Origin of the sequence: Nocardioides fonticola (genome assembly GCF_039536805.1) — a bacterium.
Classification (GTDB): Bacteria; Actinomycetota; Actinomycetes; order Propionibacteriales; family Nocardioidaceae; genus Nocardioides; species Nocardioides fonticola.
Window position 1 is genome coordinate 67,684 of sequence record NZ_BAAAZH010000011.1, and the last position, 54,610, is coordinate 122,293.

54 protein-coding genes, 3 tRNA genes and 1 pseudogene are annotated in these 54,610 nt (G+C 73.5%); 36 read left to right on the top strand and 22 right to left on the bottom strand.

Annotation, left to right across the window (positions count from 1 at the left end; translation table 11 throughout):
- From ABD671_RS07080 to mobA, 3 genes are all read right to left on the bottom strand, one after another.
- Positions 1-463: alcohol dehydrogenase catalytic domain-containing protein (locus ABD671_RS07080; RefSeq protein WP_344732586.1), on the bottom strand; the 463-nt coding region annotated here is incomplete at its 3' end.
- A gap of 43 nt (positions 464-506) precedes the next feature.
- Positions 507-845, bottom strand: coding sequence for a DUF6457 domain-containing protein (locus ABD671_RS07085; protein ID WP_344732587.1), 339 nt, complete (start codon positions 843-845; stop codon positions 507-509).
- Positions 846-901: 56 nt separating this feature from the next.
- Positions 902-1,519 carry a molybdenum cofactor guanylyltransferase gene (gene mobA, locus ABD671_RS07090; RefSeq protein ID WP_344732588.1) on the bottom strand — a complete coding sequence of 206 codons (618 nt, stop codon included), beginning with the start codon at positions 1,517-1,519 and terminating at the stop codon, positions 902-904.
- Between the two features lie 52 nt (positions 1,520-1,571).
- Between mobA and ABD671_RS07095 the strand changes: the two genes are divergently transcribed.
- From ABD671_RS07095 to ABD671_RS07105, 3 genes are all read left to right on the top strand, one after another.
- Positions 1,572-2,366: a carbon-nitrogen hydrolase family protein gene (locus ABD671_RS07095; RefSeq protein ID WP_344732589.1), complete on the top strand. Its 795-nt coding sequence runs from the start codon at positions 1,572-1,574 to the stop codon at positions 2,364-2,366.
- Between the two features lie 11 nt (positions 2,367-2,377).
- Complete coding sequence (locus ABD671_RS07100; RefSeq protein ID WP_344732590.1) at positions 2,378-3,355, top strand: hypothetical protein; 978 nt, start codon at positions 2,378-2,380, stop codon at positions 3,353-3,355.
- A 63-nt stretch (positions 3,356-3,418) separates the two neighbouring features.
- The gene (locus ABD671_RS07105) at positions 3,419-3,652 is read left to right on the top strand and encodes a biotin/lipoyl-binding carrier protein (RefSeq protein WP_344732591.1); all 234 of its coding nucleotides are present in this window, start codon (positions 3,419-3,421) and stop codon (positions 3,650-3,652) included.
- On the opposite strand, the gene ABD671_RS07110 is transcribed toward ABD671_RS07105, so the two are convergent.
- The 3 genes from ABD671_RS07110 to ABD671_RS07120 form a co-directional block, all read right to left on the bottom strand.
- Entirely contained in the window at positions 3,639-4,910 is a 1,272-nt protein-coding gene (locus ABD671_RS07110; protein WP_344732592.1) for a beta-propeller fold lactonase family protein, read from the bottom strand. The two genes, ABD671_RS07105 and ABD671_RS07110, sit on opposite strands and share 14 nt — an antisense overlap.
- 124 nt (positions 4,911-5,034) lie before the next feature.
- Positions 5,035-5,122: transfer RNA gene (locus ABD671_RS07115), tRNA-Ser, on the bottom strand.
- Positions 5,123-5,185: 63 nt separating this feature from the next.
- Positions 5,186-5,596 (bottom strand): hypothetical protein, encoded by a 411-nt coding sequence (locus ABD671_RS07120; protein ID WP_344732593.1) that lies wholly within the window; start codon positions 5,594-5,596, stop codon positions 5,186-5,188.
- Positions 5,597-5,688: 92 nt separating this feature from the next.
- On the opposite strand from ABD671_RS07120, the gene ABD671_RS07125 reads away from it, so the two are divergent.
- The 3 genes from ABD671_RS07125 to ABD671_RS07135 all read left to right on the top strand — a co-directional run bounded on the left by ABD671_RS07125 (position 5,689) and on the right by ABD671_RS07135 (position 6,673).
- Positions 5,689-6,168, top strand: a complete 480-nt coding sequence (locus ABD671_RS07125) for a hypothetical protein (RefSeq protein WP_344732594.1) — start codon at positions 5,689-5,691, stop codon at positions 6,166-6,168.
- Positions 6,169-6,244: 76 nt separating this feature from the next.
- Positions 6,245-6,334: transfer RNA gene (locus tag ABD671_RS07130), tRNA-Ser, on the top strand.
- Positions 6,335-6,544: 210 nt separating this feature from the next.
- Positions 6,545-6,673 (top strand): hypothetical protein, encoded by a 129-nt coding sequence (locus ABD671_RS07135; protein WP_344732595.1) that lies wholly within the window; start codon positions 6,545-6,547, stop codon positions 6,671-6,673.
- Positions 6,674-6,722: 49 nt separating this feature from the next.
- On the opposite strand, the gene ABD671_RS07140 is transcribed toward ABD671_RS07135, so the two are convergent.
- Together ABD671_RS07140 and ABD671_RS07145 are read right to left on the bottom strand one after the other, a co-directional pair.
- Positions 6,723-7,748 carry a LuxR family transcriptional regulator gene (locus ABD671_RS07140; protein WP_344732596.1) on the bottom strand — a complete coding sequence of 342 codons (1,026 nt, stop codon included), beginning with the start codon at positions 7,746-7,748 and terminating at the stop codon, positions 6,723-6,725.
- Positions 7,749-7,884: 136 nt separating this feature from the next.
- Complete coding sequence (locus ABD671_RS07145) at positions 7,885-9,702, bottom strand: phosphoenolpyruvate carboxykinase (GTP) (protein WP_344732597.1); 1,818 nt, start codon at positions 9,700-9,702, stop codon at positions 7,885-7,887.
- A 390-nt stretch (positions 9,703-10,092) separates the two neighbouring features.
- On the opposite strand from ABD671_RS07145, the gene ABD671_RS07150 reads away from it, so the two are divergent.
- Positions 10,093-10,165: transfer RNA gene (locus ABD671_RS07150), tRNA-Arg, on the top strand.
- A gap of 66 nt (positions 10,166-10,231) precedes the next feature.
- On the opposite strand, the gene ABD671_RS07155 is transcribed toward ABD671_RS07150, so the two are convergent.
- Genes ABD671_RS07155 through ABD671_RS07170 form a run of 4 tightly spaced genes read right to left on the bottom strand, consistent with a single transcriptional unit; the run spans position 10,232 to position 15,006 of the window.
- Positions 10,232-11,209 (bottom strand): AraC family transcriptional regulator, encoded by a 978-nt coding sequence (locus ABD671_RS07155; protein WP_344732598.1) that lies wholly within the window; start codon positions 11,207-11,209, stop codon positions 10,232-10,234.
- Between the two features lie 19 nt (positions 11,210-11,228).
- Positions 11,229-12,122, bottom strand: coding sequence for a dioxygenase family protein (locus ABD671_RS07160; protein WP_344732599.1), 894 nt, complete (start codon positions 12,120-12,122; stop codon positions 11,229-11,231).
- On the bottom strand, positions 12,119-13,201 hold the full coding sequence (locus tag ABD671_RS07165; protein WP_344732600.1) for a maleylacetate reductase: 1,083 nt from the start codon (positions 13,199-13,201) through the stop codon (positions 12,119-12,121). Before ABD671_RS07165 ends, ABD671_RS07160 begins: the two co-directional genes overlap by 4 nt.
- Before the next feature lie 8 nt (positions 13,202-13,209).
- Positions 13,210-15,006: an FAD-dependent oxidoreductase gene (locus ABD671_RS07170; protein WP_344732601.1), complete on the bottom strand. Its 1,797-nt coding sequence runs from the start codon at positions 15,004-15,006 to the stop codon at positions 13,210-13,212.
- Between the two features lie 342 nt (positions 15,007-15,348).
- On the opposite strand from ABD671_RS07170, the gene ABD671_RS07175 reads away from it, so the two are divergent.
- Positions 15,349-16,305 carry an esterase/lipase family protein gene (locus ABD671_RS07175; protein ID WP_344732602.1) on the top strand — a complete coding sequence of 319 codons (957 nt, stop codon included), beginning with the start codon at positions 15,349-15,351 and terminating at the stop codon, positions 16,303-16,305.
- A 25-nt stretch (positions 16,306-16,330) separates the two neighbouring features.
- On the opposite strand, the gene ABD671_RS07180 is transcribed toward ABD671_RS07175, so the two are convergent.
- Positions 16,331-17,389 (bottom strand): zinc-dependent dehydrogenase, encoded by a 1,059-nt coding sequence (locus tag ABD671_RS07180; protein WP_344732603.1) that lies wholly within the window; start codon positions 17,387-17,389, stop codon positions 16,331-16,333.
- 181 nt (positions 17,390-17,570) lie between these two features.
- Here ABD671_RS07180 and ABD671_RS07185 point away from each other — a divergent pair, with 181 nt between their 5' ends.
- Both ABD671_RS07185 and ABD671_RS07190 read left to right on the top strand, forming a co-directional pair.
- Positions 17,571-19,541, top strand: coding sequence for a PTS mannitol transporter subunit IICBA (locus ABD671_RS07185; RefSeq protein ID WP_344732604.1), 1,971 nt, complete (start codon positions 17,571-17,573; stop codon positions 19,539-19,541).
- A 107-nt stretch (positions 19,542-19,648) separates the two neighbouring features.
- On the top strand, positions 19,649-20,428 hold the full coding sequence (locus ABD671_RS07190) for a DeoR/GlpR family DNA-binding transcription regulator (RefSeq protein WP_344732605.1): 780 nt from the start codon (positions 19,649-19,651) through the stop codon (positions 20,426-20,428).
- 195 nt (positions 20,429-20,623) lie between these two features.
- On the opposite strand, the gene ABD671_RS07195 is transcribed toward ABD671_RS07190, so the two are convergent.
- A complete protein-coding gene (locus tag ABD671_RS07195; RefSeq protein ID WP_344732606.1) occupies positions 20,624-21,265 on the bottom strand; it encodes a DUF6518 family protein in 642 nt (213 codons plus the stop codon).
- Positions 21,266-21,462: 197 nt separating this feature from the next.
- On the opposite strand from ABD671_RS07195, the gene ABD671_RS07200 reads away from it, so the two are divergent.
- Complete coding sequence (locus tag ABD671_RS07200) at positions 21,463-21,897, top strand: SRPBCC family protein (RefSeq protein ID WP_344732607.1); 435 nt, start codon at positions 21,463-21,465, stop codon at positions 21,895-21,897.
- Positions 21,898-21,900: 3 nt separating this feature from the next.
- Here ABD671_RS07200 and ABD671_RS07205 read toward each other — a convergent pair whose 3' ends face one another.
- Together ABD671_RS07205 and ABD671_RS07210 are read right to left on the bottom strand one after the other, a co-directional pair.
- A complete protein-coding gene (locus ABD671_RS07205; protein WP_344732608.1) occupies positions 21,901-22,158 on the bottom strand; it encodes a hypothetical protein in 258 nt (85 codons plus the stop codon).
- Between the two features lie 24 nt (positions 22,159-22,182).
- Positions 22,183-22,950, bottom strand: coding sequence for an SDR family NAD(P)-dependent oxidoreductase (locus ABD671_RS07210; RefSeq protein ID WP_344732609.1), 768 nt, complete (start codon positions 22,948-22,950; stop codon positions 22,183-22,185).
- Between the two features lie 134 nt (positions 22,951-23,084).
- Here ABD671_RS07210 and ABD671_RS07215 point away from each other — a divergent pair, with 134 nt between their 5' ends.
- The 3 genes and pseudogenes from ABD671_RS07215 (at position 23,085) to ABD671_RS07225 (ending at position 26,521) form a co-directional block, all read left to right on the top strand.
- Entirely contained in the window at positions 23,085-23,510 is a 426-nt protein-coding gene (locus ABD671_RS07215; protein ID WP_344732610.1) for a DoxX family protein, read from the top strand.
- 220 nt (positions 23,511-23,730) lie between these two features.
- A pseudogene (locus ABD671_RS07220) lies at positions 23,731-25,053 on the top strand (NtaA/DmoA family FMN-dependent monooxygenase).
- A 118-nt stretch (positions 25,054-25,171) separates the two neighbouring features.
- Positions 25,172-26,521 (top strand): NAD-dependent succinate-semialdehyde dehydrogenase, encoded by a 1,350-nt coding sequence (locus ABD671_RS07225; protein ID WP_344732611.1) that lies wholly within the window; start codon positions 25,172-25,174, stop codon positions 26,519-26,521.
- On the opposite strand, the gene ABD671_RS07230 is transcribed toward ABD671_RS07225, so the two are convergent.
- A complete protein-coding gene (locus ABD671_RS07230; protein WP_344732612.1) occupies positions 26,508-27,437 on the bottom strand; it encodes a LysR family transcriptional regulator in 930 nt (309 codons plus the stop codon). The genes ABD671_RS07225 and ABD671_RS07230 overlap by 14 nt on opposite strands.
- Positions 27,438-27,511: 74 nt before the next feature.
- Between ABD671_RS07230 and ABD671_RS07235 the strand changes: the two genes are divergently transcribed.
- The 3 genes from ABD671_RS07235 to ABD671_RS07245 are packed head-to-tail and all read left to right on the top strand — an operon-like array spanning position 27,512 to position 30,044.
- Positions 27,512-28,720, top strand: coding sequence for a thiolase family protein (locus tag ABD671_RS07235; protein WP_344732613.1), 1,209 nt, complete (start codon positions 27,512-27,514; stop codon positions 28,718-28,720).
- Positions 28,720-29,385 (top strand): 3-oxoacid CoA-transferase subunit A, encoded by a 666-nt coding sequence (locus ABD671_RS07240; RefSeq protein ID WP_344732614.1) that lies wholly within the window; start codon positions 28,720-28,722, stop codon positions 29,383-29,385. Before ABD671_RS07235 ends, ABD671_RS07240 begins: the two co-directional genes overlap by 1 nt.
- On the top strand, positions 29,382-30,044 hold the full coding sequence (locus tag ABD671_RS07245) for a 3-oxoacid CoA-transferase subunit B (protein ID WP_425574895.1): 663 nt from the start codon (positions 29,382-29,384) through the stop codon (positions 30,042-30,044). The genes ABD671_RS07240 and ABD671_RS07245 overlap by 4 nt, the downstream gene beginning before the upstream one ends.
- Here ABD671_RS07245 and ABD671_RS07250 read toward each other — a convergent pair.
- A complete protein-coding gene (locus tag ABD671_RS07250; RefSeq protein ID WP_344732615.1) occupies positions 30,007-30,786 on the bottom strand; it encodes an IclR family transcriptional regulator in 780 nt (259 codons plus the stop codon). The two genes, ABD671_RS07245 and ABD671_RS07250, sit on opposite strands and share 38 nt — an antisense overlap.
- Before the next feature lie 82 nt (positions 30,787-30,868).
- On the opposite strand from ABD671_RS07250, the gene ABD671_RS07255 reads away from it, so the two are divergent.
- The 7 genes from ABD671_RS07255 (at position 30,869) to ABD671_RS07285 (ending at position 37,116) form a co-directional block, all read left to right on the top strand.
- On the top strand, positions 30,869-32,080 hold the full coding sequence (locus ABD671_RS07255) for a 4-hydroxybenzoate 3-monooxygenase (RefSeq protein WP_344732616.1): 1,212 nt from the start codon (positions 30,869-30,871) through the stop codon (positions 32,078-32,080).
- Positions 32,065-32,877: a protocatechuate 3,4-dioxygenase subunit beta gene (gene pcaH / locus ABD671_RS07260; protein ID WP_344732617.1), complete on the top strand. Its 813-nt coding sequence runs from the start codon at positions 32,065-32,067 to the stop codon at positions 32,875-32,877. Before ABD671_RS07255 ends, pcaH begins: the two co-directional genes overlap by 16 nt.
- Positions 32,874-33,425: a protocatechuate 3,4-dioxygenase subunit alpha gene (gene pcaG, locus ABD671_RS07265; RefSeq protein WP_344732618.1), complete on the top strand. Its 552-nt coding sequence runs from the start codon at positions 32,874-32,876 to the stop codon at positions 33,423-33,425. The genes pcaH and pcaG overlap by 4 nt, the downstream gene beginning before the upstream one ends.
- Positions 33,422-34,615 carry a lyase family protein gene (locus ABD671_RS07270; protein WP_344732619.1) on the top strand — a complete coding sequence of 398 codons (1,194 nt, stop codon included), beginning with the start codon at positions 33,422-33,424 and terminating at the stop codon, positions 34,613-34,615. The genes pcaG and ABD671_RS07270 overlap by 4 nt, the downstream gene beginning before the upstream one ends.
- Positions 34,612-35,364 carry an alpha/beta fold hydrolase gene (locus ABD671_RS07275; RefSeq protein ID WP_344732620.1) on the top strand — a complete coding sequence of 251 codons (753 nt, stop codon included), beginning with the start codon at positions 34,612-34,614 and terminating at the stop codon, positions 35,362-35,364. The genes ABD671_RS07270 and ABD671_RS07275 overlap by 4 nt, the downstream gene beginning before the upstream one ends.
- Entirely contained in the window at positions 35,361-35,756 is a 396-nt protein-coding gene (gene pcaC / locus ABD671_RS07280) for a 4-carboxymuconolactone decarboxylase (protein ID WP_344732621.1), read from the top strand. Before ABD671_RS07275 ends, pcaC begins: the two co-directional genes overlap by 4 nt.
- A 439-nt stretch (positions 35,757-36,195) precedes the next feature.
- Positions 36,196-37,116, top strand: a complete 921-nt coding sequence (locus ABD671_RS07285) for a serine/threonine-protein kinase (protein ID WP_344732622.1) — start codon at positions 36,196-36,198, stop codon at positions 37,114-37,116.
- A 13-nt stretch (positions 37,117-37,129) separates the two neighbouring features.
- Here ABD671_RS07285 and ABD671_RS07290 read toward each other — a convergent pair whose 3' ends face one another.
- From ABD671_RS07290 to ABD671_RS07300, 3 genes are read right to left on the bottom strand one after another with little or no spacing between them, the layout of a single operon-like run.
- Positions 37,130-38,677, bottom strand: coding sequence for an acyl-CoA synthetase (locus tag ABD671_RS07290; RefSeq protein WP_344732623.1), 1,548 nt, complete (start codon positions 38,675-38,677; stop codon positions 37,130-37,132).
- A gap of 31 nt (positions 38,678-38,708) precedes the next feature.
- Positions 38,709-39,974, bottom strand: coding sequence for a cytochrome P450 (locus ABD671_RS07295; RefSeq protein ID WP_344732624.1), 1,266 nt, complete (start codon positions 39,972-39,974; stop codon positions 38,709-38,711).
- Positions 39,971-41,623 (bottom strand): PEP-utilizing enzyme, encoded by a 1,653-nt coding sequence (locus ABD671_RS07300; protein WP_344732625.1) that lies wholly within the window; start codon positions 41,621-41,623, stop codon positions 39,971-39,973. Before ABD671_RS07300 ends, ABD671_RS07295 begins: the two co-directional genes overlap by 4 nt.
- A gap of 111 nt (positions 41,624-41,734) precedes the next feature.
- Between ABD671_RS07300 and ABD671_RS07305 the strand changes: the two genes are divergently transcribed.
- From ABD671_RS07305 to ABD671_RS07320, 4 genes are read left to right on the top strand one after another with little or no spacing between them, the layout of a single operon-like run.
- Positions 41,735-42,382 carry a hypothetical protein gene (locus ABD671_RS07305; protein WP_344732626.1) on the top strand — a complete coding sequence of 216 codons (648 nt, stop codon included), beginning with the start codon at positions 41,735-41,737 and terminating at the stop codon, positions 42,380-42,382.
- A gap of 54 nt (positions 42,383-42,436) precedes the next feature.
- A complete protein-coding gene (locus ABD671_RS07310; RefSeq protein ID WP_344732628.1) occupies positions 42,437-42,625 on the top strand; it encodes a ferredoxin in 189 nt (62 codons plus the stop codon).
- On the top strand, positions 42,622-43,800 hold the full coding sequence (locus ABD671_RS07315; protein WP_344732629.1) for an NAD(P)/FAD-dependent oxidoreductase: 1,179 nt from the start codon (positions 42,622-42,624) through the stop codon (positions 43,798-43,800). Before ABD671_RS07310 ends, ABD671_RS07315 begins: the two co-directional genes overlap by 4 nt.
- Before the next feature lie 27 nt (positions 43,801-43,827).
- Positions 43,828-44,373, top strand: coding sequence for a TetR/AcrR family transcriptional regulator (locus tag ABD671_RS07320; RefSeq protein ID WP_344732630.1), 546 nt, complete (start codon positions 43,828-43,830; stop codon positions 44,371-44,373).
- A gap of 64 nt (positions 44,374-44,437) precedes the next feature.
- On the opposite strand, the gene ABD671_RS07325 is transcribed toward ABD671_RS07320, so the two are convergent.
- On the bottom strand, positions 44,438-45,847 hold the full coding sequence (locus tag ABD671_RS07325; RefSeq protein WP_344732631.1) for an aldehyde dehydrogenase: 1,410 nt from the start codon (positions 45,845-45,847) through the stop codon (positions 44,438-44,440).
- A 232-nt stretch (positions 45,848-46,079) separates the two neighbouring features.
- On the opposite strand from ABD671_RS07325, the gene ABD671_RS07330 reads away from it, so the two are divergent.
- The 8 genes from ABD671_RS07330 to ABD671_RS07365 all read left to right on the top strand — a co-directional run.
- On the top strand, positions 46,080-46,856 hold the full coding sequence (locus tag ABD671_RS07330) for an MlaE family ABC transporter permease (RefSeq protein WP_344732632.1): 777 nt from the start codon (positions 46,080-46,082) through the stop codon (positions 46,854-46,856).
- On the top strand, positions 46,856-47,710 hold the full coding sequence (locus tag ABD671_RS07335) for an ABC transporter permease (RefSeq protein WP_344732633.1): 855 nt from the start codon (positions 46,856-46,858) through the stop codon (positions 47,708-47,710). The genes ABD671_RS07330 and ABD671_RS07335 overlap by 1 nt, the downstream gene beginning before the upstream one ends.
- Before the next feature lie 68 nt (positions 47,711-47,778).
- The gene (locus ABD671_RS07340; RefSeq protein ID WP_344732634.1) at positions 47,779-48,984 is read left to right on the top strand and encodes an MCE family protein; all 1,206 of its coding nucleotides are present in this window, start codon (positions 47,779-47,781) and stop codon (positions 48,982-48,984) included.
- Positions 48,981-50,066 carry an MCE family protein gene (locus ABD671_RS07345; RefSeq protein ID WP_344732635.1) on the top strand — a complete coding sequence of 362 codons (1,086 nt, stop codon included), beginning with the start codon at positions 48,981-48,983 and terminating at the stop codon, positions 50,064-50,066. Before ABD671_RS07340 ends, ABD671_RS07345 begins: the two co-directional genes overlap by 4 nt.
- Positions 50,063-51,091 carry an MCE family protein gene (locus ABD671_RS07350; RefSeq protein WP_344732636.1) on the top strand — a complete coding sequence of 343 codons (1,029 nt, stop codon included), beginning with the start codon at positions 50,063-50,065 and terminating at the stop codon, positions 51,089-51,091. The genes ABD671_RS07345 and ABD671_RS07350 overlap by 4 nt, the downstream gene beginning before the upstream one ends.
- Entirely contained in the window at positions 51,091-52,275 is a 1,185-nt protein-coding gene (locus ABD671_RS07355) for an MCE family protein (protein ID WP_344732637.1), read from the top strand. Before ABD671_RS07350 ends, ABD671_RS07355 begins: the two co-directional genes overlap by 1 nt.
- Before the next feature lies 1 nt (position 52,276).
- On the top strand, positions 52,277-53,551 hold the full coding sequence (locus ABD671_RS07360; protein WP_344732639.1) for an MCE family protein: 1,275 nt from the start codon (positions 52,277-52,279) through the stop codon (positions 53,549-53,551).
- Positions 53,548-54,610 (top strand): MCE family protein (locus ABD671_RS07365; RefSeq protein WP_344732640.1); only part of this gene is annotated, 1,063 nt, incomplete at its 3' end. The genes ABD671_RS07360 and ABD671_RS07365, both read left to right, overlap by 4 nt.

Genomic DNA, 54,610 nt, shown 5'->3' on the forward strand with positions numbered 1-54,610 from the left:
AGGTGCCGATGCCGCCGGCGCCGCCGTGCACGAGCAGCGTCTCGCCCGGCTGGAGCCCCGCGATCATGAAGACGTTGGACCACACCGTGGCCGCGACCTCGGGCAGCGCGGCGGCCGTGACGACGTCGACGCCGTCCGGCAGCGGCATGACCTGCCCGGCGGGGACGGCGACCAGCTCGGCGTAGCCGCCGCCGGCCAGCAGACAGCACACCTCGTCGCCGACCTCCCAGCCGGTGACGCCCTCGCCGAGGGCCTCGATCGTGCCGCTGCACTCCATGCCGATGATCTCCGAGGCCCCGGGCGGCGGCGGGTAGAAGCCCATTCGCTGCAGCAGGTCGGCGCGGTTCAGACCGGCCGCGGCCACCCGCACCAGCACCTCACCGGGCCCGGCCTGGGGGTCGGCGACCTCGCCGACGGAGAGGACCTCGGGACCACCGGTCCCCGACGCGATCACGGCACGCATGCGGCCAGGCTAGACCCGGCGCGATGGCCGCCCCGGCCTCGGGTCAGAGGTCGCCCTCGTCGCCGGTGTGATCGATGGTCGCGTCGTCGGGGACGTCGTCCTCCAGGCCCGCGCCCGCCACCTCGGGGTCGGGTGCCCCGGCCGGACGGTCCCAGTTCTCGGCGAGCCGCTGGGCGCGGGCCGCGAGCCGCTCGACCTGCTCGGCGTCGAGGTCGTCGAGGCGACCGGCGGCCAGGCCGAGCACGAAGGCGGTGATGGGCGCCGCGGGCCGGGCCACGTTGTGGGCGGCCACCCGCGCCAGGTCGAGGATGAGGCCCTCGTCGATCTCGGCGTCCACGTCGAGGACGTCGCACAGTTCGTCGATCCAGTCGTGGAGGTTCACAGGCCACAGCCTCGCCACGGCGGGCGTCCCGGCGCAAGAGCGCCGCCGACGACGGCTCAGCCCTCGGCGCGCTCGCGCAGGTCGCGTAGGTCGCGCCAGGTGTCGATGTCGCGGTGCTCCTCGCCCCGCGCCGGCACCGCGGCGAGGTCGAGCGGGCGCAGCAGGTCGCGCAGCGCCATGCCGTGCTGCGCCTCGCGGCTGGGCCGGACGGCGGCCAGCCGGGCCGGGTCCAGCACCATCGCCAACGCCCCGCGGCCGTCGGGGTCGACGAGCCGGGCGCCGTCGCGGGGTCGGTCGCCGCCGATGTCGGCGGCCTCGTGGAGACGCCGGAACGTCTCGGCGTCGACCCGCGGCATGTCGACCGCGAGCACGCCGAGGGTGCGGGGCCGGCGCAAAAGCGCATCGACCCCGGTGAGCAGGGCCGCGACCGGTCCGCCGTGGCGCGGGTCCTCGCGGACGAAGGTCACCGGCCGCTCGGTCGGCACCTGGTCGCCGACCACCACGACCTCCGCGGCGTCGATGAGGGCGTCGAGCGCGTGCTCGAGCAGGGTGCGGCCCTCCAGCTCGACGCCGGCCTTGTCGACGCCGTCGAGCCGCGAGCCGCGGCCCCCGGCGAGCAGCACGGCGCAGAACCCGCCCGGGATCGGGTCGGGTGCGTTCGCCCAGCTCGTCACGGCACCGATTCTGGCCCACCCCGGTGCCGCGCCGATCGCCTACCCTGACGCCATGCCCGCCGACCCCGTCCCCACCGGCCTGCGGGTCGCCGCCGTCCAGGTGGCCGCCGACCTCGACCCGGAGGTCAACCGGCGTCGCCTCGCCGAGCTGGTGCCCGCCGACACCGACCTCGTCGTGCTGCCCGAGGCCTTCGCCCGCGACTTCGGCGAGGCCGGCTCCGACGTCAGCCCGTTCGCCGAGCCCCTCGACGGCCCCTTCGCGCGGGAGGCGGCGCGCATCGCCGGCGACCGCGGGACGACGGTGGTGGCGGGCATGTTCGAGACCGGGCCCGACGCCGCACGCCCCTACAACACCCTGGTCGTGCGCGGTGCCGCGCAGGCCGACTACCGCAAGATCCACCTCTACGACTCCTTCGGCTACCGCGAGTCCGACCGGCTCTGCGCACCCGCGCCGGCCGTCGCGGTCGTCGACGTCGCCGGAGCGTCGGCGACGCTGCGGGTCGGCGTCATGACCTGCTACGACCTGCGCTTCCCCGAGCTCGCCCGGCTGCTCGTCGACGAGGGTGCCGAGGTGCTCGTCGTGCCGGCCGCGTGGGTGGCGGGGCCGCGCAAGGTCGACCACTGGCGCACCCTCGTACGGGCGCGGGCCATCGAGAACACCGTCTTCGTCGTCGCGGTCGGCCAGCCCGGCCCTCGCTACAGCGGCCATTCGCTCGTCGTCGACCCGATGGGGGAGGTGCTCGCCGAGGCCGCCGACGGCGAGGTCACGCTGCACGCCGTCCTCGACCCTGCGGTGCTCGCCGAGGCGCGGCGCACCAATCCGTCGCTGGCCAACCGTCGCCTGTAGCCTCCTGCGACGTGCCCCGCTCCTTCCCGCTGCCGTCCCCGGTCGCGGTCGGGACCCTGCTCGCCGTCGGGGCCGCGCTGCTCGCCTGCGGCGCCGTGCCGGTCGGCCCCGAGCTCCTCGGGGGCCTCGGGTCTCTCGTCGTCACCACCACGTTCACGTGGGTGCTCGCCGCCCGCACCGGCGGCCGCCCGATCGTCTTCAGCGTCCTCGCCCTCGGCATGGGCGCGGCCGTGCTGCTGCTCGACCGCTCGTGGCTCGACACCGGTGCCGCCGTGCTCACCTGCACCCAGGCCGCCGTCCTGGCCGTCATGACGACGGTGCCCGCGCCGCGGTTCGTCGAGGCCGCGCGCGAGTGCGCGCTGGCCATGGTGACCGCCGGGCTGGGCGCGGTCGCCGCCGTCGGGTGGCAGCCGGTCGTCAGCCAGGTGCGGGTCGAGTACGCCGTCCTGGTGCTCGCGCTGGTCGGCGCGTTCCTGCTCGTCTACCGGCTCGGCGCCGGTCTGCACGGTCTCGGACGCCGCGGTCTGGTCGCGGTCGCCGCCGGCGCCGTCGTCCTGGTGGTCACCGTCGCCTACGCCGAACTGCTGCGCCGCTACGGTCCCGACGGGTTGGTCGAGCAGTTGCGCGAGGTGGCCGACGACAGCCGCGACCACCTCGGCGCCTTCCCGCGGCCGCTCCAGGCGGTCCTCGGCGTCCCGGCGCTGGCCTGGGGCTGCCACATGCGGGCCCGTCGGCGGCAGGGCTGGTGGGTCTCCGCGTTCGGCGTCGCGGCCACCGCCCCGGTCGCCACCCTCCTGATGGACCCGGCCGTCGGACTCGGCGAGGCCGCGCTGTCGGCCCTCTACGGCCTCGCCATCGGTCTCATGCTCGGCTACGTCGTCATCCGCGTCGACCTCGCGCTCACCGGCTCGCGCGGACGCCGGGCGCGCCGCGCAGAGGAGGAGCGTGCCCTGCGGCCCGAACCGGCCCGCACCAGCCCGCTGTTCTGACCCTCGTGCGGCCCGCTCGGTGACGACGCCGACGTACGCGCGGGTAACGACTACGGTCGAAACGTGGCACGCACCCAGGAGCACGAGATCGTGGCGGAGATGGTCGCCAACGTCATGTCCGTCGCCGTCGAGGTCGGCGAAGCGGTCGCCGTCGGCGACACCGTGGTGCTGCTGGAGTCGATGAAGATGGAGATCCCGGTGCTCGCCGAGGCGCCGGGCACCGTGCAGGCCGTCAAGGTCGCGCCCGGCGACGTCGTCCAGGAGGGCGACGTGCTGGTGGTGCTCAGCGCACCGTGAACGTCGTCCGCGCCACCGGGCCCTTGCCCGTGGCGTTCTGCGCCCGCACCGCCAGGGCGTAGGTGCCGGCCTTCAGCTTCACGGTGTCGAGGCTGAGGCGGGTCTTCGTCGTCCGCGCCTGCACGACCGCCTTGCTGCCCCGGGAGACCGTGAGCAGGTAGCGCGTCGGCTCACCGCCGGTCGAGGGAGCAGCCCAGCTGACGGTGCGCTTGCGCGCGGTCTCGGAGCCGGCCACCTCGAGCTTGCGCACCTTCCCGGGCAGCAGCGGGATGAGCGGCGCGAAGGTCAGCAGGCGCCCGGAGCCGCCGTTGCAGGAGACGACGACCCGCCGATCCGGCAGCACGGCGACGCCCGAGGGGGAGTCCAGGTCGGTGTTCCCGCCCGTGAGCCGCAGGAGGGGGGCGACGTCGCCGTCGGCGTCGGGTGCGAAGACCGTGATGCGGTGCGGGCCGGCGAAACCGTCGGAGTCGGCGACGTAGAGGTCGCCGGCCGAGTCCAGGGCCAGCGACCAGGGGTAGACGAGACCCGCCGTCGTCCCACCGATCGTGCCGATCGGGGTGGCGTTCCCGGTGGCCCCCGAGGCGTAGTGCGTGATCGTGCCGGCGCCGCCCGCGCCGTTGCCGACGAGCAGGCTGCCGTCCGGCTTGATCAGCACGGACTCGGGGTCGGCGAGGCCGGTGTTCGCTCCGGAGATCTGCCGCAGCGGCAGGCTGTTGCCGCTGACCCCGGGGGCATAGACGGTGACCGAGTCGGCGCTCCGGTTGGCCACGTAGAGCCGGCCGGTGCTGTCGAGGGCGAGCCCGGTCGGCCACGACAGCCCGGTGTTCGCGCCGGACAGCACGCTGGTGGGCGCGACGTTCCCGGTCGCGCCGGGCGCGAAGACCAGCACGCTGCTGCCGGCCGCGGAGATCTGACCGACGTAGAGGGTGCCGTCGGGGCCCGCCGTCACCGAGCGCGGGCTGTCCAGGCCGGTGGCGGCCCCCGCGATCACCCGGGACGGCGCCACGTTGCCGCTGGCGTCGCTCGCGAAGACCTGCACCTCGTCGATCTGGGCGTCGACGACGACCCGCTCGCCGGAGGGCAGGACGACGAGGTCGGCCGACCCCACCAACCGGGTCTGGGCCCCGCTGATGTACCCGATCGGCGACGCGTCGACGGTCGCGGTCGCGGCCTGTGCGGGCACCGGTGCACCGACCAGACCGAGCGCGAGAGCGCCGACGAGGCCGATGACGGCAGGACGGATCGATGTGAGACGCATGCTTCCCCTCCCCAGGATGGCTGCGGCGACGCTAGTCGGATCGCGGTGGCCGCTGCCCGATGGTCTAGAGGGGCGGATGTCCCGTATGCCGTCCCACGGTCGGGCGCGCCAGGCGGCGCGGATCTGGCAGAGGGGGCGGGATTCGAACCCGCGGTAGGTCTCCCTACGACCGCTTTCAAGGCGGTTCCGATCGGCCACTCCGGCACCCCTCCGAGCCGCTCCGAGGAGCGGTCGCGGGTCAGTCTAGGGGGCCGTCGTGGCGCGGCCCCGCCCGATCACTCCGAGCCGCCGAGCTCCATCTCCACCTCGTCGTAGGCCAGGTCGCGGCGGCGCTGGGCGTGGTGGTCGAGGTCGGTGGCGAGGCGGGCGAGGTCGCGGCGCAACGGCTCGGCGTCGGCGTCCTCGAGCAGCCGTCGGGCCAGCCGGCCGACGTCGCGCAGGAGCGGGTGGCGGCTGCGGTCGGCCCGGACGGTGCGTGCGGCGAGGGCGGCGTCCTGGCTCGCCGCGCCCTCGGCCACCAGGGCGTCGCGGACGGCGCCGAGGTGGCGTCGCATCCGCCAGCGCCAGGGCGCATCGACGACGGCGTCCGGCCGCAGATCCTCGCGCAGCGCCGCGACGCTCTCGGCGAGGCCGGATGCCGGTCGCGTGGATGGAACGGACGTCGTGCTGCTCGCCGGATCGCCCACGGCGATCCCCCCTCCCGGTCGGCGTCGTGCGGACCTTCGACTATGGCCCCCCGACCCGGGCGGCGTCCAGGTGCGCTTGGGATGATGCGGGCATGGCCTCACGCCCGTCCGATCCGCTGCCCACCCCCTTCGACTACCGGCTCAACCCGGCCTTCGGCGTCCGCTTCTTCGGGGCCGCGCTCGTGGCGCTGGCGCTGGTGATGTTCGCGGCCACCGCGATCGTGGCGATCGCCGGGTGGAACGCCGACCTGCTGGTCGTGGTGCTCGTGCTCGGACTGGCCGCCGTCTTCACCTTCGGCTGGTGGCTGCGCAACCGCGCGACCGTGCTGCACGTCGACGCCGAGGGCTACCGCGTGCGCCTCGTGCGCGGCGCCGGCGTCGCCGCGGCGTCCTGGACCGAGGTCGAGGACGCCGCCACCGCCTCGCCGCACGGCATCCCGGTCGTCGTCCTGCAGTTGACCGGCGGGCGCACCACCTCGATCCCGGTGCAGGCGCTGGCCATCGATCGCGAGGAGTTCGTGCGCGAGCTCCAGCGTCGCCTCCGCGACGGCCAGGGGCTGCGGCCGCTCTGAGCGCCGACCCGTCGACGGCAGGGCCGGGCGATTGGTCGTCGGCGGCGACGGGCCTGTAGCCTGTCGCCGCTGTGAGGGAGGCGTCGCCTAGTCCGGTCTATGGCGCCCGCCTGCTAAGCGGGTTGAGGTCAAAAGCCTCTCGCGGGTTCAAATCCCGCCGCCTCCGCAGTCCCGATCCCGCCCGGTCCTCCGGGCGGGATCGCTGCGTTTCCGGGGTCCTCCCGCGCGGCCGGACGACGTCGTCCCTGCAGGTTCTCGCAGCGCAGGGAAATGAGGCGGGTTTCATGCAACCGATCGCCGGGGAAGAACCGAGACTGCTCCCACCTCGCATCGATCCGGCCGTGATCCGGCCACCACAGAAGGCGGCACCCAGCCCATGAAGAACCTCCGTCGCGTCGGCCTCATCCTCGCCACCACCGCGATCTCGCTCGGATTCGTCTCCGTCTCAGCGCCCGCCCAGGCCGACACCAGTTGGGGCTGCCCCTCCTGCCGCCCGTCGCGGTGACCGCGGGGCGCACCTCGCGCCCCGGCCACCTGCCGCAGCCTCAGCAGCCTCAGACCTCGCCGACCCCCTCCCCGGGGTCGGCGTCGTCGTTCTCGTGGCCGGTCAGGCCCAGCCGGCCCATCTGGTAGCCGAGCTGGAAGCGGGTCTCGGCCTCGTACTCGGCCTTCAGGTCGGCCACGTAGCCCGCGTAGGTGCGCGGGCTGACGCCGAGGCGCTTGGCGCTGACGGGGTCGGCGTGGCCCTCGATGAGCATGCGGATCGTCATCGCGCGCTGCTCGGCGGCGATGCCCCGCAGGGTGGCGGTCTCCTTGTTCGCGAAGGGCCGCCCGCGCTCCCAGGCCCGTTCGAACACGTCGACGAGGTAGGCCACGACCGCCGGCTCGCGCACGGCCACCGCGATGCTGTTGTCCTCGCTGCCCGGGATGATCGCGATCCGGCGGTCGAGGATGATCATCCGGTTGAAGAACTCATCGAGCGTGCGCACCTCGGCACCGCGGGCCGTCACCGCCTCGACGTACTTGTGGGTGATCGCGCTGCGGCGGGCGCTGTGCTGGTAGAGGGTGCGCATCGCGACCCCGCGCTCCAGCGCGGCGGTGTCGCGCAGGGCCGCCGTCGCCAGCGCCCGGGCGTCGCGGCCGATCTGCGGCTGGGCGGTGAGGATCTCGGTCTCGACGTCGTTGACGACCCCGGTCAGGTAGGGGCCGATAGCGCTGCCCCGCAGATAGGTGACCGGACCCCGGCCGGCGCTGGAGGGGCCGCGGCGCCAGGCCTGGCCGAAGCCGGCGAAGGCGCGTGACCACTGCGTCGACTCCTCGAGCAGCCGGTGCGCCTCCTGGCTCAGCGGGGTGACGACCTGGCCCTGCACCGTGGCGGGGTCCTCGGGCACCCAGCCCTCGCCGTCCAGGGCGCGCTGGACGAGGCCGAGCTCGACGAGCAGGTCGAAGGCGGGCCGCAGGGGCGCGTCCGCGGCGATGCGCGGGTCGTCGTCCTCGAGCACGCCGGCGGTGACCAGCGCGTCGTAGAACTCCAGGCACTGCGTCTCCAGCAGGGCCCGCTTCTCGGGTCCGTAGGCCACCTCGCGCTCCTCCTCCTGGGATCGTGCTCGCACCTCGCCTCGGGCATCCAAGCACACGGGTCGGCGCCCCACCCCCGGGATGCGCACGGGGCCCCGCCGCCGTAGCGACAGGGCCCCGTGGGTGGGACGCGGTGGGTCAGAGACCCAGGCGGGCCTTGAGACCGTCGAGCTCGGTCCACAGGACCGTCGGCAGGTCGTCGCCGAACTTCTCGAACCACTCCTGGATCTGCGGGATCTCGGCCTTCCACTCCTCGACGTCGACCGCCAGCGCGGCCTCGAGGGCCTCGGGGGTCATGTCGAGACCGTCGACGTCGAGCGAGCCCGGCGCCGGCACGTGGCCGATCGGGGTCTCGACCGCGGCGGCCTGGCCGTCGATGCGCTCGACGACCCACTTGAGCACGCGGCTGTTCTCGCCGAAGCCCGGCCACAGGAAGCCGCCGTCCTCGTCGCGGCGGAACCAGTTGACGTAGAAGATGCGGGGCAGCTTCGCGGCGTCGTTGTCCTTGCCCATGTTGACCCAGTGGCCGAAGTAGTCGCCGGCGTTGTAGCCGATGAAGGGCAGCATCGCCATCGGGTCGCGGCGCACGACGCCGACCGCGCCGACCGCGGCCGCGGTGGTCTCCGAGGAGAGGGTCGCGCCGAGGAAGGTGCCGTGGGTCCAGTCACGGGCCTCGAAGACCAGCGGGATCGTGGTCTTGCGGCGACCGCCGAAGAGGATCGCGTCGATCGGGACGCCGCGCGGGTCGTCGTACTCGGGCGCGAGGATGTCGCACTGCTTGATCGGGGTGCAGTAGCGGCTGTTGGCGTGGCTGGAGAGCTCCTCGCTGTCCGGCGTCCAGGGCTCGCCCTTCCAGGACGTCGCCTGGGCCGGGGTGTTCTCCAGGCCCTCCCACCAGATGTCGCCCTCGGGGGTCAGCGCCACGTTGGTGAACACCGAGTTGCCCTTGTTGATGGTGCGCATCGCGTTGGGGTTGGTGTGCTCGTTGGTGCCCGGAGCCACGCCGAACAGGCCGTACTCGGGGTTGACCGCCCACAGGCGGCCGTCCTCGCCGACGCGCATCCAGGCGATGTCGTCGCCGAGGGTCTCGACCTTCCAGCCCGGGATGGTGGGGGCGAGCATCGCGAGGTTGGTCTTGCCGCAGGCGCTCGGGAACGCGGCGGCGATGTACTTCACCACGCCCTGGGGGCTGGTGAGCTTGAGGATCAGCATGTGCTCGGCGAGCCAGCCCTCGTCGCGGGCCATCACCGAGGCGATGCGCAGCGCGTAGCACTTCTTGCCGAGCAGGGCGTTGCCGCCGTAGCCGGAGCCGTAGGACCAGATCGCGCGCTCCTCGGGGAACTGCACGATGTACTTGGTGTCGTTGCACGGCCACGCGACATCGGCCTGGCCCTCGGCGAGCGGGTGGCCGACCGAGTGCAGCGCCTGCACGAAGGGGGCGTTCAGCTCGGTCATGCGCTCGAGCACGTGCGAGCCCATGCGGGCCATGACGCGCATGGACGCCGTCACGTAGGCGGAGTCGGTGAGCTCGACACCGAACATCGGGTGCTCGGCCTCGAGGTGGCCCATCACGAAGGGGATGACGTACATGGTGCGCCCGCGCATGCAGCCGTCGTAGAGACCTCGCATGAGGTCCTTCATCTGCGAGGGCTCCATCCAGTTGTTGGTGGGGCCGGCGTCGCGCTCGTTCACCGAGCAGATGTAGGTGCGGTCCTCGACGCGGGCGACGTCGATCGGGTCGCTGGCGGCGTAGAAGGAGTTCGGCTTGATGGCCGGGTTCAACCGCGTGAAGGTGCCGGTGCCGACCAGAGCGTCGGTCAGCTCGATCCACTCCTCGTCGGAGCCGGTGCACCAGTGGATGCGGTCGGGCTTCATCAACTCGGCCGCCTCGCGGACGAAGTCGAGGATGCCCTGGTGGGTGGTGGGGGCGTCGGTGAGTGCCTCGGTGGCGGTCATCTGCCTGGTTTCCCTCGTGAGCTTCGCGGTGGACGCCCCAGCTGGGGTAAGGCGCCTCCGGCCGTCGAACGGGTCGACGGAGTCTGGAGTTGGGGTGTTCATCGCACGGCGTCGTTGTCGGCGAAACGGCCGGGGCGGTGCGTGTGACGACGGGGGGTCGGGACACTCCGCCACGGTCGGTTCGGTGAATGTACCCCCGTGGTTTCGGGGCGTCCTATTGGATCGTTCAACGGTCTGTGGCCGGGCTCACATCCAGATATCGGACACGCGTGTCGCGCTCATGTGACGCGCGCCGCTCGCCGCACGCCTGCCGTCACCCCGCGGCGTCCGGATTCGGCATCGCCGGACCTCTCCGCTATCCTCGACCAGTCGTCGCTTCGGCCACGACGGGCGCCCGTAGCTCAACGGATAGAGCATCTGACTACGGATCAGAAGGTTTGGGGTTCGAATCCCTACGGGCGCGCAAGAGAAGCCCCCGCTGTCGGTGACATCGGGGGCTTCGTCGTTCTTTCCTCCGGTCGGGCGCCACTCAGTCCGGCCTGAGAGACGCCAGCGCTGCGCGGCGCACCTCACCGGCGCTCACGCCGAAGCGGGAGCGGAAGGCCTGGGAGAACCAGGCGGTGGACGTGAAGCCGCAGCGCATCGCCACGTCGACGGTGCGCTGAGCCGGTTCGATGGTGTCGCGCAGCAGCGCGTGGGCGCGGTCGAGGCGCCGGGCGAGGATGTGGCGCGGCAGCGAGGTGCCGGCGTCGGCGAAGACGCGGGAGAGCTGACGTTCCGAGACGCCGCAGGCTGCAGCGACCGCCGGGGCGCCGAGCGACGGATCGGCCAGATGGTCGTCGATGAAGGCGCGGGCGGCGGCCCGGTGCGCTGCCGGAGCACCGAGATCGCCCCGGGTCGCCAGCAGGGCCACCAGTTCGAGCACCGCCGTCTCGTCGGCGGGCAGCGCGCGGTTCGCGTCGACGCTGAGGGCACGGGCCACCGCGCGCAGCAGCCGGACGCCGTGAGGGTCGGCCCGCTCGCCGGCGGCGTCGATCACGACCGGCTCGGCGAGCAGCGGGTCGAGGGCGGTGGCGCCGTCGCTCCCGAGCAGGGGAGCGAGGGCGGCCTTCGGCACCCGGACGGCGAACTCGTGCAGCCCGTGGCCGAACCCGCGCGCCAGCGGGCGATCGACGTCGCAGACCAGGAGCTGGCCGGGGCGCACCAGGCGGCGTCCGGCCGCGGTGTCGACCACCGCCTCGCCCTGCAGCGCCGCGTAGACGGCGACCGCGTCGGCGGGTGGGGTCTCCGCGCTCCGCTCGACGCCGTGGGCGGTGCCGCGCACGGATGCGAGACGCACCCCGCCGGCCTCCACCGTGACCTCCCGCGCCCGGAACGGCCGCCCCTCCCCGACCCGGCACCGCAGCTCGATCAGGGCTTCGCGGTTGTGCCGCTCCCAGGCATCGACCAGCTCGGCGCCGGCCCGTCCGTGCACCTCGAACGCACGAGGACGAGCGGGGGCCTCCATGCGGCCATCGTGACACGCGTCACAAGCGACCCGGTGCCAGGACGACGTCGAACCGGGTGCGGCTCCACGTGCCCTCGATCGTGCGGCCGTCGGGGGTCGGGGTGCCGGCCGGCTGCCGCTCGAACCGCTTGACCAGCGAGTCCTTGACGCCGAAGACGCTGTCGGCGTCGAGGAGCGGATCGCCCTCCACGAAGATGTGGGTGACCAGCGTGCGGCACCCCGGGTGGGAGACCAGGAAGTGCAGGTGGCTGGCGCGCATCGGCGAGCGTCCGACGGCGTCGAGCATGCGACCCACCGGCCCGTCGTCGGGGATCGGGTACGGCGTGGGCGTGATGCCCCAGAACCGGTAGCCGCCGTCGTCGTCGGTGCGCAGGTGGGCGCGGGCGGCGGTGCGGCCGTCGTCGTACTGCACGTCGTAGCGCCCGTCCTCGTCGGCCTCCCACACCTCGAGCAGCGCACCGGCGAGGGGGCGGCCCTCGTGGTCGCGCACGGTGCCCTCGACCCAGCAGGGTTCGCCGGTGGCCCCGAACGCCATGTCGCCGCCGAGCTCGATCTCGGGGGAGCCCTCCACGAAGAACGGCCCGAAGACGGTGGCCTCGGTGGCCTCGCCGTAGGCCTCGTTGTTGACCGCGATGGTCTGCATCGAGGCGCCGAGCACGTCGGAGAGCAGGATGAACTCCTGGCGCTGGTCGTCGGTGATGTGGCCGGCGGCGGTGAGGAAGGCGATCGCCTCGCCCCACTCCTCCTCGGTGAGCCGGGTCTCGCGGATGAAGGCGTGCACGTGGCGCACGAGCCCGGTCATCAGCTCCTTCAGGCGCGGATCGGGACAGGCGTCGAAGGAGGACACGACGCGCTCGACGAGCTCCTCCTCGCGCTGCTGCTGGGCGGGTGAGACCTCCGGGTGCTCGCTCATCGGGGTTCGCTTCCTTCCCAGGCCGCCCGGAGGAGGGCGGCGATGCGGTCGGCGTCGACAGGGACGGGGTTGTGCGGCGGCACGGCCGCCAGGATCGGCTCGACGGCCTCGGCGATGCCGTCCTCGGGCATGCCGAGGTCGCGCAGCGACCGTGGCGCCGCGAGGGTGCGGTACAGATCGGCGAGCCCGTGGACGGCGTCGGGTGTCCCGAGTGCCTCGGCGATGCGCCGCCGGGCCTCGGGGGCCGCGGGCGCGTTGAGGGCGAGCACGTGCGGGAGCACGACGGCGTGGGTGGGCGCATGGGGCAGGGCGAACCGGCCGCCGAGCACATGGCAGATCTTGTGGTGCAGCCCCGAGCCGGCCGACGCGAAGGCCACCGCGGCGAGGTGGGCGCCGTAGAGGGTCTGCTCATGACCGGCGAGCCCGCTGGGCGCGGTCACGATCGCGCGCAGGCCCGCGGCGAGGGCCCGGATGCCCTCGCCGGCCAGCACCCGGTCGATGGGGTCGGCACGCGGCCCCCACATCGCGTCGATGCAGTGCGCCAGGGCGTTGAGGCCGCTTGCGACGGCCAGCTCCGGCGGCAGTGTCGTGAGGAGGGTGGCGTCGTAGACCACCGAGCGGGGCAGCACCCGCGCATCGACGCCGGTGGTCTTCGTGACGCCCTCGGTGAGGCCCCACACGTCGGTGGCCTCGGAGCCCGCGTAGGTCGTCGGCACCGCCACGATCGGCAGGCCGGTCGTGAGCGCCACCGCCTTGGCCAACCCGGTGGTCGAGCCGCCGCCGACGCTCACCACCGCATCGACCGCGCCGTCCGCCGCCGCCCGCCGGGCCCGTTCGGCCACCTCCACCGGCACGTGCATGACGACGTCGTCGTGCCGCACCGCGGTCGGCACGCCGGCCGCGACGGCGTCGGCGATCGCGGCCTCGGAGGGCGCCGCGATCACCATGGCCCGCCGGACGCCGAGGCGCGCGGCCTCCTCGGCGCACGCAGCGGCCGCCTGGCCGGGTGCGAAGACGACGCGCTGGGCACGCGACTCGTGGAGGAACGCCAGCGCGCCTGCGCCAACGCCCGCGTTCACACCCGCGCTCATGCCCGGCCGAGCAGCCGGGTGAGGGCGTCGCGCAGAGCGGCCGCGGGGTCGTCGGGCAGGTTCGTCACCCGCCAGGCGATGTGCTTGTCGGGGCGCACCAGCAGGGCGCCCGACTCCTCCACCTCCCGCAGCTTCGCCCAGTCGAAGTACAGGTCGGTGACGGCGCGGCCCGGACCGATCACGACGGCCTCCAGGGGCACGCCCAGCTCGGCGGCGACCGTGGTGCTCGCCTGCTCCCAGGCCGATCCGGCGACGCCGGTGATCAGCGTCCAGCAGTGGTACGGGGCGAGGTCCATCATCGCCAGGCGGGTGGTCTGGTCGCCCACCCAGGCGTGCGGCAGATGGGCGCCGGGACTCGTCGAGACCGCGTGGAAGAGGTCGGGATCCTCCTTGCCCGGCGGCTGCACCGGCCGGGTGCCGTCGCCGATGATCGCGCAGGACTCGTAGAACTGGCCGAGCTCGACACCGTGGGCGTTGAACTCGTAGTTCTTGGTCTCCATCGCCTTCACCAGCGCCGCCCGCTTGGCCGCACCCGCCGGGGTGTCGGCCTTGCGCTCCTCGATGGCCGCCGCCATCGCCTCGCCGTCGAGCCCGACGACGCCGAGGGCCTCGAAGATGTCGGCGAACTCCCGGGCGGAGGTGTTGGCGCGGGTGACGATCCGCTCCGCCACCGGGGCCCGCTCCTCGGTGTAGCTCTCGAGCAGGCTCGGCGCGGCCTGGCCGCGCAGCACCGCGGCGATCTTCCAGGCCAGGTTGTAGGAGTCCTGCACGGAGGTGTTCGAGCCCAGGCCGTTGCTCGGCGGGTGACGGTGCACGGCGTCCCCGGCACAGAAGACCCGGCCACGCTGCAGCCGGGTCGCGTACATCTCGTTGACGCCCCACAGGCTGTAGCCGGTGATCTCCGGCTCCAGGTCGGGCATGCCCAGCAGGTCGCGCACGATCTTCGTGGCCGCCGCGTCGTCGAGCACGGGCGGTTCCTCGGCGATGTCGTAGCCCCACACGATCAGCCACTCGTCCCACGGCCGCACCATGCGCACCAGGCCGGTGCCGATGCCGCCGACGTTCGAACCCGGCTGGATCACCCAGTAGAGCACCGAGGGTCGGTGGTCGACGAGCGCGGAGATGTCGGCCTTGAAGGTGATGTTCATGGAGCCGGCGATGTCCATCGCGCCCTCGTAGGGCAGGTCGAGGTCGGCAGCCACCTGGGAGCGGGCACCGTCGGCGCCGATGAGGTACTTCGCGCGGATCGCGTACGCGTGCCCGGTCAGCCGGTCGCGCACCTGCACGGTGACGCCGTCGTCGTCCTGCTCGTGGCCGAGGTACTCGGTGGAGAAACGGGTCTGGGCGCCGCGCTCGGTGGCGTTGCGCACCAGGATCGGCTCGAGGTAGGTCTGCGGGATGTCGACGGTGAGGCACGGACTCGCCAGCTGGTAGTCGGCCTCCCGGTCGGGCCGGGTGCCCCACGTGCGGATGCGGCCGATCTCCTCCCCGGCGATGGAGGTGCAGAACACGGTGTCGCCCACCAGGTGGTGCGGGGTGGCGTCGGCGAGCACCTGCTCCTCGATGCCGAGGTCGCGGAAGATCTCCATGGCCCGCTGGTTGGTGATGTGGGCGCGCGGGGTGTTCGCCGTCCACCGGTACTTGGTGATCATGATCGTCGGCACCCCGAGCTCGGCCAGGAACAGCGCCGCGGAGGAGCCAGCTGGGCCCGAGCCGACGATCACGACGTCGGTCTCGACCGTCGTCCCGGTGGGCGGCACGGTCTCGGCGAGACCGTCGTCGAACGTGGCCATGGGCGGCGCCTCTCGATCGGGGTTCGGGCATCGAGTCTGGAAGCGCCGCGGGCCGCGGGTCGAGGGACGCCGTCCCCGATGGCGGAAATGCGAACGCGTGCCGAGGCGGGCCGCCGGAAGCCGGCCGGTGCATCATGGCGGGGAGGCTCGGCGACCCCGGATCGTTCGGCTCATCGGCCGGTGCTCCCCGTCGAGCGCCGCCGGTGGATGCGCGACGAGTTGGAGGTGCTCGCCCCGGACCACCCCTGGCTGACGCGCCTGGGGTGAGCGGCGACCGCGCGGCGGCGGTTCCGGTCCGAACCACGGTGCCACCGGACGCCGACCGGCGTAGCGTCCGGTGCTGTGAGAGCACTGCGGGTCCTCTTCGCCCTCGTCATCACCGCCTCCCTCGCGGTCTCGCTGCGGGTGCCCGCGGAGGCGGACGTCGTCGCCCCGACGCCGTCCTGGCTCAGCTGTCCCGATGCGGCGACGCTCAGCGCGGCCCGCGGCGTCGTCCTGCTGGTGCCGGGCACCGGGTCGCGTCCGGCCGAGTCGTTCGGCTGGGGCTACCAGCGGGCGCTGACCGCCGACGGGTTCGCCACCTGCACGGTCGCCCTGCCGCAGGACGGCCTCGGCAGCTTCACCGACGCCGCCGTGCGGGTGCGCTCCGCGATCGAGATGACGGCGGTGCTGGCCGGGCGGTCGATCTCGGTGGTCGGCCACAGCCAGGGTGGGGCGCTGCCGGTGTGGGACGTGAAGTTCTGGCCGCAGATCGCGCCGCTCGTCGACGACATCGTGAGCCTCTCCGGCCCCTTCGGCGGCACCCGGCTGGGCAATGAGCTGTGTCTGCTGCGGCGCTGCTCGGGCCTCGCTTGGCAGCTGCGGGTGGGGTCGCGCACGGTCAAGGCGTTGCGCACCGCCCCGCTCCCCACCGGGGACGACGCACCGGCCATCACCTCGTTGGCCGCCCCCTACGACGAGATCGTGCGGCCCCAGCCGGCCGCCAGCCAGCTCGACGGCGCGACGAACATCGTGCTCACCAAGGTATGCCCGCTCGACCCGTCCGAGCACGGCCTGATCCTCGGCGACCCCGTCGGTTACGCGCTCACCCTCGACGCGCTCACCCACGACGGGCCGGCCGATCCGACCCGGCTGCCGGCGGGCACCTGCCAGCAGGCGTTCATCCCGCACGGCGACCCGCTCGGCACGCTGGCGTTCGTGCGCAGCATCGCCCGCTTCGCCACCGGCCTCGCGAACCCGCTGCGGTGGGTCTCCCGCGAGCCCGCGCTGCCGGCGTACGCCGAGCCGTACGCCGGCTGATCGCGGTCGGCCGGCGCGGAGCGCGTCAGGGTTCGACGGTCACCTTGATCGCCTCGCCGTTCGCGACGATGTCGAAGGCCTTGGCGACCTGCTCGAGCGGGATGTGGCTGGTGATGAGGTCCTTCACCGGGACCTGACCGGTCGAGATGTACTCCAACGCGCGCTTGTTGTGCTCGGGCGCCGAGCCGTTGGCGCCGTGGATGTGCAGTTGCCGGTAGTGGACGACGTTGGAGTCGCAGGTGATCGTCGGGTCGGTCTTGGGCAACCCGCCGAAGAAGGAGATGCGGCCGTTGCGGGCCGCCATGGCGATGGCCTGCTCCTGGGTGACGTTGGCAGCCGTGGCGGTGATGACGACGTCGGCGCCGCGCCCGTCGGTGAGCTCCATGACGCGGGCGACCACGTCGACCTGCGAGGCGTCGATGATCTCGTCGGGTGCGACGGCCTCGGCCGACATCGCCAGCCGGTCGGCGTTGACGTCGACCAGGTAGACCGGCCCGGCGCGGTGGACGCCGCGGGCGATGCGGATGTGCATGCACCCGATCGGGCCGGCGCCGAAGACGACGACGGTGTCGCCCTCCTCGATGCCGAGCAGCTCCTGGGCGTTGATCGCGCAGGCGAACGGCTCGGCGGCCGACGCCTCGTCGAAGCCGACGTTGTCGGGGATGCGGTTCAGGCCGTCGACCTTGAGCACCTGGCGGGGCACGATCATGTACTCGGCGAAGCCGCCGTCGTACTGGTAGCCGATCGAGGTCTGGTTGGCGCAGACGGCCATCCAGCCCTTGCGGCACTCGTGGCAGTCGCCGCACGGGACGGCCGCGATGACCTGGGTGCGGTCGCCGACCGCCCAGCCGCCGCCGAAGAGCGCCTCGACGTCCGCCCCGATCTCGACGATCTCGCCGGCGACCTCGTGACCGAGCGTGCGTGGCGGGGTGAGGTTCTGGTGACCGTTGCCGCGGATCTTGACGTCGGTGCCGCACGTCGAGCAGTTGCGCACGCGGATCTTGATCTCGTCGGGCCCGCAGACGGGCTCGGGCACCTCCTCGAGTCGCAGGTCGCCGGGGGCGTAGAAGCGCAGGGCCTTCACGGTGGTGCCTCTCGGTTCGGGGGCTGTCGAGGAGGACCGTACCACTCAAAACCACATGTAGCCACGCCCGAATGTGACCGAATGTGCCCGAAATGGTTGCCAAGATGCCCGAATGTGGGATTCACTGGCGCCCTCACGTGATCTCGGTCATACATCCCGCACTCGTCGAAGGGACCCACCGATGGCATCCCCCACCGCTGTTCGGCCCCCGCGCTCCGGCGCCCGGGTCCAGGTGCAGAAGTTCGGCACCTTCCTGTCCTCCATGGTGATGCCGAACATCGGCGCCTTCATCGCCTGGGGGCTCATCACCGCCCTCTTCATCCAGGTCGGCTGGCTGCCCAAGCTCGGCATCGGCGACAGTCCCGACAGCTGGGTCGCCCGCATCGGCGGCTGGGACGCCGACGGCGGCGGCATCGTCGGACCGATGATCACCTACCTGCTGCCGATCCTCATCGGCTACACCGGCGGGAAGATGATCCACGGGACGCGCGGCGGCGTCGTCGGGGCGATCGCCACGATGGGCGTCGTCGCGGGCACCTCGATCCCGATGTTCATGGGCGCGATGATGATGGGCCCGCTGGGCGGCTGGACGATGAAGCGCATCGACGCCCTGTGGGCCGGTCGCATCCGACCCGGCTTCGAGATGCTGGTCGACAACTTCTCCGCCGGCATCTGGGGCGGCGTCCTGGCCACCTTCGGGTTCTTCGTGATGAGCCCGATCGTCACCTTCGTCTCCGACCGTCTCGGCGACGGCGTCGACTTCCTGGTCAGCAACGACCTGCTTCCGCTGACCTCGCTCATCATCGAGCCCGCGAAGATCCTGTTCCTCAACAACGCCATCAACCACGGCATCCTCACCCCGCTCGGCACCAACGAGGCCGCGGAGAGCGGCAAGTCCGTGCTCTTCCTGCTCGAGGCCAACCCCGGCCCGGGCCTGGGGCTGCTGCTCGCCTTCTCCGTCTTCGGTCGGGGCATGGCCAAGGCATCGGCACCCGGCGCCGCGATCATCCAGTTCCTCGGCGGCATCCACGAGGTCTACTTCCCCTACGTGCTGATGAAGCCCCGCCTCATCCTCGCCGTCATCGCCGGCGGCATGACCGGCGTGTTCGTCAACGTCGTCTTCGACGTCGGCCTGCGCGCCCCGGCCGCGCCCGGGTCGGTGTTCGCGGTCTACGCCCAGACGGCGTCCGGCAGCTATGTGGGAGTGACGCTCTCGATGCTGGCGTCGGCCGCGGTCACCTTCGCGATCGCCGGACTGCTGCTGCGCACCGACCGCAGCGAGGACGGCGACCTCGCCGCCGCCACCAGCGCGATGGAGGACCTCAAGGGCAAGGCCTCGATCGCCTCGACCCTGGTCGGTTCCGGCGCGGGCACGGGCTCGGTGTCCTCGATCGTCTTCGCCTGCGACGCGGGGATGGGCTCCTCGGCGATGGGCGCCTCGGTGCTGCGCCGCAAGCTCGCCGACGCCGGCTTCGGCGAGGTCAAGGTCGTCAACCGGGCGATCGGCTCGCTCACCGACACCGTCGACCTCGTGGTCACCCACCGCGACCTCACCGCCCGGGCCCGCGAGCGGACGCCGTCCGCGGTGCACGTCAGCGTCGAGGACTTCCTCGCCAGCCCGCGCTACGACGAGATCGTCGAGCTGGTGCGATCCAGCGCGTCGGTCCGGGTGCCGGTCGGTGCGGGCGTCGGTGCCGGGGTCGGTGCCGGGGGGAGTGCCGGCGGTGCCGACCACCTGCTGGGTCTCGGCTGCGTCGTCCTCGACGGCACGGCGCGGACCCGTGACGACGCGATCGTCGAGGCCGGACGCCTCCTGGTCGCCGCCGGCGTCGCCGGGGACGGGTACGTCGCCTCGATGCTCGAGCGCGAGCAGTCGGTGTCGACGGCCATGGGCCGCGGCCTCGCCATCCCGCACGGCACCGAGGCCGGCAAGGGGGCCATCCTGCGCAGCGGCATCTCCTTCGTGCGCTACACCGACCCGATCTCGTGGAACGGCAAGGAGGTCGAGTTCGTCGTCGGCGTCGCCGGTCAGGGGAACGAGCACCTGGCGATGCTGGGTCGCATCGGCCAGGTGTTCCTCGACGAGGATGCGGTGGCCCGGCTCCGCGCGGCCACCACACCCGAGCAGGTGCGCGACGTCCTGACCGTGTGACGCCGTAGGCCCGGCGTCGGTCAGGTCGGGGCCGCCCGTCCCATCCCAGGGGGACGGGCGGCCCGATCCTCGACCGCACCGAGCGCGTGCACCACAATGGCGGCACGATGACCGAGCCCGCCCTGCCCGTCGATTCCGAGACCCGCCAATCGCGCATCCTCGCCATCGCCCGCGTCGAGGGCCGGGCGGACGTCGCCGCGCTCGCCGAGCAGTTCGGCGTCGCCACCGAGACGATCCGCCGCGACCTGAAGGTCCTCGCGGAGCGGCGGCTCGTCAAGCGCGTGCACGGCGGGGCGATCCCCCTGGAGAGCGCCGCGTTCGAATCCGACTTCGGCTTCCGTAGCCAGGTCGACCTGTTGCAGAAGCAGCGCATCGCCCATCACGCCGTCGGCCTGCTGCACGGTGCCGAGACGGTGTTCCTCGACGAGGGCTTCACGCCCCGGCTGGTCGCCGAACTGCTCGCCGACCGCACCCTCACCGTCGTCACCGCCTCGTTGCTGGTGGCCCAGGCGCTGGCCGAGAGCAGCACCGTCACGGTGTTCCTGCTCGGCGGGAAGCTGCGGGGCCGCACCCTGGCCACCGTCGACAGCTGGGCGTTGCGGCAGCTCGCCGAGCTGCGCATCGACCTGGCCTTCATGGGCACCAACGGCATCACCGCGACCGACGGGCTCACGACCCCCGACCCGGCGGTCGCCGCGGTCAAGCGCCTGGCGGTCGAGCGGTCGCGTCGCAGCGTCCTGATGGCCACCGACGCCAAGTTCGGCGTCACGACCTTCATCCGCTTCGCCGAGGTCGCCGACTTCGAGACGATCGTGACCGGCACCGAGCTCGCCGAGAGCGATGCCGCCCGCTACACGGCGCTCGGCACGCGGGTCGTCCGGGTCTGAGCGGTCCCCACCCACCCCTCCGGTGCGCGCCCCGGGTGTCCGGGACGGGACGCCGGGGAAGGGTGCGGCCATGGACACGCGACGCGACCTCCGCCGCATCCCGGGCTGGGTGCTCGGCTGGATGCTGGGCATCACCGTGCTGCTCGTCGTCTCGGTGGTGGCCACCGTGCTCGCGCTGGCCCGCGACTGAGGGCCTCAGCCGAGCAGCCGCAGCCCGAGGCTGAGCGCCGCGGCAATGCCCGCCGCGGTGGCCAGCATGAGCAGGCGGGAGCGCGCGCCCACGATGCGCGCGGCCGTCGCCACCAGCAGCGCCGCCGCGCCGGCGAGGCAGCACCACCACCACACCGGGCTCGTCGTCGCGGCCAGCACCGTCAACCCGCGGACGCCGTCCGCCGCGAGCAGGCCGGCGATCGCACCCGCGCCGAGTCCCCGCCGCAGCGGAGCGGGCTCGACGAGCGCGGCGGCCGCGGCGCCGACCATCGGCCCGGCCAGCACCCCGAGGACGCCCCACAGCGTGGGGTCGTAGCTCAGCCCCCGCGCAGCCGCGGCCAGCGTGTAGCCGAGCAGCAGGGCCAGGAACGCGGCGACGCCGAGTGCGGCGCCGGCCCGCGGGCCGGGCCGAACGGCGGCCACGGCCGCCACGACCACGATCGTCCAGCCGGAGATCGAGTTGGCCAGCGGGCCGATGGAGTCGGGCAGCACGCCCTGCGCCCAGGAGGTGAGGGCCCCGGCGATCAGACCCGTGCCCACGACGACGAGGAAGGCGCGGATCACGCCGGTACGGGTCGTGGCGGCGAGGGTCGGCGGGGTCGATCGGGGCGCGGTGGTCGACGGCATGCCGCCATCGTCCGCGCCGGGGGACGGGTCGGAACAGGTGTGCGCGCCGGATCGGCACTGGGTCGGGAGGATCGGTACCTGAGGAGGAGACGCGTTCCAGACCGTGAGCGGGGCTGCGCCGTCCCCGTGTTCCTGCCACGCTCGACCCGTCGTCCCCCCGTCGGTCCCGCACCACCACCGCACCACCAGGAGCCCCCATGTCGAAGCGCGCCCAGGCCACCGCCCGCACCACCCTCCCGATCAGCGTCGAGCAGGCGTGGGCGGCACTCTCGCAGCACGAGGCCATGGCCACGTGGGGTCCGGGCATGAGCGTGACCGTCGACGACGCGAAGGCCGAGACGCCCGGCGGGGTCGGCGCGGTGCGCCGCATCAGCGCCCCCGGCCCGGCACCCGCGATCGTCGAGGAGATCACCACCTTCGACGCCCCGCACGTGCTCGGTTACCGCGGCCTGGCCGGCATCCCGTTCCGCGACTACCGCGGCGAGGTGCATCTCACCCCGCAGGGCTCGGGCGTCGCCGTCGAGTGGACGCTCTCGGCGCAGGCGCGGGTGCCATTCGTCGAGCAGGGTGCCCTCGCGCTCGTCGCGCGCACGCTGCTCTCGCTCTACTCGCGGGCGGCTCGCAAGGGCTGAGCCCTACCAGCTGATCGTCCACCCCTCGCCGGTCGGCGCATCGTCGGGGGCCCGCTCCTTCGTCGTCGCCGCGGCGATGCGCTCGGCGGCGGCCGGATCGACGTCCGCCGGCAGCCGGTCGGTGAGGATCGCGAACAGGACGCCGTCGTCGGTGCGCACGCCGTCGAGGCGTCCGTCCGCCACGAGATCGCGGACGACGGACTCCTCCCACCCGCTGGCGCGGGCGAACGCCTCCAGCGGCAGATGCGGGCGGACGGCCATGGGCCGAGTGTGCCGCGACGCGGGTCAGCCCGCCAGGTGCCCGTGGTCGACGAGCTGGATGCTCCCGTGGACGGCGGCCGCGTCGTCCGAGGCGAGGAAGCAGACCACGGCGGCCACGCTGTCGGCGGTCATGAAGCCGCGCTTGGCCGAGATGCGCATGATCAGCTCCCAGTCGGCGCCCTCGGGGATGTCGATGTTGTGCACCTGCGGGGTGTCCATGCCGCCCGGGCACACGCAGTTCACGCGCAGCGGCGTCGTCAGGTACTCCACGGCCAGCGCCTTGGTGAGCCCGACCAGCCCGTGCTTGGCGGCGGTGTAGGCGGCGGAGTAGGCCTCGCCGTGGATGCCGGCGACCGAGGAGACGTTGACGATGTTGCCGGCCGCCTCCAGCAGATGCGGGATCGCGGCCTGGCTGGTGAAGAACGCGCCCGAGAGGTTCACGGCGAGGTCGTGGTGCCACTGCTCGTCGGTGACCTCGGTGGTGATGCGGAAGTCGTGGCGTCCGGCGTTGTTGACCAGCACGTCGAGCCGCCCGAAGGCCGCGACGGCGTCGGCCACCGCGGCCCGGCAGGACGACGCGTCGCCGACGTCGAGGACGCCGTACCGCACCGTGCCCGGCAGGTCGGCGCAGGACGCCGCCACCTCCGCCAGTCGCTCCTGGTCGCGCGAGGCCGCATAGACCGAACCGCCGCCGGCCGCGAAGCGCCGAACGCAGGCGGCGCCCAGGCCGGAGGAGGCGCCGGTGACGAGGATCGAGCGGCCGGTGAAGGGCAGCGTGGGGAGCGTGGTCATGGGGCCTCCGGGGGCGACGGCGGTGTCGGGAGCGGCGCCAGCTTGGCAGGTGGTCGAGTCCGGGGGGAGGGGTTCGTTGACGTCGTCCCACCGGAGCGACAGGCTCCGACCACCGTCCACCCCCGAGGAGACCTATGAGCACCTTCTTCGAACTCGTGCAGTTCATCGGCCGCGTCATGTTCGTGTTCCTGCTGATCGGCTCGGCCATCGGCCACCTCACGCAGACCGAGGCCATGGCGGGCTACGCCGCATCGCGCGGGGTCAGCCCCGCCAAGCCGCTCGTGCAGATCAGCGGCGTCGCCCTACTCGCCGGCGGGCTCTCGGTGCTGCTCGGCATCTTCGGCGACATCGGTTCGCTCGGCCTGGCGATCCTGCTGATCATCACCGCCGTCCAGATGCACGCCTTCTGGAAGGAGACCGACCCGATGGCCAAGCAGATGGAGATGGTGGCCTTCAACAAGGACATCGCGCTGGCCGGCGCCGCCCTCTTCCTGTGGGTCTACTTCCACTACGACGCTGTGCCGTGGGTGCTCACCGACGCGCTCTTCAGCGCCTACTGAGCCGACCACCGGTTGGTGAAGGAGCCCCCGCGACGCCCGAGCCGTCGCGGGGGCTCCGCCTTTCCTGATTCCAGGCTGAGCCGAGATCCGCCCGACACGACGGCGAAACAGCGGTGCGCGAGCCTCGTCGCAGCCGGAAGGGATCAGCCGAGGAGGCGTGCGGATGCGGGAGTCGGAGCCGTTGGTGATGGCGGCGTTCTCCTACCTCGGCGCCAACGGCATGGTCGGCGCCTCGTGGTTCGAGCCCGACGACGGCTCGGCCGACTTCCTCAGCCTCGACCACTGGATCCCGATGGCGCGGATGCTGGATGCGGCCGGTTTCGACTTCCTCTTCCTCGCCGACAGCTATGGCTGGCCCGCCGTCGACGGGCAACCGCACCCGGCCACGGTGAGCGAGGGACGCGCGGTGCCGCAGGCCGACCCCATCACCCTCGTCTCGGCGCTCGCCGCGGCCACCGAGCAGCTCGGCTTCGTCGTCACCTGCTCGACCACCGTCGAGCGCCCCGCCGCCCTGGCGCGGCGGTTGGCGACACTCGACCACTTCTGCGGCGGCCGGCTCGGCTGGAACATCGTCACCGGCGCCAACGGCGCCACCGCCGCCGAGCTGATGGGCGAGCCGCTCATCGCCCACGATCTGCGCTACGACATGGCCGAGGACTACCTCGAGCTGTGCCTGGGGCTGTGAAAGTCGACGTGGCGCACCGACGCCTGGGTGCGCGACGCCGCGCGGCGGGTCTTCGCCGAGCCGGACGGCGTCCGCTCGATCACCCACGAGGGGCCGTACTTCCGCAGCCACGGGCTGCTGAACGTGCCACCGTCGCCCCAGCGCACGCCGCTGCTGGTGCAGGCGGGTTCGTCGGGGCGCGGTCTGGCGTTCGCCGGCCGCAACGCCGAGGCCGTCTTCGTCGCCGGCGGCGACCCGGCGGTGGTCGCGCAGCGCGTCGCGGGCATCCGGACGGCGGCCCGCGAGGCCGGCCGCGACCCGAATGGCATCACCGTGCTCGCCGGCGTCATGCTGCTGACCGCGCCCACGGCGCAGGAGGCGCACGCCCGGCATGCGCGCATGCTCGAACGCTCCACGCTCGAGGGTGCGGCCGCGGTGTTCGCCGGCAACACCGGTGTCGACCTGCTGCGCTTCCCGCTCGACCGGCCGCTGCCCACCGACCTCACCACCGAGCTCGGCCTGAGCAACCTCCAGCGCTACCTCGGCACACCCGAGGCGCCGGGGCCCACGGTCGCCGAGATCCTCGAGGACTTCCGCGTCACCGGCATCAACGGCTCGGTGTTCGTCGGCGACCCCGAGCAGGTGGTCGACCAGGCCGTCGCCTTCGCCGAGGCCACCGATGTCGACGGCTTCCTCCTCCAGCCGAACCTCGTGCCCGGCACCTTCGAGGACGTCGCCGAGCTGGTGCTGCCGGTGCTGCGCGAGCGGGGTCTGGCCCGGCACTCGCCGCGCGGCACGCTGCGCGAGAAGCTCCAGGGCCCGGGCCGCCGGTGGCTGGCCGAGGACCATCACGGCGCCGCGCGGCGCTGGACTCCGTGACGGGGTGAGGCCGGGGGCTGCCGCCGCCCGGATATATCTGGTTCCATAGGTTTCAGAGCGCGTCGTCGGTCTCCCGGGCCGACGCGACCTGCGCCCCCGAGACGAAGGGAACGACCCCATGACGCTGTACGCCGTCCGTGATCCCCGTACCGGTGAGGTGGTCGCCGACTACCCCACCGCCACCGACGCCGAGATCGCCGCGGCGATCGGCGCGGCCGACGCGGCGTACCGCAGCTGGGGTCGCACCACGACGCCGGCGCAGCGGGCGGCGCTGGTGCGCCGGGTCGGCGAGCTGCACCTGGAGCGCATCGACGAGCTGGCACGCCTGGTCGTGCAGGAGATGGGCAAGCCGGAGTCCGAGGCGCGCGAGGAGATCGAGTTCGCCGCCGCCATCTACGAGTACTACGCCGACAATGCCGAGACGTTCCTCGCCGACGAGCCCGTGACGCTGCTCGCAGGATCGGGCGAGGCGGTCATCCGGCGCAGCCCGGTCGGCGTCCTGCTCGGGATCATGCCGTGGAACTTCCCCTGCTACCAGGTCGCCCGGTTCGCCGGACCCAACCTGACGGCCGGCAACACGATCCTGCTCAAGCACGCACCGCAGTGCCCCTCCTCGGCCGCGGCGATGGCGGCGATCTTCGCCGACGCCGGCTTCCCCGAGGGCGCCTACGTCAACCTCTACGCCACCAACGAGCAGGTCGCCACGATCATCGCCGACCCGCGCGTGCAGGGCGTCTCGCTCACCGGCTCCGAGCGGGCCGGCGCCGCCGTCGCCGAGATCGCGGGCCGCAACCTGAAGAAGGTCGTGCTCGAGCTCGGCGGCTCCGACCCCTTCGTGGTGCTCGGCTCCGACGACCTCGACGCCACCGTGCAGGCCGCCGTCGACGCCCGCTTCTACAACACCGGCCAGGTGTGCAACGCCGGCAAGCGGTTCATCGTCATCGACAGCCTCTACGACGACTTCGTCGCGCGCTTCGAGGAGCGCATCCGCGAGGCCGGCATCGACAGCCCGCTCTCCTCGACCGCGGCCGCCGACCGGCTCGCCGAGCAGCTCGACCGGGCGGTGGCCGCCGGCGCCGAGCTGCGCGCGACCGGCGAGCGGGACGGCGCGTTCTTCCCCGCCGGGCTGCTCACCGGCGTCGACGTCGAGAACCCCGTCTACCGCGAGGAGCTCTTCGGCCCGGTCGCCATGGTGGTCAAGGTCGGCTCGGAGGAGGAGGCGGTGGCCACCGCCAACGACACCCCCTACGGCCTCGGCTCCTACGTCTTCACCCCGGACGCCGAGCAGGCGCTGCGCGTGGCCGACCAGCTCGACGCCGGCATGGTCTTCGTCAACGGCGTCAACGCCGACGGCGTGGAACTGCCCTTCGGCGGCGTGAAGCGCTCCGGCTTCGGCCGCGAGCTCGGTCGCTACGGCATCGAGGAGTTCGTCAACAAGAAGCTCATCCGCGTCATCACCGCGGACTGACCCCGGAGCCGGCTCGAGCGCGGTGGCCGCGATCGGCACGCACGATCGCGGCCACCGCCTCGGCCGCCCGCAGCAGGTGGGGCTCGGTGCGATCGTGCACGTAGGCCAGGGCCAGCTCGACCGTTCCGGCGCCGCGCAGCGGCAGGTACCGGACGCCGTCCAGTCCCAGCGCCTGCACGGGCTCGGGGACGACGGCGACGCCGAGACCGCCTGCCACCAGGGTCACGAGCGTCGAGGTCTCGGCGACCTCGTGGCGCACGCGCGGCTCGAAGCCGGCGCCGCGGCACAGGCCGACGACCCGGTCGTACATGACCGCGGCGCGGCTGCCGGCGTGCACGATGAGGTCGACGTCGCGCAGGTCGCGCACGCCCACCCGGCTGCGGGTCGCGAGGCGATGCTCGGCAGGCACCGCGAGCACGAGCTTGTCCTGCCGCAGTGCGGTGACGGCGAGGGACGGCGTGCGCACCGGCGTCCGCAACAGGGCGAGGTCGACCTCGCCGGCCACCAGCGCATCGACCTGGTCGGGCACGAGCATCTCGCCGCGGAAGGAGACCTCGACGCCCGGCAGCTCGGCCGCGAGCCCGCGGGCCAACCGCGGCAGCAGGCTGTAGGTCACCGAGCCCACGCAGCCCAGCGTCAGCCGGCCCAGACGGCCGGCCGCGACCAGGCGCACCTCGTCGGCCGCCTCGGCGGTCTCCCTCAGGATCGCCCGCGCGCGCGGAAGGTACGCGGCGCCCGCGGTCGTCAGGTCGACCCGTCGGGTGGTGCGGGTGAAGAGCGGGACGCCGAGTTCGCGCTCGAGGGCGCGGATCTGCTGGGACAGCGGTGGCTGCGCCATGTGCAGCCGTTCGGCGGCGCGACCGAAGTGCCGTTCCTCGGCCACGGCGACGAACGCCTCGAGGCGCCGCAGATCCATTGATACGCCCAGCCTCTCAATCAGTGCGAAATCGGTCCTTCAGCGTATCGCCGATGAGGCGTAGCGTCGGCAGCGTGACCGAGTCGTACCTCTACGCCGCCGCCCGCACTCCGTTCGGCCGCTTCAACGGCGCCCTCGCCGGCGTCCGGCCCGACGACCTCGCCGCCACCGCGTTGTCGGGCGTGCTCGCCCGGGTGCCGGGCCTCGACCCGGCCGCGATCGACGAGGTGGTGTGGGGTGCGGCCAACCAGGCGGGCGAGGACAACCGCAACCTCGGCCGGATGGCGGTGCTGCTCGCCGACCTGCCGGTCACCGTGCCCGCCACGACCGTCAACCGGCTCTGCGGCTCCTCCCTCGACGCCGCCATCACGGCCTCGCGCATGATCGCCAGCGGCGACGCCGACGTGGTGGTCGCCGGCGGAGCGGAGTCGATGACCCGGGCTCCCTGGGTGCTGCCCAAGCCGGCCCGCGGTTTCCCGGCCGGCGACGTCACCGCGGTCTCGACCGCCCTGGGCTGGCGCCTGATCAACCCGCGCATGCCCGTCGAGTGGACGGCGTCCCTCGGCGAGTGCAACGAGCAGATCGCCGCGAGCACCGGCATCTCGCGCGAACGCCAGGACGCCTTCGCCGCCCGCTCCCACCGCCTCGCCGACCAGGCCTGGCGCGACGGCTTCTACGACGACCTCGTCGTCGCGGTGCCCGACGTCGACCTCGCTCGGGACGAGGGCATCCGCGCCGACACCACGCCGGAGACGCTGGCCGGGCTCAAGCCGTCCTTCCGGCGCGACGGCACCGGCACGATCACCGCCGGCAACGCCTCGCCGCTCAGCGACGGCGCCTCGGCGCTCGTGCTGGGCAGCGCCTCGGCCGCCGACCGCCTGGGCGCCCAGCCGCTCGCCCGCATCGCCGGCCGTGGCGCCTCGGCCCTCGAGCCGCACCTCTTCGGGCTGGCCCCGATCGAGGCGGCCGCCGCCGCGCTGCGGCGGGCGGGCATCGGCTGGAGCCAGGTCGGCGCCGTCGAGCTCAACGAGGCCTTCGCCGTCCAGTCCCTCGCCTGCCTCGACGCCTGGCTGGCCGAGGGCCTGCGCGACGCGGAGCTGGTCAACGCCCGCGGCGGCGCGATCGCGCTCGGCCACCCGCTCGGCGCCTCGGGCGCACGCATCCTCGCCACGCTCGCCGCCCGCTTGCGCGAGACGGGCGAGCGCTGGGGCCTCGCCGCGATCTGCATCGGCGTCGGCCAGGGCCTGGCCGTCGTCCTGGAGAACGAGAGCGCGGTCGCCTGATGGGCCGCGCGATCGTCTGCGAGAGCACCGACGCCGCCGTCGCCGGCATCGAGGACGGCGCCACCGTGCTCATCGGCGGCTTCGGCATGGCCGGCATGCCGGTGCCCCTCATCGACGCCCTCATCCGCCAGGGCGCCACCGACCTCACCGTCGTCTCCAACAACGCGGGCAACGGCGATACCGGGCTGGCCGCGCTGCTGGCCGCCGGGCGGGTGCGCAAGGTGATCTGCTCCTTCCCGCGGCAGTCCGACTCGTGGGTCTTCGACGGTCTCTACCGCGAGGGCCGCATCGAGCTGGAGGTCGTGCCGCAGGGCACGCTCGCCGAGCGGATGCGCGCGGCGGGTGCCGGCATCGGCGCCTTCTACTGCCCCACCGGGGTGGGCACGCCGCTGGCCGAGGGCAAGGAGGTGCGCGAGATCGAGGGTCGTCTGCACGTGCTCGAGCTGCCGCTGCGCGGCGACGTCGCCCTCATCGGCGCCCATCGAGCCGACCGGCTCGGCAACCTCGTGTACCGCAAGACCGCCCGCAACTTCGGCCCGGTGATGGCCACCGCCGCGACCACGGTGATCGCGCAGGTCGCCGAGGTCGTCGAGATCGGCGGCCTCGACCCCGAGGCCGTCATCACCCCCAGCATCTACGTCGACCGGATCGTGGAGGTCCCGTGAGCATCGCGCCCCATCCCGACGGCGTCCCGCAGCGCACGCCCGAGCCGCTCGACAAGCACGCGATGGCCGCGCTGGTTGCCCGCGACATCCCGCACGGCGCGGTGGTCAACCTCGGCATCGGGCAGCCCACGCTCATCGCCGACCACCTCCCCGAGGACGCCGGTGTCGTGCTGCACACCGAGAACGGCATGCTCAACATGGGCCCGGCCGCGCACGGCGAGGAGATCGACCCCGACCTCACCAACGCCGGCAAGATCCCGGTCACCGAGCTGCCGGGCGCGGCCTACTTCCACCACGCCGACTCCTTCGCGATGATGCGCGGCGGCCACCTCGACGTCTGCGTCATGGGCGCCTTCCAGGTCTCGGTGCACGGCGACCTCGCGAACTGGCACACCGGCGCTCCCGACGCGATCCCGGCCGTCGGCGGGGCGATGGACCTCGCCATCGGCGCCCGCCAGGTCTTCGTGATGATGACGCTCTTCGCGAAGGACGGCAGCCCCAAGCTCGTCCCCTCGTGCGCCTACCCGCTCACAGGACTGGCCTGTGTCGACCGGGTCTACACCGAGCTCGGCGTCTTCGACCTCGGCCCGGACGGCGCAGTGCTGCGCGAGACCTTCGGTGTCAGCGCCGAGGAGCTGCTGGCCCGCCTGGGTGCCTGAGACGTCGTCCGATGCCGGCCGCGGCCACCTCCAGGGCCGCGACGAGTCGCACGCGGTCGCGGCGCAGCGAGGGGACGACGACGCCGAGCGCCGCGACGACCTCGCCCTCGCCGCCCGCACGGATCGGGACGGCGGCCGAGCACGCGCCGAGGGTCATCTCCTCGGCGGTGGTCGCATAGCCGTCGCGGCGCACCCGCGCGAGCTGGCCGGTGAGCACCCGTGGCTGGGTGATCGTGTGCGGGGTGAGGCGGCGCAGGTCGCCGAGCACGGCGGCCACGACGTCGTCCGGTGCGTGCGCGAGCAGCACCTTGCCGACGCCGGTGGCGTGCAGCGGCAGCCGGGTGCCGACCCGGCTCACCACCGGCACCGACGCGCGCCCGGCGAGCCGGTCGAGGTAGAGCACCTCGGCGCCCTCGCGCACCGCCAGGTGCACGGTCGCGCGAGTGGCTGCGTGCAGGTCGTGCAGGTAGGGCGAGGCGGTCTCGCGCAGGTCGCTCTCGACCGGTGCGAGCAGGCCGAGGTCCCAGATGCGGCGACCGACGACGTAGCGACCGTCGGGACGCCGTGCGAGCGCCCCGTCGGCGACCAGCTGCCGCGCGATGCGCAGCGCGGTCGAGGTCGGCAGGCCCGTGCGCTCGGCCAGCTCGGCGAGCGCGAGGCTGCGATGCCGCTCGTCGAAGGCCCCGAGGATCTCGAAGGCGCGGGCCACGAGCGAGGCCCCCGGCGCGGAGCGTCCGGCCATCGCTGCACTCTCCCTCGGTCGATGCCACTGAGTGGAAGTCTAGCCTCGACCGTGTGACCGCGGTCTCCCTAGCGTGCGGTCCATGTCCGAGACTCCCCGACCGAGCAGCGCGCCCACGACGGAGCGCACGACCGTCGCGATCGTCGGCGGCGGCCCCGCCGGCCTGATGCTCTCCCACCTGCTCCACCTCGCCGGCATCGCCACCGTGGTGCTCGACAACCGCGAGGTCGCCACCATCGAGACCACCCACCGGGCCGGCATCCTCGAGCGCGACAGCGTGCGCCTGCTCGTCGACTCCGGCGCCTCCGACCGCGTGCTCACCGAGGGCCACGAGCACCAGGGCATCGCCGTGCGCTTCGGCGGCGCGAGCCACCGCATCGACTTCCAGGAGCTGGTCGGCGCCTCGTGCTGGCTCTACCCGCAGACCGAGGTCTTCATCGATCTCCACCGCGCCCGCACCCGCGACGGCGGCGACCTGCGCTACGGCATCAGCGACACCGCCGTCCACGACGTCGCTGGCGACGGCCCCGCCGTGGTCGCCTTCACCGACGCGGACGGCGTCCCGCGGCGTCTCGAGGCCGAGATCGTCGTCGGCGCCGACGGTTCCCGCTCGATCTGCCGCGACCTCGTGCCCGACCGGCGGCAGTTCTTCCGCGAGTACCCCTTCGCCTGGTTCGGCATCCTGGCCGAGACCCCACCCAGTGCGCCCGAGCTGATCTACGCCCGCTCCGAGCACGGATTCGCCCTCGTGAGCCAGCGCACCGAGACCGTGCAGCGGCTCTACTTCCAGTGCGACCCGACCGAGGACCCCGAGGCCTGGAGCGAGGAGCGCATCTGGGAGCGGCTCCAGGGCTGCCTCGCCGGCGACGACGGGTTCACCCTCCACGAGGGCCCGATCATCCAGCGTTCCGTGCTGCCGTTCCGCAGCTTCGTGCAGACCCCCATGCGCCACGGGCGTCTGGTGCTCGCCGGCGATGCCGCCCACACCGTGCCGCCCACCGGCGCGAAGGGCCTCAACCTCGCGCTCGCCGACGTCCGGGTGCTCGCCGAGCAGCTCGAGCTCGCGCTGCTCAAGGACGACGACGGCGCCCTCGACGCCTACACCGACCGGGCCCTGGCCCGGGTCTGGAAGGCCCAGCACTTCTCCTACTGGATGACCACGATGCTGCACCGGGTCGAGGGGTCGACGCCCTTCGACGAGCAGCGTCAGCTGGGCGAACTCGCCACCCTCGTCGGCTCCCGGGCCGGCTCGACCTACCTCGCGGAGGGATACACCGGATGGCCGCAGCAGTGAACGCCCCAGTGCCGGCAGCAGGGAACGCCCCGGGCGAGTCGTCCTCGACCCAGGCCGAGATCGACGTCGAGATCGCGGCCGCCGCGAAGGACTACGCCGAGCGCGGCGTCGAGGAGACCCAGCCGCGGCGCGACTATCCGCCCTACCGCAGCTCGCTGCTGCGCCACCCGACCAAGGACCCCGTGCAGGCCGACCCCGAGGGTGCGGAGCTGTGGGCACCCGCGTTCGGGCAGCGCGACGTCGACCCGCTCGAGGCCGATCTGACGATCCAGCGCGGCGGCGAGCCCATCGGCGAGCGGATGGTCGTCACCGGCCGGGTGCTCGACGGCGACGGCCGCCCGGTGCGCGGCCAGCTCGTCGAGATCTGGCAGGCCAACGCCGGCGGCCGCTACGTGCACCAGCGCGACCAGCACCCCGCCCCGCTCGACCCGCACTTCACCGGCATGGGCCGCTGCCTGACCGACGACGAGGGCCGCTACCGGTTCACCACCATCAAGCCGGGCCCGTACCCGTGGCGCAACCACCGCAGCGCCTGGCGGCCCGCGCACATCCACTTCTCGCTGTTCGGCACCGACTTCACCCAGCGGCTGGTGACCCAGATGTACTTCCCGGGCGACCCGCTCTTCGCCCTCGACCCGATCTACCAGTCGATCCTCGACCCCGCCGCCCGCGCGCGGCTGGTGGCCGCCTACGACCACGACCTCACCCAGCCGGAGTGGGCCACCGGCTACCGCTGGGACATCGTGCTCACCGGCGCGCACCGCACCCCGCTCGACGACCCGGAGGACCCCGCATGACGCTCACGCCCACCCCGGGCCAGACCGTGGGCCCGTTCTTCCACTACGCGCTGCCCTTCGATGGCGACCGCGACCTGGTGCCGCCCGGCTCGCCCGGGTCGATCCGGCTGCACGGCCGGGTGCTCGACGGCGCCGGTGTCCCGGTGCCCGACGCGCTCGTGGAGATCCGGCAGGCCGGGCCGGACGGCGTCGTCCCCACCGTGGCGGGCTCGCTGCGCCGCGACGGGTTCACCTTCACCGGCTGGGGCCGGGCCTCGACCGACCGCGAGGGCCGCTACGGGTTCTCGACGCTCGTGCCGGGCCCGGTCGACGGCGGTGCCGCGTTCTTCTCGGTCTGCGTGTTCGCCCGCGGCCTGCTGCATCGGCTCTTCACCCGCGCCTACGTGCCCGGGGACGACGCCGCGTTGGCCGCCGATCCGCTGCTGGCCTCGCTGCCGGCCGCGCGTCGTGCCACGCTGATCGCCGTGGCCGACGACGGGCTGCGCTTCGACGTCCACCTCCAGGGAGACCACGAGACCGTGTTCCTCGACCACGACGGGCCCGCGTGACCTCGCTGCTGCGACCCGGCGCGCACCGCGCCGCGGGGGTCGCCGACGACGAGGCGATCCTGGCCTCGATGCTGCGCGTCGAGGCCGCCTGGTCGCAGGCGGCGGTCGAGGCCGGGGTCTTCCCGGCCGACGCCCTCCTGGCGCCGATCGAGCTCACCGCGGCCGACCGCGAGGCGCTCGCCCGCGACGCCGAGGCCGGCGGCAACCCGGTCATCCCGCTCGTGGCGCTGCTGCGCGACCGCCAGCGCGGCGAGGCCGCGCGGTGGCTGCACCGCGGCCTGACCAGTCAGGACGTCGTCGACACCGCGCTGATGCTGTGCGCGGCCCGCGCACGGGCCCGGGTGCTCACGGCGATCGGCCGGCAGGTCGAGGTGCTCGTCGGGCTCGTCGAGCGCCATCGCGCCTGCCCGGCGCTGGCCCGCACGCTCACCCAGCCCGCCGTCCCGACCGTGCTCGGCCTGCGGTTCGCGGGCTGGCTGCACGGCCTCCTGGACGCCGCCGACGACCTCGCCGCACTGCGCCTGCCGGCCCAGTTCGGCGGCGCCGCGGGCACCGGCGCCGCCCTCACCGAGCTGGCGGGAGACCCCACGACCGCGCTCGCCGTCACCGATCGGGCCGCGCGCCTGCTCGACCTCGACCCGGCCCGCCCGTGGCACACCACGCGGCGTCCGATCACCCGGATCGGCGACGCGCTGGTCGCCTGCACCGACGCCTTCGGGCACGTCGCCGGCGACGTGCTGCTCGGCAGCCGGGCCGAGATCGGCGAGCTGGCCGAGGTTGTCGGCGGCGGCTCCTCGACCATGCCCGGCAAGGCCAACCCGGTGCTCGCCACGCTGGTGCGGGCCGCAGCGCTGGCGGCCCCGGCCGCGGCGGCGACGCTGCATGCGGCCGCGGCCGACGCCGTCGACGAGCGGACGCCGGGCGGCTGGCACGCCGAGTGGCCCGCCCTAGCCGACCTGCTGACGCGCACGGTCGTGGCCGCCGACCAGACCGCCGACCTGCTCGCCGGTCTCGTGGTGCACCCCGAGCGAGCCGCCGCGCACCTCGCCGCCGCCGACGGCGTCCGCGCCGAGCAGGCCGCGATGGCCGCGCTGTGCGGCGCCGCGCCGGCCGAGGAGTACCTCGGCACCGCCGCCTTCCAGATCGACGCGGCGCTCGCCCGCGCCGCCGCCTTCGAGGTGGCCCGATGAGGCCCGTGCTCGTGCTCGGGCCCTCGCTCGGCACCTCCGCCGCCGCCCTGTGGGGTCCGGTCGCGCGCCTGCTCGACGACGAGGTCGAGGTCGTCGGGTTCGACCTGCCCGGCCACGGATCCTCGACCTGGACCGCGCCCGCCGACCTCACGATGGCCGACCTGGCCGCCCACGTGCTCGACCTGCTCGACGAGCGCGGCGTCACGACCTTCCACTACGCCGGCGACTCGGTCGGCGGCGCGATCGGGCTGCAGCTCCTGCTCGACGCACCGCAGCGCGTGCGCACCGCCACACTGTGCTGCACAGGCGCGCGCATCGGCACCACCGACTCGTGGGCCGAGCGGGCCGCCCAGGTGCGCGCCTCGGGCACGCCGTCCCTCGTCGCGGCCTCGGCCTCGCGATGGTTCGCGCCCGGCTTCCTCGAGCGCGAGCCGGACGCCGGCGGCGCGCTGCTGCGGGTGCTCTCCGACGCCGCCGACGACGGTTACGCGGCGGTCTGCCACGCCCTCGGCGCCTTCGACGTGCGCGACCGTCTCGGCGAGATCGCCGCCCCCGTGCTGGCCGTCGCCGGCGCGCACGACGTCGCCACGCCGCCGTCCTCGCTGGCCGAGATCGCCGACGGCGTGCGCGACGGCCGGCTCGTCGTCCTCGACGACGTCGCGCACCTCGCGCCGATCGAGGCGCCCGATCGTGTCGCCGAGCTGCTGCGCGAGCAGCTGGCCCGCCATGGAGAAGGAGAGAGCGCATGAGCGACGACCGTTACGAGGCCGGCATGCGGGTGCGGCGCGAGGTGCTGGGCGACGCCCACGTCGACCGCGCCACCGCGGCCGCCACCGACCTGACCCGCGACTTCCAGCGCTTCATCACCGAGACGGCCTGGGGTTCGGTGTGGACCCGCCCCGGGCTCGACCGCCGCAGCCGCTCGATGATCACGCTCACCGCCCTCATCGCGCGCGGCCACCACGAGGAGTTCGCGATGCACGTGCGCGCCGCGCTGCGCAACGGCCTCACCCCGGCCGAGATCGGCGAGGTGATCCTCCAGTCGGCGATCTACTGCGGCGTCCCCGACGCCAACACCGCCTTCCGGATCGCCCAGCAGGTACTGGCCGAGGAGGCCGACGGGTCTGCCGGCGGCGCGTGATCGGCGCGTGATCGGCGCGTGATCGGCGGCGTGATCGACGCCGCCGACCGATGCTGACGAACCGCTGACGGACGGCGCCTGCCGGAGGTTTACTGGAGGTCGAAGGGTTCGGCGCGGTTCCGCCGCTGGCGGTGCCGCCGGGGCTGTTGACACCTCCCCCGGACTGCTTCCTCCCCTCGGCCGCGCGGGCTCCGCGCCCGGCGGCCGAGGGGGCAGACCCTGCCTGGGGGTGAAGCCCGGCGGTTTCGGCGTCGGTGCGCGGGTGCACAACCTCCGCAGCGCCTCTCGGGCGGACCGATCGCATCCCGCGTCGGTTTCGGGCGTGCACGCCTCACGTTGGGAAACCCCATGAAGATCCTGCTGTTCATCATCCTCGTGCTCGTCGTCGTCTACCTGGCCCAGCTGGTGCTGCGCCGCCGCTGAGCGACCTGCGACGTCGATGACGCTCCTGCAGCGCCGACGCCGACCTGCGGCGGTCTCCGCAGGTCGGCTCGTCGGCGACCGGTACCGCCTGGTCGACCTCGTCGGTCGCGGCGGGATGGCCGAGGTGTGGTCGGCCGACGACCTCCTGCGCGATCGGCGGGTGGCGGTGAAGATCGCCGCCCTGTCCATCGCCGAGGTGCCCGAGTCCCGGGCCCGTTTCGCCGAGGAGGTCGCGGTGCACGCGCCGCTGCGGCACCCGCATCTGGTCGCGTTGCTCGATCGCGGCGACACCGAGGCCGAGCTGCCCTGGTTCGTCCTGGAACTGGTCGAGGGCGCGCACCTCGCCGCCCACCTCGCCCGAGGTGCCCTGCCCGCGGCGGCCGTCGCGCACGTCGGTGCCGGTGTCGCGGCCGGGCTCGACCACCTGCACCGGAGCGGGTGGGTGCATCTGGACGTGAAGCCGGCGAACCTGCTGATCTCCGGCACCGGCGAGGTCAAGGTCGCCGATCTCGGCATCGCCCGCCGCGCCGGGCAGGTCGATGCCCTGGCAGCCTCGGGCTGCACCCTCGGCACCGCCGCCTATCTCGCCCCCGAGCAGGTCACCGGCGCCCCGCTCGGTGGTGCTGCCGACGTCTACGCCCTCGGTCTCGTGCTGCTGGAGGCGCTCACCGGCGAGCGCGCCTACCGGGGCGCCGCCCGCGAGGTCGCGCACGCCCGGCTCGCCCGAGGACCGCTCCTGCCGGTCTCGCTCGGGCCGGCCTGGACCGGACTGCTCGCGGCCATGACCGCGCTCGACCCGTCCGCGCGACCCGCGGCCGCCGAGGTCGCGCGACGGCTGCGCGACCTCGCCCGCTGGGACGGCGTCCCGGCCGGCGCGGCCGCACCCGCGCCCGATCCGACGGTCCGCCTGGATCTCCAGCCGCTCCCGGCGGCCTGACCGGCCCGTCGGCTCAGGCGGTGACCGGCGCGGCGATACGGGCCTTGACCAGCTTGCCGGTGGGCGTGCGCGGCAGGGTGTCGACGAAGGTGACGCCGCGCGGCACCTTGTAGCCGGCCAGATGCGCCCGCACGTGCGTGGTGATCTGCTCGGCCAGCGCGGCCCGGGCCTCCTCGTCGGCCGGCGCGTGGCCGGGCGACGGCACGATCCAGGCGTGCACCGACTCGCCCATCTCCTCGTCGGGGACGCCGGTGACCGCGACGTCGTCGACCGCCGGGTGCAGGGCCAGGCAGTTCTCGATCTCCTGCGGGTAGATGTTCACGCCGCCGGAGATGATGAGGAACGACTGGCGGTCGGCGAGGTAGAGGTAGCCCTCCTCGTCGACGCGGCCGAGGTCGCCGGTGGTGGTCCAGGTCGGGTGGTCGGGGTGCTGCGCCGAGCGGGTCTTCTCGGGGTCGCCGTGGTAGGTGAAGGGCAGCTCGTCGCGCTCGAAGTACACCGTGCCGACGGTGCCGACCGGCACCTCCGCGCCGTTGCCGTCGCAGATGCGGATGCGCCCGATGACCGCGCGGCCGACCGACCCCTCGTGGGCCAGCCATTCCGGCGCGGAGATGAGGGTGAGGCCGTTGGCCTCGGTGGAGGCGTAGTACTCGGTGATCACCGGGCCCCACCACTCGATCATGCGGTGCTTGACCTGCGGCGGGCAGGGGGCGGCGGCGTGGATCGCCATCCGCATGCTCGAGACGTCGTAGCGTGCGCGGACGTCGTCCTCGAGCTTGAGCAGGCGCACGAACATCGTCGGCACCCACTGGCTGTGGGTGATGCGGTGGGTCTCGATCGCTTCGAGGGCGGCCTCGGCCTCGAAGCGCTGCATCACCACGACCGTGCCGCCGAGGGCCTGCACGGCGGCGGCGGTGCGCAGCGGGGCGGCGTGGTAGAGCGGCGCGGGGGAGAGGTAGACGGTGTCCTCGCCCATGCCCCAGGCCGCCTTGGCCAGGTGGATGAGCGACTCGGCGTGCTCCTCGACCTGCGCGGTCGGCAGCGGCGGCTTGATGCCCTTGGGGCGGCCGGTCGTGCCGGAGCTGTAGAGCATGTCGGCGCCGCGCGGGCGGTCGGGCAGCGGCGTGGCCTCTGCCTCGTCGCGGAAGGTCTCGTAGCGCAGGTGGCCGGGCACGTCGGCTCCGAACGCCAGCCGGATCTGCACCGACGGCGTCAGCGGCACGAGCTCGGTGGCGATCTCGGCGAGCCGGCCGGCCACCACGAGCACCTTGGCGCCGCAGTCGCCGACGATGTAGGCGATCTCGGACGCCGTCAGGTGCCGGTTGACCGCCGTGATGTAGAGCCCCGAGCGCATCGCGGCCCAGTAGACCTCGAACGCGCGCAGGTCGTTGGTGGTGAGCAGCGCGACGACGTCGCCGCGGCGCAGGCCCGCCTCGAACCAGGCACGGGCGAGCCGGTTCGCGCGGTCCTCGAGGTCGCCGTAGGTGAGCACGTCGTCGGTGCCGGCGATGCGGGCGGCGATGCGGTCGGGGGCGGTGGCGGCGGTGGTTCCGGGGTACATGGGGATCCTCGGGTCGGGGGAAACGGACGGGTCAGCGGAGGGTGACGCGGATCGGCAGCCTCTTCACGCCGCGCACCCAGCTGCTCTGGAGGCGCTGGACGTCGCCGGCGATCTCGACGCGGGCCACGCGCGCGACGAACTCGCTCATCACCGCGGCGAGCTCGACCCGGGCGAGCGAGGACCCCATGCAGGAGTGGGATCCGACGCCGAAGGCCAGGTGCTGGTAGGCGTTCTCGCGGTCGAGGCGGAACGCGTGGGGGTCGTCGAAGACGGCCTCGTCGCGGTTGGCCGAGCAGTAGAACATCGCGACCCGATCGCCGGCGCGGATGAGCTGGCCGCCCACCTCGACGTCGGTGACCGCGGTGCGGGCCATGTAGGTGAGCGGGCTGGCCCAGCGGATGATCTCGTCGACTGCGCCGGCCATGCGGGACTCGGGGTCCTCGGCGAGCCAGTCGAGCTGATCGGGGTGGTGGGCGAAGGCCTCGATGCCGAGGGTGGTGGTGTTGCGGGTGCTCTCGTTGCCGGCGACGAGCAGCAGCAGCACGAAGCCGGTGAGCTCGTCGTCGTCCAGTCGCTCCTCGGCCGGGAGGTTCGCCAGTTGGGAGAGCAGGTCGTCGGCCGGGTTCGCCCGCTTCGCCTCGGAGAGCTCCAGTGCCAGGCGCGCGACCTCCATCACCGCGGCGCCCGCCGCCTCACGGGAGCCGCCGGACTCGGGGTCGTTCATGCCGACGATGGCGTTCGACCACTCCAGCACCTTGCCGCGGTACTCCTCGGGGACGCCGAGGAGCGTGCAGATGGCGCTGATGGGCACGTGGATCGCGAGCCGGTCGACCACGTCGAACTCCCGCTCGCCGCTGAGCGCCTGCGTGACGATGTCGGCGGCCAGCGTGCGGAACGCGGCCTCGAAGGTGCGCACGGTGCGCGGGGTGAACCCCTTGCTGACCCGCCCGCGCTGCTGCTTGTGGTCGGGCTCGTCGAGCATGATGAAGTTGCCGCGCTGGACCTTCAGGCCCTCCTTCACCCGCTGCGCGTCGAGCCGCACGCCGTTGGCGTTGGAGGAGAAGGAGTCGGTGTCGAGGGAGACCTGGCGGATGAACTCCTGGGTGCTGATCACCCAGGCCTCGTCGACGAGCGCGGGGTCGGGGATGCGCTGGCGGAAGACCGGCGCCTCGCGGCGCAGCCGCGCGAACTGCTCGAAGGGCACGTCGTCGGCGTAGACGGCGTTGCTGACGACGTCGATGTCGGCGAGGCCGAGGGATGCGCCGGCCGTGCCGCCGGCGGCGGGGGTGAGGGTCATGCGGAGGCTCCTCGCTCGATGATGCGGACGACGCCCGCGGTGCCGTCGACCTCGACGAGGTCGCCGTCCTGCAGGTCGCGCACGGCGGTCTTGGTGTTGACCACGGCCGGGATCCCGAGCTCGCGGGCGACGATCGTGGCGTGGGACAGCGGGCCGCCGGTGTCGGTGACGACGGCGGCCGCCGCCAGGAACAGCGGGGTCCAAGCGGTGTCGGTGGTGGCGGCGACGAGCACCTCGTCGTCCTCGAAGGCGTCGTCGACGTCGCGCATCACGCGCACCCGGCCGCGCACGACGCCCTGCGAACCGGCGAGGCCGACGAGCTCGGTGATGCCGGCGGCGGCCTCCTCGTGGGCGACCGTGAGCTCGTGCATCGACCACTCGGCCGGGGTGATGAGCAGGGCTGCCTCGATCTCGGCGCGACGCCGCGCGATCAGCTCGCCGGGCACGGGGCCGCCGTCGGCGACGGCCAGCAGCTCCTCGATCGAGAGGGCGAGCGCCTCCTCGCGGGTGAGCTGCTCGGCCAGGCCGGCGAACGCGGCGTCGAGGTAGAGCCGCAGGTCGTGGCAGACGCGGATGATGTTGTCCTTGGTGTTCTCCGCGCGGTGGATCGCCTTGCGGGCGTTGCGCACCAGGAACCCGGCGACGCCGCCGGGCACCTCGCCCGGCGTGCGGGCCCGCTCGGTGCCCGCACCGGCGGCGAGGATGCGGCGCAGCAGGGAGAGGACGGCGTCCGGCTGGGTGCCCCAGACCGGCCAGGCGGGGTCGAACTCGTTGACGCCGCGGTGGCCGTAGGTGGCGAGGAACGCCTCGAGCTCGGTGCGCAGCGCGACGATGTCGGGGTCGGTGGCGGCGCCGAGCTCGGCCCAGTCGGCGCCCTCGAGCACCGCGCTGCGGGCTGCGGGCGCGGCGGCCGCGGCGATGGCGCTGAGCTCCTTGCTGGGCTTGGCGCTCTCGATGTCGGGGATGTCGCTGATGAGCGCGAGCGCCTGGTCGTCGCTCAGGCCCCGCTTGGTGAGGGCGCCCATCGCCAGCGACACCGCCGACGCGGTCAGCGCGCGGGCCGTGACGTGGCTGCCGAAGAGCGCGGAGTAGAGGTCGAGTTCGCCGCGGGCCGCGTCGAGGGCCTGGCGGGGGGTGGGGCCGGAGGCCAGGAGGGCGGTGCGGGCGGCGGCGGCCTCGGCGGCCAGGCGGGTCTCCCGCTTCACCCGGCGGTCGATGCTCGCCATGGTGCGCAGTCCGGCGCCCGTGCACCGCAGGGTGGTCGTCAGCGGCACCTTCTCCTTCGGGTGCCCGGGCAGCCCGCTGGCGACGGCGTCGCCGAAGTACTGCTTGTCGAGGTCGTCGGCCGAGGAGCCCGGCGCCCGCTCGGCGACGGTGCGGAAGACCGAGAGGTTGAGGTGGAGCCGCCCGGCCATCCGGCCGCAGGCCCGGTAGCCGCCGGGCAGCGGCTCGATGGCGGCGAAGTCGTCGGCCATGCAGCGCATGAAGCCGCGCTCGAGCGCCGGTCCGAGCAGCGTCCACGACAGCGGGCTGAGCAGTTCGGGGAACACCTCGCCGGCGTTCGCGCGGGTGTAGAGGTCGTCGCCCACGAAGGGGGTGTCGAACTCGATCACGGTGCCGGCGACCGGCGTATCGGGGGTCGTGGTCATGGGCGGGTCCTTCGCGGGCAGGGGGTGGGGCGGTGTCCGTCGCCGAGGGCGGTGTGAGCCACGTCGCAGAATCATACTGTACGGTATGTTCTGACGATCAAGGAGAAGCCCATGACCGACCCCCGCACGGCGAGCCCCGCCGCCCCGGCCGCCCCCGCCTTCCTGGCCCTGCACGCCCTGCGCCTGCGCGGCACCGTCCAGCCCGAGCTCGCCGCCGAGATCGCCGGCCTCGAGGCCGCCGAGGCCGAGCAGCTCCTGCGCGCCGCCGAGGCCGCCGGCCACGTCTCGTTCCACGAGGGCCGCCGCGGCGGCTTCCGGCTCACCGACGCCGGCCGCGAGCAGTACGCCGTCCTGCTGGCCGCCGACACCGCCGGGGCCGAGGCCACGGCCGCGCTCGAGGCCGCCTACGAGGCGTTCCTGCCCGCCAACGTGCGCCTCAAGGAGGTCACCACGGCCTGGCAGATGCGCGACGGCGCACCCAACGACCACACCGACGCGGCCTACGACGCGGGCGTGATCGACGACCTCGCGGCCCTCGACGCCGACGTGCAGGGACCGCTGCGCGACGGCGCCGCCGGCTGCCCGCGGCTGGGCACCTACGCCGAGCGGCTCGCCGCCGTCCTCGGCCGCCTGCGCGGCGGCGACATCGCCGCCTTCGCCCGGCCGCTGGCGAACTCCTACCACGACATCTGGATGGAGCTCCACCAGGACCTCCTGCTCAGCCTGGGCCGCGAGCGCAGCGCCGCCGACGGCCACTGACGCCCCCCGCACCCCGCGAACCCCGCGAACCCCGCGAACCTCTGAGGAGCAGCCATGAAGGTCACCGTCGATCTCGACCTCTGCGAAGGCCACGGCCAGTGCGAGTTCGCCGCCCCCGACGTCTTCGAGGTCACCGAGGACGGTTCGGTCGACTACGTCGCCGAGCCGCCGGAGTCCGAGCGCGCCGCCGTCGTCAAGGCGGCTGCCGTCTGCCCGGTCCGCGCGATCACCCTCGAGCAGTGAGCGAGCCCGCCCGGCCGCAGCGGGTGCTCATCGTCGGCGCCTCGCTCGCGGGCGTCCGCACCGCCGAATCCCTGCGCACGCTGGGATTCGACGGCGAGATCGTGCTCGCGGGCGACGAGCCGCACCGGCCCTACGACCGGCCGCCGCTCTCGAAGGACTACCTCGGCGGCGCACGGCAGCCCGCCGACCTGCGACTCGACGCCACCCTGCCCGACGACGCCGTCCGGTGGCGTCTGGGTGCCGCGGCCACCGCCCTCGACCCCGCGCGCCGGATCGTCTCCTTCGCCGACGGCGGCGAGGAGACCTACGACCGTCTCGTGCTCGCCTGCGGCACCACGCCGATCGTGCCGCCCGGCCTCGACGTCGGCCTCGACGGCGTCCACCTGCTGCGCACGCTCGACGACGCCGACGGGCTGCGCGCCGACCTCGACGCCGGCCCCCGTCACGTCGTCGTCCTCGGAGCCGGCTTCATCGGTGCCGAGCTCGCCTCGACCTGCCGCGCGCGCGGCCTGGCCGTCACCCTCGTCGACGCCGCACCCCTGCCGCTCTCCCGGCCGCTGGGGCCGGAGGTCGCCCAGCACCTGCTCGACCTGCATCGCGCCGACGGCGTCGACTTCCGGCTCGGCGTGGCCGCCGAGGCGTTCACCGCCGAGGGCGGCCGCGTCACCGGCCTGCGGTTGGCCGACGGCGGCCACCTCGCCGCCGACCTCGTCGTCGTCGCCATCGGCGTGCGGCCCGCCACCGCCTGGCTCGCCGACAGCGGCCTCGCCCTCGACGATGGCGTGGTGTGCGGCTCCGATCTCGCGAGCCTCTCCCACCCCGACGTGTACGCGGTGGGCGACGTCGTCCGCTTCGAGCATCCGCTGGTCGGCGCACCCGTGCGCGTCGAGCACTGGTCGAACGCGGTCGAGGGGGCGAGCGTGGTCGCCGAGGCGATCCTCGGCGGGCAGCCGCGCCACCACGCCGTCCCGAGCTTCTGGACCGACCAGCTCGGGGTGAAGATCCAGGGCGTCGGCTTCACCGCCTGGGCCGACGAGGTCGAGGTCGAGGACGACGCCGGCGCGCTCGTGGCGACCTACCGCCGCGAGGGACGCACCATCGGCGCCGTCGCGTTCGGCCGTCCGCGCCGGCTCATCGCGGTGCGTCGCGAACTCGCCGCAGCCCTCGTCGGCTGACCGGCGGGGGAGTGGGAGGATCCAGCTGTGGCGCGCGTGACCCGGGAGACCTACCTGCGGGCCGGTCTGGAGATCCTCGGCGAGAGCGGCAGCGAGGGCCTGACCGTGCCCACCCTGTGCGAGCGCCTGGCCATCACGAAGGGCTCCTTCTACCACCACTTCGAGAGCCTGCCCGCCTTCCATACCGCGGTCCTGGCCTACTGGGAGCACGAGCACACGGTCGAGCCGATCGCCCGCCTCTCCGACGGCGAGGACGACGCGATCTGGCAGGTGCCGCGGCTCACCGAGACCGCCGTCGCGCTGCCGCACGCCACCGAGGCGGCGCTGCGCGCGTGGGGCACCAGCAACCCCGAGGTCGCGGCCTGCCAGGCACGCGTCGACGCCTCGCGGCAGGAGCGCATCCGCCAGGTGCTGATGGCCGTGGGCGTGGAGGCCAAGGCCGCCGGGCTGCTCGCCGATACCGCCGTCAGCGTGCTGGTCGGCTTCCAGCACCGGCCGCCGTTGGACGTCGCGCGGCTGCGCGCCATGTTCGGCGAGCTCAACCGGCTGATCTACCTCGAGGCCGGCGACTGACCGACCCGCTGCGCGCTGACCCGGGCTTAACGCAGGGGCTCGGCGTAGGGCCCAGCGCAGGGGTTCAGCGCAGCGCCGTGTAGATCGAGCGCAGCTCCTGGAAGGTCGCCAGGCCCTCGGGGCCGAGCTCGTAGCCGAGGCCGGAGTCCTTCAGCCCGCCGAACGGCGAGGCGACGTCGAGGCGGAAGCCGTTGATGCCGAGCGCGCCGGTGCGGATGCGCCGCGCCACCGCGAGACCGCGGTCGACATCCTCGGTCCAGATGCTGCCGGCCAGGCCGTAGGCCGAGTCGTTGGCCAGGGCGACGGCGTGGTCCTCGTCGTCGTAGGGCGTGATCGCGAGCACGGGTCCGAAGACCTCCTCGCGGGCCAGCGTGCTGCGCGGGTCGACATCGGCGAAGACGGTGGGCTCGACGTACCAGCCGCGGTCGATGTCGGGTCGACCGCCGCCGGCCACGAGGCGGCTGCCGTCGGCGAGCGCGCCGGCGATGAAGCCCTCGACGCGCGCCCGCTGGGCGGCGGTGGCGACCGGGCCGATCTGGGTCGCCGGGTCGAGGGGGTCGCCGATGCGCAGCGAGCGTGCGAGGCCGGCGTAGAACTCCACGACCTCCTCGTAGCGCGAGCGCGGGGCGAGCACGCGGGTGGAGAGGTAGCAGGTCTGCCCGCTGTTGAGCAGGGAGGCGGCGAAGACGTCGGCGGCGTGCGCGGGCAGGTCGGCGTCCTCGAGGACGACGGCGGCCGACTTGCCGCCGAGCTCCAGCGAGACCGGCCGCAGCAGTCGCCCGCAGGCCTCGCCGATCGCCCGGCCGGCCGCGGTCGAGCCGGTGAAGGCGACCTTGTCGACCCCGGGATGCTGCACCAGTGCCATGCCGGTCTCGCGGCCGCCGAGCACGAGGTTCACCACGCCGTCCGGGAGGCCGGCGGCGGCCATCTCCTCGGTGACGATCCGGGCGTCGAGCACGGTCTCGGGGGAGGGCTTCCACACGATCGTGCAGCCGGCGTGCAGGGCGGGCGCGAGCTTGAAGAAGGCCAGGGAGAGCGGGAAGTTCCAGGGCACGATCACCGCCACGACGCCGATCGGCCCGCGCCGCACCACGGTGGTGCCGCCGCCGGGCCGCTGCCGCTCCTCCTCGACCGGTTGGGCCGCGATCACGCTCGCGTAGTAGCCCAGCATCCGCGGTCCGACGACCCCCTCGGAGCCGGCGCCGATCGCGACCGGCATGCCGTTCTGGGTGCTCACCGCGTGCACGAGGTCGTCGCCGCGGGCAGCGAGCCGCTCGGCCAGGCGGGCGAGGACGACGCCGCGCTCGGCCGCGCTCCAGGTCGACCAGCCGGCGGGATCGTCGAAGGCCGCGCGGGCGGCGCCCACCGCGGCGTCGACCTCGGCGGGCCCGGCCTCGGGCAGGGTCGCGAGCACCTCCTCGGTGGCGGCGCTGACGACGTGGAGGTGTCCGGGAACGGCGGCGGTCACGGTCATGGCCGAGATCATACTGCGCGGTATGTTCGGCCGATACCCCTCGCGCGACTGCCTCATCGCAAATCCGATGAGCGCCGGCGCCCGATCTGGCACCTGATCCGGCGATCCTGCCCAGCGGATTCTGGCGAAACCGGTTGTTGACTCCGTCACACTGCATATGCTTATGTGACGAACGCGTCACAAACCGAGATCCGGGTGCCCCGCCCGGATCCAGGCCGATCGGAGGTCCCCCATGGCGGTGCTCGACGCCGTCCGCGCCCCGGTGCGGCCCCTCGGCGGCTTCTTCGCGACCGCGCTCGACACCGCGGTCGCCGCGACCCGCCTGCCGTTCCCGGGCCGGGAGTTCATCGAGCAGACCCGCTTCATCATCCGGGTCTCGATCGTGCCCGCCCTGCTGCTGGTGATCCCCTACCTCGGCGTCGTCCTCTTCCTCATCAACCAGCTGCTCGCCGAGATCGGCGCCCTCGACCTCGCCGGCGCCGCCGCCGGCCTCGTGGTGCTCACCAACGCCGCCCCCATCGCCGCCGTCCTGGTCGTCTCCGGCGCCGGGGCCACCGCGATCGCCGCCGACCTCGGCTCCCGCGTCATCCGCGAGGAGATCGACGCGATGAAGGTGCTCGGCATCGACCCCATCCACCGCCTCGTGCTCCCGCGCGTGGTCGCGATGACGCTCGTCTCGACGTGCCTCACCCTCATGCTCTCGGTGGTCGGCCTCGTGGCCGGCTACATCGTCTCGGTCGGCTTCCAGGGCGCCAGCCCCGGTCAGTTCGTCGCCAACCTCTCCCTGCTGGCCGGGCCCGGCGAGTTCTACTCCGGCCTGGCCAAGGGCCTCACCTTCGGTCTGCTCGGCGGACTCATCGCCTGCCACCGCGGCCTGGCCACCACCGGCGGCCCGAAGGCCGTCGGCGAGGCGGTCAACGAGACGGTCGTCATCTCCTTCATGGCCCTCTTCCTGGCCAACGCGCTCATCTCCGCCGTCCGCATCCAGTTCGGTCTGGGGACCCTCTGATGGCCGGCCTGGTCGCCGGCGGCGGCGACTCCCGCCTGCGCGCCCTGCTGCGCCGTCCCGGCGACGGCCTGGTCGAGGCCGGCCGCCAACTCACCTTCTACGCCCGGGCCTACGGCTCGGTCCCGCGCGCCGTGCGCCGCTACCGCGGCGAGACCTGGACCCAGCTCGGTGCGCTGATGTTCGGCTCGGGCAACCTGGCCAAGATCGGCGGCACCGCGGTCATCATCGCGGTCACCCTCGTAGCCGCGGCGACCGAGGCCACCCAGCTCCTCTACAAGACCCTCGAGCTCGTCGGCCTCCAGGAGTACACCGGCTTCCTCGCCGGCTTCGCCGACATCCGCATCGTGCTGCCGATCATCACCAGCGTCACGCTCGTGGCCACCGTCGGCGCCGGCTTCACCGCCGAGATCGGCGCGCGCCGCATCAGCGAGGAGATCGACGCCCTCGAGGTCATGGCCGTGCCGCCGCTGCCCTACCTCGTCTCGACCCGCATCGTGGCGGGCACGGTCGCCGCCGTCCCGCTCTTCGCGATCTCGATGATCGCGATGTTCACCACCAGCAAGATCCGCACCGTCACCTTCGAGGGCCTGCCCCCCGGCACCTACGACCACTACTTCTCGGCGTTCCTGCTGCCCGGCGACATCGCCATCGCCTTCGTGCAGACCGTCATCTCGGTGACCGTCGTGATGGCCATCCACACCTACTACGGCTACCAGGCCACCGGCGGACCCGCCGGCGTCGGCCAGGCCGTGGGCCGCTCGGTGCGGCTCTCCCTCATCGTCGTCCTCTTCCTCGTGCTCGCCACGAGCGTCCTGCTCTACGGCAACTCCGATTCGATCCACCTCTCGCGCTGACCCCCGGCCACCCCCCGCATCCCTCCCGTCACCGCACCACCCTCCCCACTCGCGAAAGAGCCGTCCCCATGTCCACGCCCCGTCGAGCCGCGCGCCCCCCGGCCTCCGACCGCACCCGCCTCCAGGTGCGCGGTCTGGGTGCCGTCGTCGCGCTGGCACTCCTCGTCGGCCTCGGCGTCGCCGTGCAGCAGCGGACCTTCGACGACAGCGTCCTGATCGAGGTGCGCGCCGACCGTGCCGGCCTGCTGCTCGAACCGGGTGCCGACGTCGCCCTGCGCAACGTCACGATCGGCAAGGTCGACTCCGTGCGACGCGAGGGCGACGACGCCGTCATCGGCCTGCGCCTCGAGCCCACCTACGCGCGACAGCTCTCCACCGATGCCTCGGCCGACATCGTCTCCCCGACCCTGCTCGGCCCCAAGTACGTCGACCTCACCCCGGGCTCCGGGTCGGCCGGCGGTCTGCAGGACGGCGACGTCATCGCCGCCGACCGCGTGCAGGTCGAGGCCAACGCCGCCTTCGAGGACCTCGTCGACGTGCTCGACACCGTGCGCCCGGCGTCCCTCAACACCGCCCTCGGCGCCCTCTCGACCACTCTCGACGGGCGCGGCACGCAGCTCGGCGACTACCTCACCCAGGCCGCCGACTACTTCGACCGGTTCAACAGCGTGCTGCCCACGATGGAGCGCGACCTGCGCACCACCGGCGACGTCGCCGACATCTACGCCGGCATCGCCCCGCAGCTGCTGCGGATCCTCGACTCGACCTCGCGCACCGGCGCGACCGTCACCCAGCAGACCAAGGCCCTCAGCGCCCTCCTCGGTGCGCTGGAGGAGACCAGCGACACCACGCGCGCCTACCTCGCGACCAACGCCGTCCCCCTCGACCAGGCCCTCGCCCTGCTGCGGCCGACCACCACGACCCTGGCCCGCTACGCGCCGTTCTTCCCGTGCCTGTTCGCCTCCCTCAACCAGGAGCGCATCGCCGAGGAGCCGGCCTCGGGCGGTCGCTACCCGGGCCTGTGGGTGCACCTGACGGTCGTGCCCGGCGCCGACGGATACGACCGCCAGAAGAACCTGCCGGTCGTCCGCGCCGACGTGCCGGGCTGCCTGGGCGGTCCGATCGGCCCGAACGGCCACTACCGGCCCACCGGCTTCGACGACGGCTCCCCGAACCTCGACGACACCGACGCGCCGGTCACCCTCCAGGACGCCGACTCGCTCTACCTCGAGCTCTTCGGCACCCGCATCGGCGTTCCGGGGGTGCCGCGATGACCGAGCAGCAGACCGAGCGCGTGATCGAGTCCGAGGCGACCGGGCGGGCGGTGGGCAACCGCCGTCCTCTGCCGCTCATGTCCCTGGGCGTCGTGTTCTTCACCCTGCTCGCGCTGGCCTCCGGCGTGGCGATCTACTCGGTCGTGACGAACGCCGCGGTGCGCGACGAGCACACCTTCCATGCGCGGTTCCGCGACGTGTCGGGCCTGCGCAAGGGCGCCGACGTGCAGGTGGCCGGGGTGAGCGTCGGCCACGTCGAGAGCCTCCACCTCGCCGACGACGGCCTGGTCGATGTCACCTTCACCGTCGCCAGCTCGGTGCCGGTCACCCAGGCCAGCACCGCGGTCGTCCGCTACCGCGACCTGCTCGGACGCCGTCTGCTCGAGGTCCAGCAGGGCACACCCGGGGCGGCGCCGTTGGCCGCGGGGTCGACGATCCCGGCCGACCGCACCCGCCCGGCGCTCGACCTCGACCAGCTCTACAACGGCTTCTCGCCGCTGTTCGAGGGTCTGGACGCCACCAAGCTGAACGCGTTGAGCTCCTCGCTGGTGCAGGTGCTCCAGGGCGAGGGCGGCGACGTCGAGGCGATCCTCGGGCAGGCCGCGAAGCTCACCGACACCATCGGCGACCGCGACCAGGTGATCGGCTCGCTGCTCACCAACCTCGACCGGGTGCTCGGCACCATCGAGACCCGCACCCCCCAGACCAACGCCCTCGTCGTCCGCCTGCGCACCCTGGTCTCCGGTCTGGCCGACGACCGCGCCGCGCTGGGCGAGGCGCTCAGCGGCATCGGGGGCGCCACCGACGACATCACCCGACTCGTCGCGCGGTCGCGTCCGGGCATCCGCGCCGACCTGCGCGAGATCGAGGCGCTCTCGAAGGTGATCAACGCCGACGAGCCCGAGCTCGACCGGCTGCTGCGGCGCGTGCCCGGCTACGAGGCGCTGGTCGGCCGCGTCGGCATCTACCAGTCGGCCTTCCAGTTCTACCTGTGCGGCGTCCAGATCCGCCTGCACCTGCCCGGTGCCCCGCCGGTGCTGACGGCGATGACCCGCAGCCAGGAACAGAGGTGCCAGTCGTGATCTCGCGTCTGATGAACAAGCGCTTCGCCGAGCGCAACCCCGCTGTGCTCGGCGTGGTCGGCGCCGTGCTGCTCGCGCTCATCGTCGTCGGCTCGCTCAGCGCGGCCCGCATCAAGGGCGTGCTCACCGAGCGCGAGTACCACGCGCGCTTCACCGAGGCCGCCGGCCTGCGCCCCGGGGACGACGTCCGCGTCGCGGGGCTGACCCTCGGCACGGTCTCCTCCCTCACCATCGAGGACGACCAGGTCGAGGTGGCGTTCCGCCTCGACAAGGACGTCCGGCTCGGCAGCGACACCCAGGCCGAGATCAAGTCGGCGACGGTGCTGGGGCGCAAGTTCCTCCAGATCACGCCGAAGGGCGACGGCGAGCTGGGCTCGGCCACGATCCCGGTGGCCCGCACCCGGGCGCCCTTCGACCTCCAGAGCCAGCTCGAGGGTCTCGGCGGCGAGGTGCAGCCGCTGAAGAAGGCGCAGCTCGCACGGGCGCTCGACACGGTCAGCGACACCTTCGCCGACACCCCCGACGACGTCCGTGCCGCCCTCGAGGGCGTGCGCCGGGGCGCGCGGGTGATCGCCAGCCGCGACGGTGCCCTGCTCGACCTGCTGCGCAGCGCCTCGCAGGTCAGCGGCATCCTCGCGACCCGGTCGGGCGACCTGACCACCCTGGTGCGCGACGCCAACGACCTGCTCGCCGAGCTGACCGCGCGCCGCACCGCGCTGCGCGCCGTCCTCATCAACGCCAACGCCCTGTTGGGTCAGCTGCGGGCGCTCGCCGAGGAGAACGACCAGCAGATCGGTCCGGCGCTCGACCAGCTCGCCCGGGTCTCCGACCTGCTCAAGCGCAACCGCGCCAACCTCACCGCCACCATCGAGGGTCTGCGCAACTACACCGGTTCGCTCGGCGAGGCCGTGAACGGCGGACCGTGGTTCTACGGCTACATCGCCAACCTCGTGCCCTCGAACATGGCCCAGCAGACCGTCGACAGCATCCTGTCGCAGACCCCCACCGTCGGAGGTTCCTCGTGATGCGCCGGACCGCCGCCTCGGCCGCGCGGCTGCGCGTCGCCGTCACCGTCGTGATCGCCCTCGTGGCCGCCGTGGCCTTCGCGGGCTGGCGGCTGACCGGCGACGGCGATCGCACCGTCACCGCCTACTTCGCCAGCACCGTCAACGTGCACCCGGGCGACGAGGTGCGCATCCTCGGCGTCCCGGTCGGCTCGGTGACCGAGGTCGACCCGTCGGCCGACCGGGTGAAGGTGGTGCTGCGCTACGACAGCCGCTACCGCCTGGCCGACGACGCCTCGGCCGCCGTCGTCACGCCGACGTTGGTGAGCGTGCGCTACATCCAGCTCAGCCCGCTCGCGCAGGACGGCGCGGCGGCGCTGGCCGACGGCGCGGTGATCCCCGAGAGCCGCACCGCCACGCCGCTGGAATGGGACCAGATCAAGGACCAGGTCGACGCCCTCGCCCAGGTGCTCGGCCCGCGCGGCGGCACGGACGGCGCGCTCAAGCGCGTCCTCCAGGTCACCGCCGACAACGTGCGCGGGCAGGGCGAGACGATGCGGGCCTCGCTGCGTGAGCTCGCCGGCGCTTTCGACGCGCTCTCGCGCGGCGGATCCGACCTCTTCAGCGTCATCCGCAACCTCGGCCGGTTCGTCACCGCCCTCCAGGCCAACGACGCCCAGGTGGCGCTGTTCAACCGGCGTCTGGCCACCGTCGCCGGCATCCTCGGCGAGAACCGGCAGAACCTCGCGGCCCTGCTGCGCAGCCTCAACGCGAGCACGGCGGTGGTGAGCGACTTCATCGCGCGCAACCGCTCGCGCATCGCCAGCACGGTCGTCGACCTCTCCGCGATCACGGCCAACCTGGCACGCAGCCGGCAGGCGCTCGCCGACGTGCTGCACCGGGCGCCGACCGCGGTGTCGAACCTGCACAACATCTACGACCCCTTCAGCGGCGCGGTCACCACGAGCGTCGCGGCCACGAACTTCAACGACCCCGCCCAGTTCCTGTGCGGGATCGCGATGGGCGCCGCGCCCGAGGGGGCGACCAGCACCCAGGCGCGTCGCTACTGCGAGACCGCGCTGCACCCGCTGCTCGACCTGGTGCGGGTGCCGAACGCCCCGGTCGGGGTCAACGGCATCGAACGCGACCCCGACAACGCGCCGTCGCCGTCCCCCAGCCCCTCGGGCCGAGCAGGAGGTCGCTGACATGCGCGCCCCCACCCTGCTCATCGCGGTCGCCGTGGCGGCCCTCGGCCTCAGCGGCTGCGAGTACGACGGCGTGACCAGCGTGCCGCTGCCCTACCGCGCCGGCAGCGGACCCGACGCCATCACCGTCACCGTCGACCTCGTCGAGGCCTCCGGTCTGACGCCCAACAGCGAGGTGAAGGTCGACGACGTCACCGTCGGCAGCGTCTCCGACCTGTCCGTCGACGGCTGGACGCCGGTCGCGACGGTGCAGCTCGACGGCGACGTCGAACTCCCGGCCAACGCGGTCGCGCGGGTCGGCCAGAAGAGCCTCCTCGGTGCCAAGTACCTCGAGCTCGCCGCGCCCACCGACGCCGCACCCGAGGGCCGGTTGGGCGACGGCGACACGGTGCGCACCGCCACCGTGGGCAACTACCCGCAGACCGAGCAGGTGCTGGCCTCGCTATCGCTCGTGCTCAACGGCGGCGGCCTCCAGCAGGTGCGCACCATCACCGACGAGCTCGACCGCGTGGTCAACGGCCGCGAGGGCGAGGCCCGTGCGTTCGTGAAGCGGTTCCGCGTCTTCATCACCAGCCTGAGCCGCCAGCGGCAGGACATCGTGCGGGTCGTCGATCGGCTCGATTCGCTCAGCCGCACTCTCGGCAGCGACGACACCCTGGGCACCGCGCTCGACACGCTGCCGCAGGCGTTCACGGCGATCGAGGAGAACCGCGCCCAGCTGACGCGGACGCTCACGGCGCTCTCCGACTTCGGCCGCACGGCTCGCGGCGTCGTCCGCGCCTCGGGCGACGACCTGGTGGCGAACCTCGAGGACCTCGAGCCCGCGCTGAACCGGTTGGCGGCGTCGGGTACCGACCTGACGAACTCGCTCTCGATCCTGCCGACCTACCCGTTCCCGGGGAACACCTCCTTCCCGAAGATGTTCCAGGGCGACTACGGCAACCTCTTCATCACCCTCGACGCCTCGCCCGACCTGCTGGCGCGCAACCTGCTGCACGGCTTCGAGCTGCCGGCCACCGGCGGCACCCTGCTCCAGGGTCCGCCGCTGGGCGCCGGTGACGGTCCGCCCGCCGCGGGCGCCCCGCTGCCGGATCTGCCCGGCGTGCTCGGCGATGTCGGCGACCTGGTCGGCGGCCTGCTCGGCGGGAAGGGTCCCGGCACGGGCACGGGCACGGGCACCGGCACCGGCACCGGACAGGGCGGCGTCCTCGGCGGACTGCTGCCGGGCCTGCTGGGGCGCACCGCACAGGACTCGGCCCAGGGAGGCACCCGATGAGCAGGCTGACCCGCCGCACCCGGTGGCAGATGGGGGTCTTCGCTGCGCTCACGGCGGCCACGGTGGGCTACTCCTCGATGGCCTACCTCGACGCACCGCGTCTGGTCGGCATCGGCTACCGCGACGTCGACGTCCGTCTCGCCGACGGCGGCGGCCTCTACCCCGGCTCGATCGTGACCCTCAGCGGGGTCGAGATCGGCGAGGTCACCTCGCTGCGCCCGAGCGCCGACGGGGTCGTCGCGGAGGTGCGCATCGAGGACGACGCGCAGGTGCCGACCACGGCCGTCGCGCGCGTGCGCAGCATCTCGGCCGCCGGTGAGCAGTACCTCGACCTCACGGCGCCCGCACCCGCGGCAGGCGCCAAGGTCGCCACCCTCGGCGACGGCGACACCCTCGACGCCACCGACGTGCCGCTGCCGATCACGACCGCCCAGCTGCTGCGCCGCGTCGACGACCTCGTCTCCGACATCCCGGCCGACGACCTCAACACCGCCGTCGACGAGATCGGCACCGGTCTGGGCGAGGGCGAGCAGGATCTCGGCACGTTGCTCGACTCGATCCTGCCGCTCCAGCAGCAGTTCACCGACAACCTCGACCCCACCCGCGACCTCATCACCCGCGCCGAACGGGTGCTGGGCACCCAGGCGGGCAGCCGATCCTCGCTCACCCGGGCGGCGTCCTCCCTCGACGCCTTCACCGACACCCTGGCCCGCTCCGACCGCGATCTGCGCGGTGCGCTCGTGCAGGGCCCGCGGTTCGCCGACCAGACCACGAAGCTCATCGACGCGTTGAGCTCCTCGACGCCGGGGCTGCTGCGCTCGGTCGTGCAGGTGCAGCAGGTGGTCTCGCTCTACGACGCCGGCATCCGCCAGGTGCTGACGATCCTCCCGGGCATCGCGAACGCCTTCACCACCGCGGTCAACACCTCCCCCGTCGACGGTGCGGTCTCGCTCTTCGCGCGCACCACGGTCAACGACCCGCCGCCGTGCACGAACGGCTTCGTGCAGAACCGGCGCTCCCCCCGGGAGACCACGCCGATCACGCCGCCGACCGGCGTGT

What these genes read in the sequence shown, in the direction of transcription:
- ABD671_RS07095 (WP_344732589.1), top strand. Translation starts at nt 1,572, where the DNA reads ATGCCCGCCGACCCCGTCCCCACCGGCCTGCGGGTCGCCGCCGTCCAG.
- ABD671_RS07110 (WP_344732592.1), bottom strand. Translation starts at nt 4,910, where the DNA reads ATGCGTCTCACATCGATCCGTCCTGCCGTCATCGGCCTCGTCGGCGCT.
- ABD671_RS07125 (WP_344732594.1), top strand. Translation starts at nt 5,689, where the DNA reads ATGGCCTCACGCCCGTCCGATCCGCTGCCCACCCCCTTCGACTACCGG.
- ABD671_RS07135 (WP_344732595.1), top strand. Translation starts at nt 6,545, where the DNA reads ATGAAGAACCTCCGTCGCGTCGGCCTCATCCTCGCCACCACCGCGATC.
- ABD671_RS07145 (WP_344732597.1), bottom strand. Translation starts at nt 9,702, where the DNA reads ATGACCGCCACCGAGGCACTCACCGACGCCCCCACCACCCACCAGGGC.
- ABD671_RS07155 (WP_344732598.1), bottom strand. Translation starts at nt 11,209, where the DNA reads ATGGAGGCCCCCGCTCGTCCTCGTGCGTTCGAGGTGCACGGACGGGCC.
- ABD671_RS07160 (WP_344732599.1), bottom strand. Translation starts at nt 12,122, where the DNA reads ATGAGCGAGCACCCGGAGGTCTCACCCGCCCAGCAGCAGCGCGAGGAG.
- ABD671_RS07170 (WP_344732601.1), bottom strand. Translation starts at nt 15,006, where the DNA reads ATGGCCACGTTCGACGACGGTCTCGCCGAGACCGTGCCGCCCACCGGG.
- ABD671_RS07185 (WP_344732604.1), top strand. Translation starts at nt 17,571, where the DNA reads ATGGCATCCCCCACCGCTGTTCGGCCCCCGCGCTCCGGCGCCCGGGTC.
- ABD671_RS07190 (WP_344732605.1), top strand. Translation starts at nt 19,649, where the DNA reads ATGACCGAGCCCGCCCTGCCCGTCGATTCCGAGACCCGCCAATCGCGC.
- ABD671_RS07195 (WP_344732606.1), bottom strand. Translation starts at nt 21,265, where the DNA reads ATGCCGTCGACCACCGCGCCCCGATCGACCCCGCCGACCCTCGCCGCC.
- ABD671_RS07200 (WP_344732607.1), top strand. Translation starts at nt 21,463, where the DNA reads ATGTCGAAGCGCGCCCAGGCCACCGCCCGCACCACCCTCCCGATCAGC.
- ABD671_RS07205 (WP_344732608.1), bottom strand. Translation starts at nt 22,158, where the DNA reads ATGGCCGTCCGCCCGCATCTGCCGCTGGAGGCGTTCGCCCGCGCCAGC.
- ABD671_RS07210 (WP_344732609.1), bottom strand. Translation starts at nt 22,950, where the DNA reads ATGACCACGCTCCCCACGCTGCCCTTCACCGGCCGCTCGATCCTCGTC.
- ABD671_RS07215 (WP_344732610.1), top strand. Translation starts at nt 23,085, where the DNA reads ATGAGCACCTTCTTCGAACTCGTGCAGTTCATCGGCCGCGTCATGTTC.
- ABD671_RS07225 (WP_344732611.1), top strand. Translation starts at nt 25,172, where the DNA reads ATGACGCTGTACGCCGTCCGTGATCCCCGTACCGGTGAGGTGGTCGCC.
- ABD671_RS07230 (WP_344732612.1), bottom strand. Translation starts at nt 27,437, where the DNA reads ATGGATCTGCGGCGCCTCGAGGCGTTCGTCGCCGTGGCCGAGGAACGG.
- ABD671_RS07240 (WP_344732614.1), top strand. Translation starts at nt 28,720, where the DNA reads ATGGGCCGCGCGATCGTCTGCGAGAGCACCGACGCCGCCGTCGCCGGC.
- ABD671_RS07250 (WP_344732615.1), bottom strand. Translation starts at nt 30,786, where the DNA reads ATGGCCGGACGCTCCGCGCCGGGGGCCTCGCTCGTGGCCCGCGCCTTC.
- ABD671_RS07255 (WP_344732616.1), top strand. Translation starts at nt 30,869, where the DNA reads ATGTCCGAGACTCCCCGACCGAGCAGCGCGCCCACGACGGAGCGCACG.
- pcaH (WP_344732617.1), top strand. Translation starts at nt 32,065, where the DNA reads ATGGCCGCAGCAGTGAACGCCCCAGTGCCGGCAGCAGGGAACGCCCCG.
- pcaG (WP_344732618.1), top strand. Translation starts at nt 32,874, where the DNA reads ATGACGCTCACGCCCACCCCGGGCCAGACCGTGGGCCCGTTCTTCCAC.
- ABD671_RS07275 (WP_344732620.1), top strand. Translation starts at nt 34,612, where the DNA reads ATGAGGCCCGTGCTCGTGCTCGGGCCCTCGCTCGGCACCTCCGCCGCC.
- pcaC (WP_344732621.1), top strand. Translation starts at nt 35,361, where the DNA reads ATGAGCGACGACCGTTACGAGGCCGGCATGCGGGTGCGGCGCGAGGTG.
- ABD671_RS07285 (WP_344732622.1), top strand. Translation starts at nt 36,196, where the DNA reads ATGACGCTCCTGCAGCGCCGACGCCGACCTGCGGCGGTCTCCGCAGGT.
- ABD671_RS07290 (WP_344732623.1), bottom strand. Translation starts at nt 38,677, where the DNA reads ATGTACCCCGGAACCACCGCCGCCACCGCCCCCGACCGCATCGCCGCC.
- ABD671_RS07295 (WP_344732624.1), bottom strand. Translation starts at nt 39,974, where the DNA reads ATGACCCTCACCCCCGCCGCCGGCGGCACGGCCGGCGCATCCCTCGGC.
- ABD671_RS07300 (WP_344732625.1), bottom strand. Translation starts at nt 41,623, where the DNA reads ATGACCACGACCCCCGATACGCCGGTCGCCGGCACCGTGATCGAGTTC.
- ABD671_RS07305 (WP_344732626.1), top strand. Translation starts at nt 41,735, where the DNA reads ATGACCGACCCCCGCACGGCGAGCCCCGCCGCCCCGGCCGCCCCCGCC.
- ABD671_RS07310 (WP_344732628.1), top strand. Translation starts at nt 42,437, where the DNA reads ATGAAGGTCACCGTCGATCTCGACCTCTGCGAAGGCCACGGCCAGTGC.
- ABD671_RS07325 (WP_344732631.1), bottom strand. Translation starts at nt 45,847, where the DNA reads ATGACCGTGACCGCCGCCGTTCCCGGACACCTCCACGTCGTCAGCGCC.
- ABD671_RS07330 (WP_344732632.1), top strand. Translation starts at nt 46,080, where the DNA reads ATGGCGGTGCTCGACGCCGTCCGCGCCCCGGTGCGGCCCCTCGGCGGC.
- ABD671_RS07335 (WP_344732633.1), top strand. Translation starts at nt 46,856, where the DNA reads ATGGCCGGCCTGGTCGCCGGCGGCGGCGACTCCCGCCTGCGCGCCCTG.
- ABD671_RS07340 (WP_344732634.1), top strand. Translation starts at nt 47,779, where the DNA reads ATGTCCACGCCCCGTCGAGCCGCGCGCCCCCCGGCCTCCGACCGCACC.
- ABD671_RS07345 (WP_344732635.1), top strand. Translation starts at nt 48,981, where the DNA reads ATGACCGAGCAGCAGACCGAGCGCGTGATCGAGTCCGAGGCGACCGGG.
- ABD671_RS07355 (WP_344732637.1), top strand. Translation starts at nt 51,091, where the DNA reads ATGCGCCGGACCGCCGCCTCGGCCGCGCGGCTGCGCGTCGCCGTCACC.
- ABD671_RS07360 (WP_344732639.1), top strand. Translation starts at nt 52,277, where the DNA reads ATGCGCGCCCCCACCCTGCTCATCGCGGTCGCCGTGGCGGCCCTCGGC.